Origin of the sequence: Variovorax sp. PAMC 28711 (genome assembly GCF_001577265.1) — a bacterium.
Lineage (GTDB): Bacteria > Pseudomonadota > Gammaproteobacteria > Burkholderiales > Burkholderiaceae_C > Variovorax.
This window is the reverse complement of the sequence record NZ_CP014517.1, coordinates 1,213,154-1,266,382: the sequence shown is the minus strand read 5'-3', so window position 1 is coordinate 1,266,382 and position 53,229 is coordinate 1,213,154. Positions and strand designations below refer to the sequence as shown.

Genomic DNA, 53,229 nt, shown 5'->3' with positions numbered 1-53,229 from the left:
TCAGCACGGTCAATGCGCGCATCGAATCAGTCAACAGCCGGCCCACGTTCAGCGGCGCCTGGCGTGCCGGGCAGCGCTGCATCGTGCCGGCCTCGAGCTTCGACGAGCCGAACTGGGAGACCGGCAAGAACGTCTGGTGGCAATTCCGCCGGGCCGACGGTGCGCCGTGGGGAGTGGCAGGTCTGTGGAGCCGGTGGATTGACCCGGAGACGGGCGAGACTGTGGACAGTTACACGATGCTCACCCTCAACGCGAACGCGCATCCGCTGATGAGCCGCATGCACAAGCCCGAGGTGGATCCAGCGACCAAAATGCCGTTACCGCCTGAGAAGCAGGACAAGCGCAGCCTGGTGCTGATCGAACGGGAACATGTCGACCGGTGGCTCCAAGGCACGCTCGACGATGCGAAGGGGCTGCTGGTGCCGACGCCGGCCGAGAGGTTTCTGGCAGGGCCGCACGCGATCGATGCTTGAACGGCCATGCGAGTATTCATCACCCTTGCCTGGTTCGCCGGCGCGTCTCGGCAGTGCTTGCAAGCTTCGAGCCGGATCCGTATCTAACGCATGTTCGTCGCGTTCCCCGCTTTGCTGTCCGCTTCAGACTGACTGCAGTCGGTCGACCTGGCCCGATCAATGTCGGCGCTTGCACAAAGCAGCATCACGCTGGCCCCTCGCGCGCGCAAAACTTCGGCCTGGTTCGCCAGCGGCACTACATCGATGCCCAGTTGCTCCATCAACGTCGCATTGCCGATGGCAAGGGTCTTGACGCTCACGACGCCCTTGATTCCGATTCCCGACGCGGAGTCAAATTGCTCGGCCTTGTCCAACTTCAGCTCGCGATCCCTTCTGGGCGAAACAGTGAGATGGCCAAACGCGCGAGCGATCGACCGCCTGGCGTTCGGCAGCCTGCTGTTCGGTGTCAGTTGGGGCCTTGCGGGCTTCTGTCCTGGACCGGGTCTGGTGGCGCTCGGAATGGGGGAAAGCGAGGCGCTTGTCTTCACCGCCGCGATGCTCACCGGAATGATCGTCTTCGAAGGCATTGAGCGTCGCAAGTCGCTGCGTGCAGAACCCGCGATCTAACACAGGCTCAGGGATTCGGCTTCTGCGCCATCGGCGATTCGATCGGATTGCCATAGAGCGGTCGCGCGCCGAATTGTGTGCTGATGGCGTAGGCCACGCCGCAGGCTAGCATCACGGGAACGGTGAGCTGGAATTGATTTGTCATCTCCAGCACCATCACGATCGCCATCAGCGGTGCATGGGTGACTGCGGCCAGCACCGCCGCCATGCCGACCACCGCGAGCAGACGCGGATCGCCCACCCACACCGCCGGCAACCAGAGCGCCGCCACTTGGGCCAAGACACTTCCAGCGGTCGCCCCGACGAAGAGCGATGGCGTGAACACACCGCCGATCGCGCCGCTGCCCGAACTCAGCGTCGTCGCCACCACTTTTGCGAGCAGCACCCACGCGAGCCATTGCCAGGCGTGGTCACCGTGAAGCACCTGCGACACCACGCTGTAGCCATTGCCCCAGACCTGCGGCACCCAGGCCGACAACAGGCCCACGAGCAAGCCCCCGAGTCCCAGGCGCAGGACTGGCGTACGGATGCGCGCGAACCAGCTTCGCCCTGATTCCAGCAGCGCCAGCAACCCCCAGCCCAACCCCCCGAACAGCACGCCGGCGAGTAAGGCGATACCGAGGCTCGTCGGTGCCATGACGACAGGCGGAACGTCGTAGAGCGGTTTGGGTTCGACCAGCCAGTAGATCAGTGAACTGGCCGTGGCCGACGCGATCAGCACCGGAGCGACCGTGTGGCGCGCGAGGAAACCGAGCGCCAGTTCCAGAACGAAGACGACGCCCGCAATGGGTGCGTGATAGGCCGAGCCGATGCCTGCGGCGATGCCGCACACCAGCAGCGTGTTGCGTTGTTCCGGCGCCGTCGCGACGAGTCGTGCCAGCCGCGCACTGACCCAGGCAGCCAGTTGGACCATCGGCCCTTCGCGTCCGATGGAAGCGCCCGTGCCGACGGATAAGAGCGCGGACACGGTGCGTGTCAACGTCGTTCGATCGTTCAGGTCGACTCTTCCTGCGCGCGCGGCATCGATGTAGTCGAGGTTCGCCGCGCCGCCCGGGCCCCGCCTGGCCCAGGCCGTTCCGCCTTGCAGGACCAGCCCTGCGAGCAAGCCGCCCAAGGTGCAGACCAGCGCGCGGTGCCAGGGCGACAACGACAACGCGGCTTCGACCAGTCCGCCGCGCTGACCGGTCGCGAGTTCCTCGACCCATTGCGTCAACCACCGGAAGCCCAAGACGGCAGCCGCAGCGAGCGCGCCCGTCACGGCCGCCCACCACCAGACGCGCAACGTTTCGGCAGCCGGTCCCATGGCCCACAGGCGCGCACGACCGCGTCTGGGAGACGCTACTTCTTCGGGAAATTCGTTGGCAGCCACGGGGATTCCATTTCAAGACGCTCGCAGTGCGCCACGAAGCGTTGCAGGTTGCCCGAAAGGCGCTTTTTCTGATGGTGCACCAGATAGAAGCGGCGAGTCAGACGAGGCAACGTGGTTCGCAGAACGACCAGTCTGCCGAGTGTCACCAGGTCCTGCACCGCGCACAGCGACAGGCAAGCCAGCCCGAGGCCTTCGGCCGTCGCCTGCTTGATCGCCTCGGTGCTGCCCGGCTGCATGTCGCCGTCCAGGTGGTGGAGGTGCGGCAGCAACACGTGCTCCACGGCCTCGCGCGTGCCGGAACCCGGCTCACGGAGCAACCAGCGTGCCTGCCGCAAGGCCTTCAACGGAACGCGTGCCTGCACGCCCTCCTGCACCAGCGCATGCGTCGGTGCAGCCACGATGACCAACTCGTCCTGAAGCCATGGCGTCACTCGAAGCTCGGCCTCGTGGCAGGGCCCTTCGATCAGACCAATGTCGACCTCCAGGCGGGTCACGGCCGCAGCGATGTCGCGCGTGTTGCCGATGACGACATCCACTGCGGCACCGGGCCACGTCCTGCTGTAGCCGGCGATCAGCGCCGGCAGCACGTAATTGCCGATCGTCGTGCTGGCACCGACGCGAAGTCGCGTGACCAGCGGCGCGGTGTCAGCGCCCGCGCTTCCGAGACCGAACCGGCTTTCGATCTCCTGTGCGCCGTCGAGCAATGACCTGGCTTGCGGCAGCAGCGCACGGCCGTTGTCGTTCAGCAGCAAGCGCTTGCCGATGCGGTCGAACAGTTGGGCGCCGAGCAGGCTCTCCAGTTCGTTCAGTGCGCCACTGGTTGCCGACTGGGACAGTGCGACGCGCTCACCGGCGGCCGTGGTGCTGCCGGTGTCCGCCACGGCCGTGAAGATCAGGAGTTGACGCAATGTCAGGCGCATCCAAACGCTTTCGTTACCTGTTCGATGGCTAGGTTATAGCGGAAGTATCCGTTTGTCGGATAGATCGTGCCGGTTCAAAGTTCGTTCATGCCTTCCGAAAACGACGTGATGGAGAAAACGATGCACACCGCCACTTCCGCAGCCCACCTGACGCACACCCCCGCAGCGATGCACCGTGTACGCCTGTTGGTTCCTGGTCTCGCACTCACGGGCGCTCTGGCTTTCGTGTCGATCCAACTGGGCAAGATCGGCTGGCTGCAGTCCAACGGCATCAGCGCGCTGACCCTGGCCATCGTGCTGGGCATGGTGGTCGGCAATACCGTCTACCCCCGCATAGGCGCCGCGGCCGGCGGCGGCGTGACCTTTTCCAAGGCCAACCTGCTGCGCCTGGGCATCATCCTGTACGGCCTGCGCCTGACCTTCCAGGACATCGGTAACGTGGGCTGGACCGGCGTCGCGATCGACGCCACGGTGCTGTGCAGCACCTTCGGGCTCGCCTGCTTCCTCGGCACCCGAGTCTTCGGGCTCGACCGCAAGACGGCCATGCTGATCGGCGCCGGCAGTTCGATCTGCGGCGCGGCAGCTGTGATGGCGGCCGAACCCGTCGTGCGCGGTCGCGCCGAGCAGGTGATGGTCGCGGTGGCCACGGTGGTGGTGTTCGGCACGCTGGCGATCTTCCTGTATCCGGTGCTGTATCACCTGGTCGCTCAATACCGGCTGTTCGACCTGTCGCCGACCGCTTACGGCGTGTTCGCCGGCTCGACCATCCACGAAGTGGCACAGGTGGTCGCTGCCGGTCGTGCCGTCAGCGAGCAGGCTGCGAACACCGCCGTCATCGCCAAGATGGTCCGCGTGATGATGCTGGCGCCGTTCCTCATCATCCTGTCGGCTTACCTCTCCCGCTCCAGCGCCAAGGATGCCGATGCTGTCGACGGCGGCGACGAAAGCAAAGCCTCGCCACGCGGCGGCATCGTGATTCCCTGGTTCGCCCTCGGTTTCGTGGCGGTCGCCGGGCTCAACTCGCTCGCGTTGCTGCCCCATGCGGTGGTGACGCAGGTGATCGACATCGACACCGTGCTGCTGGCGATGGCCATGGCCGGCCTCGGGCTGACGACGCACGTCTCGGCCATCCGCAAGGCCGGCATCAAGCCGCTGGCGCTGGCGGCCGTGCTCTTCGTCTGGCTGGTGTGCGGCGGCTTCGCCATCAACGCGGGAATCACTGCACTCCTCAAATGACAGGGCGGACCTGGAATAAATCGCCCCCGCCATTCGTCCATCCATCCAGACAACCGAAAGAATCTCATGAAACTCCGTCCTCTTGCACTCTCGCTGTGCCTCGCCCTCTCGACACTCGCCTCGATCCCTTCGACGGTCACGGCACAGCCGGCGCCTGTCGCAGCGTCCGCAAGTGCGACGCAGCGCTGGACCTTCGACGGTGCCATCCACAACAATTCGCTGGCGCTCAGCCCGGACGAGGGCACGGCCGTGGTGTCGTACAGCGAACGCCCGGACGTCGTCGTCTACGACCTGAAGACCGGCAAGGTGCGCAAGGTGCTGGATGGCTTCGTGACGCCACGCAACATCGTGTTCGCGCCGTCTGGCGAGTTCTTCTATGTTTCGGACAGCAGCCTGGGCACCGTGGCGAAGATCGCCACGTCCAGCCTGAAGACGGTCAGCAGCCTGCCGGCAGGCCCCGGTGCCTTCGGCACCGTGCTGAGCAAGGACGGCGCCACGATGTACGTGAACAACCAGGCCGCCAGCACCGTCACGCGTTTCGATCTCGCAAGCGGCGAACCGCGCGCCGTCATCACCGGCTTCGCGCAGCCGCGCCAGGGCGTGCGCCTGAGTCCCGACGGATCGGCGCTGTACGTCACCAACTTCATGGGCGACAAGATCACCATCGTGAACACGGCGACCAACAGGATCGACGGCGAGATCACCGGGTTCAACAAGCTGCGCGCGATCTCAGTCACCGCCGACGGCAAGACGCTCTTCGCTGCGAACAGCGGCAGCAACACCATCGCGGTCGTCGATCTGGACAAGCGCGCCATCGAGTCGACGATTCCCGTCGGAAAGGACCCGTATGGTGCGGCGCTGTCGCCCGACGGCAGGCGCGTCTACGCCGGCAACCTGGGCGACAACTCCCTGTCCGTCATCGATGTAGCGAGCAAGAGCGTGGTCGCCACCATCACCGGATTCAAGGAGCCGCGGCAAGCCATCGTCTTCACGCGCGACGGCAAGACGGCCTATGTTCTGAACGAAGACTTGGGAATCGCCAAAGTGGACTTGGCGAGCAACCGTGTGGAGGCGACGCTGGCTGCGCCTGCGGCAAAGATGCAGAAGGCCGCGCCGTGAAGAAGCGCTCGTGGACTACCTGAGATCGCCTGCAGCACAAGCAATCTTCGAGAAGTGGGGTTGGAAGACACCCTGAATAGCCACTGTATTTATCTAACAAACGAGACAAACCATGAGATCAGGTCGCGAAGCCACACCCACCGCGCAGCACGACGCCAAGCGCCCTCCATCCCGTCGGCGCTTCGTCCAGGGCGCCGGTCTTCTCGCGCTGGGTGCGTCGCCGCTCGCCGCGCTGGCGGCTGGTCGCGATACTGGCGAAGGCGTGACCTTTGCCGACGGACCGCGCCCCATGGTGACGTACCCGCAAAAACGGCCGCTGATTCGCGTTCACACCCGGCCGCCGCATCTGGAAACGCCGTTCTCAGTCTTTAACGAAGGGCCGATCACCGCCAACGACGCTTTCTTCGTGCGTTACCACCTGGCCAACATCCCGCTGGCGGTCGACCCTGCTACCTACCGGCTCACCGTCAAGGGAAAGGTCAACACGCCGCTGAACCTGTCGCTGGCCGATCTGAAGGCATTGGCAGAGCCTGTGGAAGTGGTGGCGGTCAATCAGTGTTCCGGCAACAGCCGCGGGTACTCGTCGCCGCGCGTCTTCGGCGCCCAGCTCGCCAATGGCGCGATGGGCAATGCCCGCTGGGTCGGCGTGCCGCTGCGCAAGGTGCTCGAGAAGGCGGGTGTGGCTGCGGGTGCCCGGCAGGTGACCTTCAACGGCCTCGACACGCCGGTGCTGCCCGCGACCTCGGACTTTCGCAAGGCGCTGGACATCGAACACGCGCTGCAGGACGAACCGATGCTCGCTTGGGGCATGAACGGCAAGGACCTTCCGTTCCTCAACGGCTACCCGGTCAAGCTCATCGTACCGGGCTACTTCGGCACCTACTGGGTCAAGCACCTCTCGGAAATCGAGGTCATCGACCATGTGTTCGACGGCCATGACGCGCTGTTCATGACGACCGCCTACCGCGTGCCCGACAACGACTGCCAGTGCGTGGCACCGGGTTCCGCAGCGGCGAAGACGCGGCCGATCTCGACGCTGCCCGTGCGCAGCTTCATCACCAGCGTCCAGGCCGGTGGCATCCTGCCTTCCGCTCGCTCGATCGAACTCAAGGGCATCGCCTTCGATGGCGGTGCCGGCATCAAGACGGTGGAAGTCTCCATCGACGGCGGCCAGAGCTGGAAGGCGGCGACGCTCGGCAAGGATCTGGGGCGCTTCTCGTTTCGGGAATGGCGGGCACCGGTGAGCTTCGCGAAGAAGGGCCGAGCCGTGCTCATGGTCCGCGCGACCAATCAGAAGGGCGAAGGCCAGCCTGCCACGGTGGACTGGAATCCGGCAGGTTACCGCCGCCATGTGGTCGAGTCCACGCCGGTCACCATCGCCTGAGGACACGCCATGAAAACCACCACTTTTTTGGCCCGCGCCGTTCTTGGCTGCTGCGTGTTGATCGCGTTCAACGCGTTGGCCGCGCCGCCCGACATCAAGCTGCAGCCCGACACGTCGAAGCTGCGCCCGTCGAAGCTGCCGGGCTACGCCATCGCGATGCAGAAATGCGCGATCTGCCATTCGGCGGACTACGTCAACTACCAGCCACCCGGCATGACGCAGACGCAGTGGACCGCCGAGATGGCCAAGATGCAGCACACCTACGGTGCGCCGATCAGTGATGACGAAGTCAAGCAGTTGGGTGCCTATTTGGCGGTCGCCTACGGGTCTGCGAAGGCCACAGACGCCAGTGTGATCGCCGCATCCACACCAGCGTCTGCGCCGCCCGCTCCGCCAACGTCACCGGGTGCTGCGGCCGCGCCACCAGCTGGTGGCGGGAGTGTCAACGTCCAAGCGCTTCTTGCGAGCAACGCGTGTCTGAGTTGCCATGGCCTGACCCAGAAGATCGTCGGTCCGGGCTATCACGACATCGCCGAAAAGTACAAGGCCGATCAGCAGGCGCAGTCGAAGCTGGAGGCCAGCATCCGTGGCGGCAGCGTCGGCAAGTGGGGCAGCGTGCCGATGCCGCCTTTCGCCGCACTGAAACCCGAAGAGGTGAAAGCGCTGGCTGCGTTCGTCTTGAAGCAGTAAGCACGCCCCCGATCGCCGGAGCGATGACTCCGGCAACGACTAAAAACCCCCCACGAGATTAAAAAAATGACCCCCACGAATCGCCGCTTTTTCATCTTGCAAGTTGCCGGCGCGGCAACTGCGCTGTCCGTCTCCGCCGCCCACGCACAGTCCGGTGGCCCGAAGCTGGCCGAGACCGATCCTCAGGCCGTGGCGCTCGGCTACAAGGAAGACACCACCAAGGTCGACGCCAAGAAATTCCCCAATCACGCGGCCAGCCAGAACTGCGCGAACTGTCAGCTGTTTCAAGGCAAGCCCAAGGAAGCGACGGGCGGCTGCCCGCTGTTCGCCGGCAAGCAGGTCGCTGCTGCGGGCTGGTGCAGCGCATGGAACAAGAAAGCGGCATGAGCAGCGGCTTCGTTCGTGCGGGGTTCCTCGGGTTGCTGGTCGCAGGGAGCACGTTGACGCAGGCGGCCGACATGCACGCGCACAGTATGAAAGCCGAGGGCGTCGTGCCTCCCAGCTTCATGGCCAGCACGGCCAAGCCCTTCGATGCGCTGATGGGCGATGCCATGGCCGTAATGGACCACGACATGCGCACCGCACCCATGAACGGCCAGCCCGCGCACGACTTCATGACCATGATGATTCCCCATCACCAGGGCGCCATCGACATGGCCAAGTCGATCCTGCTCAACACGCAAGACCCGGAAGTGCGCAACCTCGCGCAGGGAATCATCACCGAGCAGTCCAACGAGATCCGGCTGATGCAGGCCTGGCTCGCACGCCACGCATCACCCGCCAAGTAGTCGCTCCAGACACGTCGAAGAAGGACCTTTCATGAATTCACTCAAACCCCTTGTCCTTGCCACGGCGCTGGCCGTTGCATCTTTCGGTGCATCGGCCGCTTCCAATCCCGGCGACCGCGTCTACACCGCAGACCAGAACACCAACACGGTGTCGGTGATCGACCCGAACACCAACACATTGCTCGGCCAGATCAAGCTGGGGAACCAGCGCCCCGACGTGCTGTCGCCGATCTACAAGGGCGAGATCAACGTTCACGGCCTCGGTTTCTCGCCCGACCACCGCGCGCTGGTCGCCATTGCCAACGGCTCGAACTCGGTGACCTTCATCGACACGGCGACCAACAAGGTCAAGGGCGTGACTTACGTCGGCCGCTCGCCGCACGAGGCCTTCTTCACGCGCGACGGCAAGGAGGTCTGGGCCGTGGTGCGCGGAGAAAACTACGTCTCGGTGATCGACGCGAAGACCTTCAAGGAGAAACGCCGGATCGAGACCGCGCCGGGTCCCGGCATGGTGCTGTTCACGCCGGACGGTGGGCGCGCCTTCGTGGTGTCGAGCTTCACGCCCGAAGTGGCCGTGGTCGACACGCGCTCGTACAAGATCGTGAAGCGCATTCCGGTCGTGAGTCCGTTCTCGCCGTTCCTGCAGTTCACGCCGGACGGCAAGGAAGTCTGGATGGGCCACAAGGACGTCGGCAAGGTCACTCGCATCGACGTGAAGTCGATGGCGGTGACGAGCGTGATCGACACCGGCTTCATCACCAACCATCTCGGCTTCGCCAAAACCGCGCGCGGCACGCTGGCTTACGTCGCCGTGGGTGGCGAGAACGTCGTGAAGGTCTACTCGACCGATGGCGAGGCGAAGCTGCTCAACACCATCGCGACTGGCGCGCTGCCGCATGGCGTCTGGCCATCGGACGACGGCACGCGCATGTACGTCGGACTGGAGAACGGCGATGCGGTCCAGGTGATCGATACCGCCAGCGACAAAGTCATCGCGGCAGTGCCGATTGGACAGGCTCCGCAGGCGCTGGTCTACGTTTCGAACGCCGTACCGTCGGGTGCCGGCACGGACAACCTGAAGCCGCTGGCCAACGCCGCGCCGGTCAACATCCCGCTCATGCCCGCTTCAGGCGATGCCAAGGGCTTCGTGGTGGCACGCAATTTCGGTGTGGTCGATGCGCTGGAACTGTTCCTCTACAAGCTCAAGCCGGAGACGGTCTACAGCATCTATGTGGGCGATCAGAAAGTGCCCGTCGCCAGCTTCAAGACCAATCCGATGGGAATGGCCGACGGCACGGCGATCGGCGAGATCCGCGAGGTCACTCGTCTGCAGTCGGAAGCCAATCCGAAGACCGCATCGATCGTGGTCATCGAAGGCGATGGGCCGATGGATGCAGCCAAGGTGGTTCTGCGCAGCCCGATGTGATCCAAGGCCCGCGCATCTTTCGTTACGTCGTGCGGCAAGACCGCGGCGGGTCGCCGAATCCTTTTCACGGCTGGTGCTCGCTCGCTGTGTGCAAGCCGCAGATTCGTCGCTCGGCACGTGTCGGCGACTGGATCGTCGGCCTGCGCAGCCGCCACAACGACCAGCTCGTCTACGCGATGCGCGTCGATGAAGTCATGGCGCTGGGCAACTACTGGGCGGACCCGCGCTTTGTCGCCAAGCGACCTGGCGGCGACGGCCCCCCGGACAACTTCTATCGGGCGATGGCGAACGGCTCGATGAAGCAGGTGGCCAACACGTTGCACGACGACAGCGAGGCCGCGCGAGACATTGCGGGCCTCAACGCCCTGGTGTCGTGGAATTTCTGGTACTTCGGCGACCAGAGCCCACCGCTGCCGACCGATCTGGTGCACCTGACGCATTCGGGCCAGGGACACTCGCTGCACCGGCGGCGGCGGGCTGATGACGTCGCCGTGCTGCAGCACTGGCTTGACCACTGGCCGATGGGCCGCAACGGAGCGCCTGTCGATGCCTGGCGGCCCCGCGTGTTCGTCACGAGGCGGGCCTGAAGCCGCGGTGGCCGAGCGCTGCTCTTATTCAATTTTTCCGATGAGACTCTCGATGAACTTCCAGCCATTCGTTGCAGCGGCATTCGCCATCGCCATCGCAGCCGGTGCCCCGCCCGTTTTTGCACATGGCGACGACAGGCCGGCCGCAGCCGCCGGCGGTGCCGAACTGCTCATACAGGGTGGGCAACTCGGCAAGTCCGTGTTTCCTGACGGTAATACCGCCCATGGCGGCCAGGGCCAGCCGGTGGATGGCATCGAAGGTTCGAGCCAGGAGATGCTCAAGACCCATTTCCATGCCCACCTGGCCATTTACTACAAGGGCGAACAGATCGCAGTGCCACGCGGCATCGGCATCATTGCGCCGCTGCGCATCGATCGCGGTTTTGTCAGTGGCGGTAAGGGTTTCTACTGGCTGCACACGCATGATGCCAGCGGCATCCTGCATGTCGAATCGCCGAACGACCGGGTGTACACGCTGGGCAACTTCTTCGACGTGTGGGGACAGCCGTTGGCGGCCGACAACGTGGCAGGGCTCAGGGGCGCGCTGCGGGTGTATGTCAACGGCAAGGTGCAATTCACGCCGGTGCGCGACCTTCCGCTCAAGCCGCACGACCAGATAGCGCTGGTGATCGGGCAACCCTCGGCGTCTCCCGTGACGTACACGTTTCCCGATGGGCTGTGAAGTACGAGCCAAGCTTCAGTGCATCACGCAGTGGCAATAGACGAACTGCTGCTCCACGCCTGCGAGTGTCCGATGGGCTTTCGGCGCATGTTCGACCAGTTCGAAGGCATCGCCGAACTGGGCGTGCAACGCATCTGGCGCATACCGCATCACCGGGAGCCCGCTGCACTGCATCGGCCCGTCCGGCCCGAACACCGCGACGATGACGTGACCGCCGGGGCGCACAGCCTGGCGCACTTGCGCGATGTAGGCCTGGCGTTGCTCGGGTGTGGTCATGAAATGAAAGACGGCCCTGTCGTGCCAGATGTCGTAGGCATGTGCGGGTAAGGCAAGCCGGGTGATGTCTCCCGCCAGCAATCGCACCCGCCGGGCGTCGAAAGCGAGCCGTTGACGGGCCACGTCGAGCGCATTCTCCGAAATGTCGAGCACAGTGACGTCGAAGCCATGCAGTCCGAGCAGATCGTCCACCAGTGTCGAAGTACCGCCTCCGACGTCGATGACCCGCGTCTGACCGCCAGCAGCAATTCGCTTGATGAGTCCGAGGGACCGGTCCGCATGCGGTTGAAACCAGCTCAGCGTACTGGACGACTTCGTCTGTAGACACGCTCCCAATGCGACTTGTCCTGCATGGTTCCAATTCCTGAAAATTTGCGCATGGCAAAACATCTTGCCAGTCGAAGGACCAAATTATTTGCGTGCTTCAAGCTGGCTGTAAACCGCCTCGGCGACCCGCAGCATTTCGGACTTGCTGTCGCCTGACGAAATGGCGTAGCCGAAGTCCTTGTCGACCCAGTAGAAGACATTCACCGGGCCATCCTGGCCGAACTTGAAGGCCGTCTCGCGTCCGGCGTCCTCGCGAGTGACGTACAGCGTCAGACGCTCGCCCTTTGCGCCGCCGAACATGAACTGCGCCACCGGCCCCTTGTCGCCCGGCAGCAGCCGCCCGCCGATGAGCTCGTAGCCCAGGGCGCGCAGGTCGGGCGGCTTCACTTCGGTGCCCATGCGCTTGGTCAGCCAGGTGACGAGCGCCTGCTCCTGGTCGGCGCCGACCTCCACCGGACGACGCACGTCCGGGCTGTAGACCACGTGGGCCACGGCCGCGCGGTGGGCAAAACCATTGAGCGTGCCCGCCCGCGCCGCGGCCAGCGTGGCACTGCGCTGCAGTTGCCCGTCGTAGGCGCCACGGCCCCACCAGGCCGACCCGGTGCTGACGACCGCGATCGCCACGCCGGCTGCCAGGGAGCGCCACGGCCATCCCTGCCAGCCCGCCCCCGGCGCCGGCTTCAGCGGCAGGCGCAATGGCAAGGGCTCGGACAGGACCGGGTCGAGCAACTGCTTGAGCGCCAGGTTCTGGGCGCGCCAGTCGTCCACGCGCTGGCGTTCGGCCGGGTGGGCATCCAGGAAGGCATCGATCTCTACATGCCGCGCAGGGTCCAGAAGCTGATCCGCAAAAGCATGCAGATCGGCTTCGGTCACCGGCTTGATGCCGTCGGTGGAAATGGGTTTGAGTGGGGGAGAGTCCATGTCACTTGATCCTGCGCAGGGGCGCGGCAACTTGGGCTGATGGCGCGCGGCCTTGCAGTTCCTGTCGCAGCTTGTCACGGCCGCGCGCCAGGCGGGACATCACCGTGCCGATGGGCACGCCGAGCACTGCGGCGGCTTCTGCGTAGCTTAGTTCTTCGACTGCGATGAGCAGCATCACCTCGCGTTGCTCCACAGGCAACCGCTGCAGGATACGGTCCAGATCGCGGACCTCAATGCCGTCGGACTGGCTGGCACGCTGCGGGATTTCGGGCAGGTCGTCGCCCGCGCTGTCCTCGGGTCGGCTGCTCCTGGCGCGTACACCGTCGATGAAGTGGTTGTGCATGATGCCGAACATCCAGGCGCGGATGTCGCCGCGTTTCTGCCAAAGCGAGAACCGGCTCCACGCTCGCTCCAGCGTGTCCTGCACCAGGTCGTCGGCCCGAGTGGTATCTGCCACCAGCCCGCGCGCGTAACGGCGCAGGCTGGGAATGCAGGCGACGATCGCGGCTTCGTCCTGTGCGCGCATGGGATGAAGCGTCGTGCTCTCTGCGGTTCTGGTCGATCAGGGCTTGATGACGTGCCAGACGTTCTTGAAGTTGTCGCCGGTCATGTCGCCGGCCTTCATGTCGGACTTGTACAGGTACACCGGCTTGCCCTTGTAGGCCCATTGCTTGGTGCCGTCGTCGCGCGCGACGATGGTCATGTCGCCTTCAGGCTTCGCGTCCGCTTCTGCCATCACCGGCGGCCACAGTCCGGCGCACGGGCCGTTGCAGGCACTCTTGCCGCTGCCCGCCGTGTCGTTGTCGAAGGTGTAGAGCGTCATGCCGCTGGTGTTGACCAGCATGCCGCCGGCTGTCTTGACCGGAGCGGCGGCCATAGCGGCGCCAGAGGCGAGCGCGGCGAGCGCAAGAATCAGGGTGGGCAGAAGGGAAGATTTCATGGGAAGTCCTGTGGAAGATGGAATTGGTCAGAGTTGACATCCAGACAGACGCTTGGCCGCCTGCGTTTATTCCGCTGTCTCAAAGAATTTTTGAGATGGGCGCCAGCGCAGATGGCTGCCAGATGCATTGCAGATGCAGTGTGCGACCAGCGCCTGACTCATAGGCACGCATTTCGCCGTTGGCGATCTCCAGGCACGAGACCGCTTGTTCACTGAGTTCTTCAAGCTGCATCACCAGCGCCCGCAGGCTGTTGCCATGACCGACGACAGCTACCGTTTGGGCCGACGCCAATGATGGTTCGATCAGTTCCTGCCAGAGCGCGGTCACCCGCAGAACGGTTTGCGCGAGTGATTCCGCCAAGGGCAGGGGTTCCAGCCCTGCGCAGGGTGGTTCCATCGATGGATCCGTCGCCACCCGATCGACATCGTCCTGAGTCCACGGCGGCGGTACCGCGCGGTACGACCTGCGCCAAGCTTGCACCTGATCGGCACCGTACCGCGCGATGGCTTCGGCCTTGGATGACCCCGTCAATGCACCATAGTGCCGCTCGTTCAACCGCCAGTCGGCTGTGCGTGGCGCCGATGGACTTCCCGCTGCGAGCAGCAAGCAGTCGACAGACCGTATGCAACGGACCAGCATGGAGGAGAAGACGCGGTCGACGACCAGACCTGACCGCCGAATCGCACGGCCGGCCTCCTGCATCTGACGCACACCCCGCGGCGTGAGACCCACGTCGGCCCAGCCGGTGAAACGCTGTGCCAGGTTCCATTCGGACTCACCGTGTCGGATGAGCAGCAGTTGCACCTGCGATCGTGGCGCCGACACGTTCAATTGCCCTGCCTGTCGGCATGCGGATCCGGTGGCGTGGGTGTTCTCAGCCGAGCCATTGAACGTCGCAGATGCGGCGGCGATGCCCAGGCGAGCGCACAAGCAAGGTGCCTGTTCATGATCTTCTTTAGATTCGGGATTTTCGAAACATGATCTGAGTGTTACTTCAGTCGATCTGCGCGCAGGCGCTGTCGGTCGTCGGTGACAGCCCTCGCCGCCAGATAGACCGCGCCCGCCGACGCGAGACCGCCGGCGCCTGTGAGCAGGAAAAGCAGCAGGATCTGGTATTTCACGGCCTCGAGTGGATCCATGCCGGCCAGCAACTGCCCCGTCATGATGCCGGGCAGCGTGATGACACCCGCGGCCGACATCTGGTTGATGATCGGAATCATCCCGCGGCGGATCGCATGGCGGATCGGTGCGGCCAGCGCTTGGTGGATGCTGGCGCCGAGCGCCAGCTGCGCCTCGATCGCCGGGCGCCCGGTGCTGATGCCTTCGAAGAAGCTGTCGAGACCCAGGCTGGCCGAATTGAGCACACTGCCGAGCACGATGCCCATCAGCGGGATGGCGTAGCGCGGGTCGTACCAGGGCTGCGGGCGGATCGCCGTCATCAATGCGAGCAACACGGTGGCGATGCTCGAGAAGCCGACGACCACCGCCGCGATGCGGTAACTCCCGGCACCCTTGAGACGCCGAGTTGGACGCACTGCGACTTCGCGCGCGGCCGCCAGCAGCATGAGCGCGACGATCCCGAGAGTGGCCGCCGGCGACGCCGCCTGGAACACGAAGCGCAGCACCAAGCCGACCAGCAGGAGCTGGACGACCATGCGGGTAGCGGCCCAGAGCACCTGCCGATGCAACTGCAGGTGCAGGAGCACGGACGCCAGGGCGTTGATCAGCACCAGCAACGTGGCGAGCGCCACGTCCGTGGCGTGAAGATGGATGGTGCTCATGGCGCGTGCAGCTTGCCGTCGCGCATCTCGAAGTGGCGATGGCTCATCCGCACAGCCTGCTCACGCGAGTGCGTCACCATCACGATGCCGAGGCCGGAGCGGAGCTGTTGCAGAAGCAGGGATTCAATCGCCAGCGTGGAGGCGCCGTCGAGCGAGGCCGAAGGCTCGTCGAGCAGCAGCACGTCGGGCTCCCGCACCATCGAGCGGACGAGCGCCAGGCGTTGACGCTCGCCGGTCGAAAGGCGTGCGATGTCGGCGTCCAGCAGGTCCGGGCCCAGCCCGAGCGCCGCCATCAGTTCGGCGACCCGGCTCGACGCGGCAGACGGGAAGTGGGCTGCCGGCGTTGACGCCCACCAAGCGGGTTCGGCTGACTGGTAGATCACACGACCTCGCCACGCCGGCGCTGCAAATGTCTCCCGGCGTTTCCCGGCCAGGTTCACGCCGCCGGTGCCGGGGTCCATGTCGGCGATCAGGCGCAGCAGGACGCTCTTGCCCGATCCTGATCTGCCGAGCACGCAGACACATTCGCCGGCGTTCAAGGCCAGATCGAACGGACCGCCGAACGGCGACGCAAGACCGGAGATCGCCAGCAAGCAGTTGTCGACAGTCATTCGTAAACGGTCCTCGGCGAAGGTCAACGCTGCGGTCAATCGCCGGCATCAGCGGCATCACCGGCCGACGCGGGCGGCGTTGCTTTGCCGATCCGCCCGTAGACCATTGGCACCTGGATGTAGAACACCGTGACCGGCTCAAGCGCAATCGCTGCAAGCAGTCGTTCGGCGACCTCTTCCGTGGCCGATACCGTCACCGCCACAGGCTGCTGGGCCAGTTCGAAAAAGTGAGTGGAATGCATTTTTCCGGCGGATCCGAAACCCGTAGCCGCGCCCATCAAGCTTCCGCCCAACGCACCGTTGTCCTTGGCAAATTGCAAAAGCCAGTCTCCCATGGGGTTGTGGTCGTGTCGATGTTCCTGCTCGGCAAAGAACGTGATCTGGAAACCCTTCATGATGAACTCCTGGTGAGCGTGAACGAAAAAGAGAAGCCGATGCCATGACTGGCACTCTCATGAGACGCGTGTCGATGGCGGCACTGGCGGTCGGCACGATTGGGCGTTGGTTGGCGACTCCGACTCGCCGTCGGTCATTGGAAGCTCGCAAGCGAAAAGAACGGCCCGCACCTTGCCCAACTCCTCCGCGTGCTCCTGCATGAAGGTCCGAAGCCGAGTTTCAGAGTCAAGCAACTCCAGACATTGCAGATGTCGCAAAGCATGGTCTTCAAGGTGGTGGTGCGTGAGCCGCTCCCCTGGCAGGTAGCCCGATCCGATCGGGTACAGCAAGGCTTGTTGAATACCCGAGCGACGAGCAACCTCCAACAGATGCTGCGCCAGCGCGGGCGCGCCCAATCGGTGCCACAAACGCGTGGCCTTGGCGCGGCTGTTGGCGGGAAAGTACAGACGCAAACGGTCAGGTCGTACGTAGGAGTGGGGGCCTGAGTCGTCATGACTTCGTCTCCTCCAAAACAACGTCCCGCTTCTCCTGCTTCTGCTTGCGCCGGAACTGAGCCATGTCCGCCTGCCGAGGGTTTTTGGGCAAGGATTGGCAATGCTTGCCGTGGCGGACGCGCTGCGCGTGGCAGATGAACGCGCGTAGCTGCATTTCGGTGTCAATCAGCTCCAGGCACTGCGAATGCAGTATGTGGGAGCCGTCGATCTGATGATGCGTCACGCGCTCTCGTTTGAGGTGGTCCGATGTGACGTGGTAGAGCAGCGCCGACTGCAGGTGCGCGCGCTTTGCCGAGACCAACAGTTGCTGCGCAAACCCTGGAACGCTCAGGTGATACCAGATACGGGTTGGGTTCGCATGGCTGCCGGCTGGGAAATACAGCTGCAGTGCCATCACCGTCGACGGATAGTTTTCAGCGCGACTCATGAGCGGTCATCTCTGGTTGCGGAGACGTGCTGGGTCTGCTGCTTTTTACGGAATTGCGGGACATCGGCGATACGCAGTTCCTCTGGGGGACCGCCATGGTGTTTGATGTGGCCGACGCGCTGCGAGTGGTAGATGCCGGTGTGGCCGGAGCAGAGGTAGCTGGTGATGCAGCCGATGGCTGCGAGCGGTCCGATCTGCGGCCCAAACAGTTCGATTGCCATGACGATGGTGGCCAGTGGCGTGTTGGCCGCGCCCGCGAACACGGCCACAAAGCCGATGCCGGCGAGCATGGCGAAGGGCAGCTGCAGCATGGGCGCCAGGACGTTGCCCAAGGTCGCGCCGATGTAGAACAGCGGCGTGACCTCGCCGCCCTTGAAGCCTGTGCCGAGCGAGGTGACGGTGAAGGCCAGCTTGCCAAAAAAATCCCACGGCGCCGAAGGTTCCTGGAAGGCGTTGACGATGCTAGGAATGCCCAGCCCGATGTAGCGATGCGCATCGAAGCCCGCTCTGCCGAGAGCCCAGAGGGCGAGCGCGATCACGATGCCGCCCAACATCGGGCGCAGCGGCGGATAAAAGATCCATCGCTTGACAAGCCCTCCGAGCTGGTGCGTCGCGGTCGCAAACACGAGGCCGACGAGACCGAAAATCACACCAGCGATCACGACGGCTCCGACGCTCCAAGGCGTAACCGCGACCACCTCTCCGATCGCGTAGTGCATGTGGTGCACGCCCCAGGCCATGCCGACCTGATCGGCCACGATGCCAGCGACCATGCAGGGAAATAGGGCGTCGTAGCGCATCCGGCCTATGGCCAGCACCTCGAGGCCGAAGAGTGCCCCCGCCAGCGGGGTCCCGAACACGGAGGCGAAGCCAGCGCTGATGCCCGCCATCAGCAGGATGCGGCGATCGGCAGGCTGCATTCGAAAGACGTGCGTGAGCTGGTCCGCCAGTGCGCCGCCCATCTGCACCGCCGTCCCCTCGCGACCCACGGACGCGCCGAAGAGATGTGACATGACGGTGCCGCCCAGGACGAGCGGGACCATGCGCAGCGGCACGACCTTCTTCGGGTCGTGGATCTCGTCGATCAGCAGGTTGTTGCCGGCCTCGACCTGCTTGCCGAGCTTGAAGTACACCCAGCCGACGGCGCCACCGGCGAGGGGCAACAGCCAGATGATCCAACGATGCGCTTCGCGCCAAGCCGTGGCGCGGTCGAGGGCGAAGAGGAAAAGTGCGGAAGCGCTGCCGGCCAGGAAGGCCACAACGGAGGCAATCACGAGCCACTTGCCGATGTACGGCAGCAGGTCGAATTGTTCAGGTCGTCTAAATCGGCTCATGCGGGTCAAGGAAACGAATCAATCGGCCTGACCAAGCAAAGAATCTGAGCGCGAACGCCTACAGCCCTGTAATGTGATCAGGTGTCTGTAGGCATCATTAGCCCCGGGCGATGCCAGGGCGGTTCACGGAAGGAATGCCATCTCCGTCGAAAAATTATAGCGAAATGGACTGGAAAAAGTAAAACGGCGCGGCATGCGGTTGAGGCTGCTTTCAGATCACAAGGCAAACATCAACTCGGCAAGTCATGAAGAGGTCGTACTTGCAACATACCCTGCCCGACATTTACATCACCTGGGGCAGCTGGTGCAGGGAGCATCGCACTCGCCGGCAGCAATGGCGACGTCAGGAACGTTGATGTGGGCGACGCCGCACAGTAGGGGTGTTCATCCGAAATAAGCCGTCAGCCGTCAGCAAACGGCAGCTACCCCGCCTAGAGCAGACACTGATCGGCCGACGGTCGCCGGCAGCAATCGCTGCAGAGCGGCCATCTGTTCGGCATTCCGCTGGCGCAACTAGACACGTTCGCGATGCATCCCCGGCTTGATTGTCGGGCGGTCGAAGTCGATGGTCTGGTAGGGCATGCTATGGCCGTAGCCCACTGAATCGTCGTAGGTGCACCATGAAACAACGAAGTAGGAAACGGTGGATCCTCGCCAGAGCTTCGCTGAGCAGGAATACTGACCTTGCTGTTCGCAGTCTCAATACGGACGATCTCGCGGCATTTCGGTCCAGCTCGGGAAGCGGGTTGCTCTTTTTGAGAGCCTCGCGCGAAATGTACGAAGGCGTACGCCGCATTCGACCCAAGAGAGAACTGCTTGATGCTTAAACCATGACAAGCAGAGTTGAATCGTGCTATCAAACAAGATTTCACATCTTGTCAACAGGTTATCCACAACCAAAATTCAGAGACTGACGCGCCTCCTCCGGAGGCTTGCCACTTCGACTAATTCTGAGAGCGGAAACCTGCAACGTTTACAGGCAGGCTGGTGTGCTAAGAACCTTGCCGCCCGAGACGCACACCATGACCTTGTCGCCCTCTTCGATCATGTTGTAGTCGACGATGGCGCGGCCGACCTCGCGGCACAGGCGCTTTTCGAGCTTGTGGGTCTCGCGTGCGATCTTCAGGGTGTTGGATGCCGCGTCGGGCACCTCGTCGATCCAGACGGCGCTCATGTCATTTGCTCCGGAAGACTTCGACACCGACCGCTTCGCAGTCGGGATACACATCGGGCTTGGCGGTCGACACGCGCGCGGCCTGCACCTTGGGATGCGCCAGCACCTGCGTGAGGATGTCGTCGCACAACGTTTCCTGCAAATGGATGTGGCCCTTGGAGAGGCGCGTGGCGACGGTGCGGCGGATGAAGTCGTAGTCGACCACTTCGTCGAGCTCGTCGGCCTTGGGCGTCGACAGTTCCAGCAGCACGTAGAGGTCGACATTGATGATGACGCGCTGCTCGGCCTTCTTCTCGAATTCGTGGACGCCGATGTTGATCCAGACCTCGTAGTCCTTCAGGAACACGCGCCGGCAGGTCAGCAGCAAGGGGTCGAGGGCGGCGAAGGTCATGGGGCGGAAGCTTTCAGCAGGTCGTCGACGACGAACATGATGTCGCGCGCAAGCGGCACCAGGTGCTGGCCGTTGTCGACGCACAGGGTGGTGCCGGTCACGCTGGGCGTTTCGGCAAGGAAGACACAGGTCCGCGCGACGTCGGCCGGATCGATCGGGCGACGCAGCAGGTTGGCCTGCGCGGCCTTCGCGAAGTTGGCGTCGTTCTGCGGCCCGCTCGTGAAGAGGAGGCCCGGCGCCACGCCACAGACGCGCACCGCCGGTGCGAGCGATTGCGCCTGCAGCGAAACGGCCCGTTCCAGCGCGAGTTTGGACACGGTGTACGAGAAATAGTCGGGGTTCAGGTTGAACACCTTCTGGTCGAGGATGTGGATCGCCGAACGGTCAGTGCCGTCGACCGGTTGTCGGGCCAGCAGCCGTGCGAACGACAGCGGCGCGATCAGGTTCACGCCCAGTTGGCGCAACGCGGCATCGGGTTCGAAGTCCAGGCCCGTGTCCGGCTCGAAGGCCGAGGCGTTGTTGACGATCGCGGCGAGCGGCACGTCGGCCGCGATCTGCGCGATAAGCGCCTCGCGCGCGGCTTCGTTGCCGATGTCGGCCTCGACCGCCTGCGCCGCAAAACCTTCGCCGCGCAGCCGCGCGCACAGTGCCTCGGCCGCTTCGCGCGAAGCGCGGTACTGGCACCACACCGTCCAGCCCGCGCGCGCAAAGGCTTCGCAGACGGCTGCGCCGAGCCGTTGCCCGCCGCCGGTCACGAGCACGCCGCGTGGTGTGGATGCCATCCTGCTAAATTTCCCGAATGAAAAAGACTGTGGAAACCGGCAGTGAACGCGCCGGCCCGATGACCCGGATTATCGATGCCGCGCTCGAACGCGCCGGCGGCTGGCTGCCCTTCGACCGCTTCATGGCCATGGCCTTGTACGCACCGGGGCTCGGCTACTACGCCAACGACTCCGCCAAGTTCGGCCAGATGCCGTCGTCGGGCAGCGATTTCGTGACGGCCCCGGAACTCTCGCCGCTGTTCGGCCAGGCGCTCGCGGCGCAGGTGGCCGAAGCGCTGGAAAAAACCGGCACCGACACCGTCTGGGAGTTCGGCGCGGGCTCCGGCGCGCTCGCCGGGCAGTTGCTCGACGCGCTGGGCGACCGGGTGTCGCGCTACCGCATCGTCGACCTGTCAGGCACCCTGCGCGCGCGCCAGAAGCTGGCGCTGGCTCACCACGGCGACAAGGTCCAATGGCGGAGCGAGTTGCCCGAAACGATGCAGGGCGTGGTGGTCGGCAACGAGGTGCTCGACGCGATGCCGGTGCAGTTGCTGATGCGTGTGAAGGGCGAGTGGTTCGAACGCGGCGTGGTCAAGCGCGTGGGCGATGACGGCGCCGACCACAGTGGCTGGGCTTGGGAAGACCGCCCGACCGACCTGCGGCCGCCCGTCGAGCCCGAAGGTCCGCAGGACTACCTCACCGAAATCCACCCGCAGGCCGAAGCCTTCATCGGCACGTTGGCCGACCGCCTGACGCAGGGCGCGGCTTTTTTCCTCGACTACGGTTTTCCGGAGGGCGAGTACTACCACCCGCAGCGGCACATGGGCACCGTGATGTGCCATCAGGCGCACCAGGCCGACGACAACCCGCTGCGCGACGTGGGACGCAAGGACATCACGGCGCACGTGAATTTCACCGGAATTGCCCTCGCGGGGCAGGACGCGGGACTCGAGGTACTCGGTTATTGCAGCCAGGCCCGGTTTCTCCTGAACTGCGGGCTGCTGGAGAAGATGGAACAGGCGCCCCTGGCTGAGCGCGTGCTGGCGGCGCGCCTCATCAACGAACACGAGATGGGCGAACTGTTCAAGGTCGTCGGCTTCACGGCCGGCGAACCGTGGGACGCGATGGGCTTCGCCCAGGGCGACCGCTCCCACACGCTCTGAAGGGCTCAGCCGGAAGAGGGGGCGCCGCGCACCTTGCGCAGCTCCTGGGTCAGGAAGGCGTTGGCGTCGTATTCCTTGCCGTCGTTCGTCTGGATGCGGTAGGGCATGCCGGTCATTTCGGAGCGCGACGCGCAGCGCGCGATGAACTCCTCGGCCGTGCCGATCTTGTCCTTGAAGTAGTCGTACTTCGCGCGCATGTGTTTGCCCGCATCGGCGGCCGAGTACGTCATGCCGTTGCGCATGAACTTCATCGAGCTCATCGTCTCGACCCGCTGGATCAGCGCGGCGATGAGTTTCTGCTCGTCGGGCGGCGGCGTTGCGTGGGCGACGGACGTGACGGACGCCAGGCCCAGGCACAGAACGAGCCAGAGGGTTTGAACGAATCGGAAAGAAAGCATCTGGATCTTCGAGCAGGTTTCGGGCCATGCTGATGGCGCGGCGTCGGTGTGTCAAAGGTGGCAACCCGAACAAGCTCGGGTTTAATTGCCTCATGAGTTCCTCTTCTGCCAACGACCTGCTGCGCATTGCCGGCGAACTCGCCGACGCTGCGGCCGCGCAATCGCTCGCGTTTTTTCGCACACCGCTCGAGATCATCACCAAGGCCGATGAAAGCCCCGTGACACGGGCCGACCGCGCGGCCGAAACCGCGATGCGGGGCATTCTGGGCACGCAATGCCCTGCCGACGGCATCTATGGCGAAGAGCAGGGCCTGGAGCGGCTCGATGCAGCGCGCGTCTGGGTGCTCGACCCGATCGACGGCACGCGCAGCTTCATCACCGGGTCGCCACTGTGGGGCACGCTGATCGGCGTGCTGGAAGGGGGCCGCGTCGTGTTCGGCATGGTCGACATGCCGGTGCTCGGCGAGCGCTGGACCGGCCAGGCCGGGCAAGGCGCGCAGCGCGACGGCCAGCCGGTGCGCGTGAGCACCTGCACCGACATCGCGAAGGCGCGCATCGTCACCACCTCGCCCGACATCTTTCCGCCGGCCGAGTGGGCCGCCTTCGACCGGCTGAGCCGGCAGTGCGCGATGCGCCGCTTCGGTGGCGATTGCTACGGCTATGCGCAACTCGCCGGCGGTACCATCGACCTGGTGGTGGAAACCGGCCTGCAGCCCTACGACTACCTCGGACCGGCCGGCCTCATCGAAGCGGCGGGCGGCGTCATCACCGACTGGCAAGGACGTGCGCTCGGTCTCGATTCGAGCGGCAGCGTGATCGCCGCTGCCACGCCCGCGTTGCACCGCGCGGCCCTCGCGGTCCTCAACGCCTAAACTCGTTCGCATGATCCGTTGGCTGATCGTCGTCGTGCTCGCGCTCGTGTTGATGAGCGGGCTCACGGCTTGGCTGCGGCGCTTCGGATTCGGGCGTTTGCCCGGCGATTTCGAGTTCCGCCTGTTCGGTCGCGACTGGCAATTGCCCATCGCCAGCACCGTGTTGCTGAGCCTGATCGCTGCGCTCATCGCGCGCTGGCTCTGACGCCGGTTCGCCCCGGCCCGCACGATATTTACAAGGATTCCCAAGACATGAAAGCCTGCGTCGACATCGGTGGCACCAAGGTGGCCGTGAGCCTCGCGGAGCCCGGCAGCCGCGAATTGATCGCGCGCCAGCAAGAGCCCACCGCCAAGAGCGGCGCCAACGATGCGGTGGCGGTGCAGGTCATGCGCCTGATCGACGTGGCCTGTTCCGAGGCTGGTGTGCGGCCCGACAGCATCGAAGGCGTCGGCGTGTCGTCGGCCGGTCCGTTCGTGATGAACGCCGGTTGCGTCGAGCTCGCCTCGCCGAACATTTGCGGCGGCCTCGCCGGGCCCGCGCGCGGCTTGCCCAACGACTGGATGACCGCCGCGATCGAGGCGCCGCTGCGCCAGCGCTTCCGGCAGGTGCGCGTGGAAAACGACGCGCTCGCCGCGCTCGAAGCCGAGCGCCGATGGGGCGCGCTGCAGGGCCTCGACCATTGCGCGTACGTGACCTGGAGCACCGGCGTCGGCGTCGGCCTGTGCGTCGACGGGCGCGCCTTGCGCGGCAAGAACGGCAACGCGGGCCATGCCGGCCACACCTTCGTCGCGGACGACGACAACGCCGCGGCGCTGTGCGGTTGCGGCAACGTCGGCGACGTCGAGGGACTGGCCGCGGGCAACGCGATCGCACGGCGTTTCGACCAGCCCGCCGCCGAACTGCTCGGCGCCGCCAGTGCCGGCGACGCCCACGCGCTCGCGACGACCGACGCGCTCTGCCGCGTGATGGGCCGCATGCTCTACAACCTGATCGTCACGCTCGACCTCCAGCGCATCAGCCTGGGCGGCAGCGTCTTCTGGAACAACCGCGACTTGCTGCTGCCGCGCCTGCAGGCACAGATCGACGGCAAGCTGAAGCCGCTCACCGACGGGGTCCTGCTGGTGCCGGCGGGGCTCGGCGACAGCGTCGGCGACTACGGTGCCCTGGCGCTCCTGGACTGACACAATGGCGTCCATGAAATGGCTCACCTTGTCTCTCCTGGCCCTCGCGATCACGGGCTGCGGCACGCCTCCCAATGAAGTCGTGAAGTTCGGCGATGGCCGGCTGCGCGCTCCGACCTACGTCGAAGCGACCGACTATTGCAAAACGCAGGGCACCACCGCGCGCATGCTCGGCCGCGCGCCGGGCGAAACCGGCGTGATGTTCCGCTGCAACTGAGCGCGGCGTTGCGTTCGCGCGGATCAGATGAACATGCCGCCCGACACTTCGATGCGCTGGCCCGTGATCCAGCGGTTGTCGGGCTGCAGCAGCATCGAGATCGCGCCGCCGATGTCGTCCGGCAGGCCGACCCGACCGAGCGCGGTTTGCGACGCGACCATCGCATTCATCTGTGCGTTGTCGCGCACCACGCCCCCACCGAAGTCCGTCTCGATGGCGCCCGGCGCCACCACGTTCACTGAGATGCCGCGCGGGCCCAGTTCCTTCGCCAGGTAGCGGGTGAGCACCTCGATGCCGCCCTTCATCGAGGCATAGGCCGCGTAGCCCGGCAACGCGAAGCGCGCCAGCCCGGTCGAAATGTTGACGATCCGGCCGCCATCGTCGACAAGCGGCAGCAGCTTTTGCGTCAGGAAGAACGGGCCCTTGAGCTGGATCGCCATCAGCGTGTCGAACTGCGCTTCGGTGGTCTCGGCAAAGCTGGCGTGGATGCCGATGCCCGCGTTGTTGACGAGATAGTCGAAGCGGTCGCGCTGCCAGACGCGTGCCAGCGCTTGCGTCACCTCGGCAACAAAGCCGTCGAAAGTGGCGCTGACCGATACGTCGAGCTGCAGCGCCACCGCCCGACGCCCGAGTGCTTCGATTTCCTTGACGACCGCAGCGGCTTCGTCGGCGCCGCTGCGGTAGGTCAGGATCACATCGACACCGCGGCGGGCGAGGTGCAGGGCGGTGTTCTTGCCGAGGCCACGGCTGGCGCCGGTGACGAGTGCGATCGGGGTGAAAGTCATTGTTCAGGTCCGGGTTGGAGGGGATGGCGTGACTGTACGAAAGAACAATCAGCTGATAAACCCGCAAAAATCCAGAAGACTGTTCTGCTTTAAATAACAATGCGCCGCATGGACCTCGATCTGCTGCGCATTTACGTGAAGGTGGCTGCGCTTTCCAGCTTCACCGCGGCGGCCGGGCAACTCGGCCTGCCGAAGGCGCGGGTGTCGACTTCTGTTCAGCGCCTGGAAGCCGACATCGGCGTGCGTCTGCTGCACCGCACGACGCGCACCGTGCGCATGACGCCCGACGGCGAGCAGTTCCTGGAGCGCGCCGAGGCGCTGCTGGCCGAGGCGGAGGAACTGCAAACGCTGTTCCAGAAGGCGCCGACGAGCTTGCGCGGCCGCCTTCGGGTGGACCTGCCGACCGGCTTCGCGCGTCATGTGGTGATCCCGCGCTTGCCGGAATTTCTGGCGGCGCATCCGCTGCTCGAAATCGAGCTCAGCAGCACCGATCGCCGGGTCGATCTCGTGCACGAAGGTTTCGATTGCGTGCTGCGGATCGGCCGGCTGCACGATTCGGGGCTGGTCGCGCGTCCGCTCGGCGAACTGCCGCTGGTCAATTTCGCAAGCCCCGCCTATCTGAAGCGCCACGGCGTGCCGCTCACGCTCGACCACCTGCGCTCACACCGGCTCGTTCGCTATGTCCAGACGCTCGGCGCGACGCCGTCGGGCTGGGAGTACCACGATGGCGAGCGGTACTGCACGCTTGACATGCCGGGCGTGATCACGGTCACGCACACCGATGCTTACGAAGCCGCATGCCTGGCCGGCCTCGGCATGATCCAGGCGCCTGCGATCGGGCTGCGGCAGATGGTCGACGCAGGTCAGCTGGTCGAGGTGATGCCGGGCTTCACCGGCGAGCCGATGCCGGTGTCGCTCGTCTACGCGAGCCGGCGCAACATGCCCAAGCGGTTGCAGGCGTTCATGGACTGGCTGGCCGGTGTGACGACGGCGTTCCTGCGCTGAGCGCTGCGCACGGGGGTGCGATCAGGGGCGCTGCTCGGTCGTCCGTTCGAGCGCGTCGAGGAACGTGCGTCGCCACCAGTGGATGTCCTGCTCGCGCACGCGCGACAGCAATTTCTGATGGCGCACGCGCCGCTCTTCGAGGGGCATCTGCAGCGCCTGCTGCACGGTCTCGGCGGTGCCGTGGGTGTCGTACGGATTGACCAGCAACGCTTCTTTCAGCTGCTCCGAAGCGCCTGCGAAACGCGACAGCACGAGCACGCCGGGATCGGCTGGGTCCTGCGCCACGATGTACTCCTTGGCGACCAGGTTCATGCCATCCCGCAGCGGCGTGACCAATCCCACGGCGGCCGCGCGACACAGGCCCGGCACGCGTTTGCGCGCCACCATGCGGTGGATGTAGCGCACCGGCATCCAGTCGAGCTCGCCGTAGTCGCCGTTGATGGCGCCGCACAGCGACTCGAGTTCGCGCCGGATGTCGGCGTACGCATCGACGCTCTCGCGCGTGGGCGACGCGATCTGGATCAGGGTCGCGCTGCGACGGTTTTCCGGATAGTTTGCGAGCAGCTCGCGAAACGACCGCACGCGCTGCGGGATGCCCTTGGAATAGTCCAGCCGGTCGATGCCGAGCAGCAGGCGGCGCGTCGAATACTCGCGCTTCATGGTGTCGTACATGTCTCGCCCTTCCTTCGCGTGCGTCAGCGCCGCGAACTCGTCGACGTCGATGCCGATCGGGAACGCGCTGCAGCGCACGGTCTGGCCGTAAGCGGTGTAGACGTCGTCGCCGAGCGCCTTGCCGTTGGCCTCGCCGATCACATAGCGTTCGAGATGCTGCTTGTCCTGGTTGCTCTGCAGCCCGATCAGGTCGTAGGCAAAGAGCGAGCGCATGAGCCACTCGTGCTGCGGAATGGCCGCCATGATTTCCGTGGGCGGCAAGGGAATGTGCAGGAAGAAGCCGATGCGCTGCTTGCAGCCCATCGCACGCAACTCCGCCGCGAGCGGAATCAGGTGGTAGTCGTGCACCCAGATGATGTCGTCTTCTTTCAGCAGCGGCAGCAGCTTGCGCGCGAACAGCTGGTTCACACGGCGGTAGCCACCGATGAAGCCGGCATCGAAATGCGCCAGGTCGAGCCGGTAATGAAAGACGGGCCACAGCACGTCGTTGCTGTAGCCGAGGTAGTAGCTGTCGTGGTCTTCGCGGCTCAGGTCGAGCGTGGCCAGCGTGACGGGGCCGGCCTGCTGCTTGTGCAGCTCGCCTTCGCCGGTCGGGCCGCCCTCCACGATGTGGCCGCTCCAGCCGAACCACATGCCGCCGGTCTGCTGCAGCGATTCACCGAGCGCGACCGCCAGGCCGCCCGCTGCAGGCTTGCGCGGATCGGCCACGCGGTTGGAGACGACAACGAGGCGTCCCATCAGCGGCTCCCTCCGCGCGCGGGCTCGGCGAGCAGGTCGCGCGCCTGCACCAGCCACTCGAACACTTCGCGCGTCGAATCGAGCCGGTGCAGCGCCAGGCTCGGGCCGGAACCGACCTTGATGGCGATGCCGCCGCGCGGCTGCACGACCGCGAAGCCGTGTTCGTCGGTGGTGTCGTCGCCGGCGAACACCGGCGTGCGGCCGGTGAACGGTGCTTCGCGCATGAAGGCATCGATCGCGGTGCCCTTGTTCACGCCCGAAGGCTTCACTTCGAAAACGAATTTGCCGTGCAGCAGTTCGAGCTGCGGCTGCCCGTCGATCACGCGCGCCATCGCATCGCGGCAGACGGCTTCGAGTTGCGGCGACAGGCGGTAATGCAGCGCGATGGCCGCGTGCTTGCGCTCGACCAAGAGGCCCTCGTGCACGCGCGCCAGTTCGTTGGCGGCCTCCAGCACGTGGGTGAGGTCGGGGGCGCGTTGCTCCTGCATGTGGCCTTCGGCATCGCGGCGCTGCACGCCGTGCTCGCCGGCGGCCGGCAGTCGCAGCGGGGCGAGGTAGCGGTCGATCGAATCGATCTGCCGGCCCGACACCACGGCGACGGCGCCGCCCAGCAAATCGTGCAGATCGCCCAGCAAGGCGACCAGCGCGCTCGGCACCTCGATCGCTTCGGGGGTCTCGGCCAGGGCCACGAGCGTGCCGTCGAAATCGAGGAAAAGGGCGGCGTCTGGGGTCAGTTGGGGGGGCTTCTGCATCGCCGTCTACCTTAGCAGTGCGGCCGACGCCGCGGCGTCGGCCAATGCCGCAAATCGCCCCTTGTGGCGCGCATCGGGCCGCAACGGACGGATTCAGCCGGCAGCGGCGACCGCGTCGACGCGCGCCGCGCGGATGGCCTCGCCGATCTTCGGGCCGGTAGCGCCCGCCTGCTGCGCGGTGCGCGCGACCGCGTCGGTGGCCACGGACTGCGCCGCGGCGAGCGCGGCCAGCCACCGCGCGCGCGGCGGCCAGCCGGCGTCGCCCGACAGGCACTCGCAGGCTGCGAGGGCTTCGGTGAATCGCGCGGGTCTGCGGAACGCATCGCAGCGCTCCAGCAGTGCGACCTGCCCGGCCGGAGCGGTCGTGGCATCGGCGTCGAGCGCCGCGCGTTCGCGGTCGACCAGCAGGGCCAGATCGCGCTCGTCGGTCGGTATGCGCCAGCGCTCGCAAAGCGACATCAACGCCGGTCCCAGCCCTTGCGTGAGGCAGGCGAAGCGCACCGGCAGCGTAGCGCCCGCACGGGCCGCGCCGTCGAGCAGGCGCAGTCGATCGGCCGACGGCGCGACCTCCGGCAGCAGCCGCGCGAGCGCGCCGCAGTCGTGCAGCACCTCGAACATGCGCGACGGCGTGGTCTCCATCAGCCCGCGCGCGAGTTCCTGCCACACGCGCTCGGGCACCAGCGCGTCGACCTCGCCGGCCTCGACCATTCCGCGCATCAGCGCCAAGGTCTCGGGCGCCACGCTGAAGTCGGCGAAACGCGCGGCGAAACGCGCCACGCGCAGGATGCGCACCGGGTCTTCGCGGAAGGCGTCGGTAACGTGGCGCAGCACCTTGTCGCGCAAGTCGCGCTGGCCGTGGAACGGATCGACCAGCGCCTCGGTATGCAGATCGACGCCGGCGCCCGCCAGTGCTGCAGGAAGCGCGATCGCGTTGATCGTCAGGTCGCGCCGCGCCAGGTCCTGTTCCAGAGTGACATCGGGCGACGCGTGAATGGTGAAGCCGCGGTAGCCCGGCGCGCTCTTGCGTTCGGTGCGCGCGAGCGCGTATTCCTCGCGCGTCGTCGGGTGCAGGAACACGGGGAAGTCGCGTCCCACGGGCAGGAAGCGCTGCGCCACCATCTCTTCGGGCGTGGCGCCGACGACCAGCCAGTCGCGGTCGCTGCCCGGCCGGCCGAGCAGGGCATCGCGGATCGCGCCGCCGACGAGGTAGGTTTGCATGCGCCGCAGTGTAGGTGCGGTGCTCGTCAGCGCGCGGTGCGATACGGCTCGTCGAACGGCACGAAGTCGTGCTCGGCGAGCGCCGCTTCGGTCCATGCCCTGACGCTCGGCAGTGCCTGCACGCGCGCGATGTAGTCGGCAATGGGCGGCGGCACCGGCAAGGCGTAGGTGGTGATGCGGCTGCAGACCGGTGCGAAGTAGGCGTCGGCGATGGTGAACTGGCCGAACAGCATCGGGCCGCCGTGCTGCGCGAGGAGCTCGCTCCACATCTGCACGATGCGGTCGAGGTCGGCCTGCACCGCCGGCTGTTCGCGCAGCAGCCGCGCGCCCACTTCGGGCAACGAGGCCTCGATGTTCATCGCGCAGTGGCCTCGCAGGCCCCCGAAGCCGGAATGCATTTCGGCGCATATGCTGCGCGCCCGTGCGCGGTCGGCCACCGCGGTGGGCCACAACGCCTTGTCGGGAAAGGTCTCGGCGAGGTATTCGGCAATGGCCAGCGTGTCCCACACGACGAGGTCGCCGGCCAGCAGAACGGGCACCTTGGCCACCGGGTTCAGCGCGCCGACCACCCGCTTGAATTCGGAGCCCGGCTCGAACGCGTCGAAGCGCACCATGACTTCTTCGAACGGGATGCCGGCTTCGGTCATGAGCACCCACGGCCGCATCGACCATGACGAGTAATTCTTGTTGCCGATGTAGAGCGTTTGCACGGGGTTCTTCCGGAGATTGAGCCGGTCATGCTAGCGCCCGCGGCGCCGGGCTTTGATGCCGAATGCAGCGCCGATTGATGCGTGGCGCAGCAGAGGGCTCAGCGCCGTGCGTCGTCCGGTTCGCGGGTGGCGGGCGGCTTTTCGGGCGGGCCGACGACGCGCTCGAGCAACGCCACGATGCGCGGGACGATCCCGAGCACCGCCAGCGCCAGCAGTGCGCTCAGCACCGCCGTCACTTCACGGCCGAGGCCGCACGCCATGCCGATGGCGGCGGTCATCCACAAACCGGCGGCCGTCGTCAGCCCCTGCACCTGCTGCTCGTCCTTGCCCTGCTTGAGGATCGTGCCCGCGCACAGGAAGCCGACACCGGCGATGAGCCCCTGGATCACCCGGCTCATGTCGGCCGGCACGATGCCGCTTTGCTGCGGGATGAGCACGAACAACGCCGAGCCGATGGCCACCAGCATGTGCGTTCGCACGCCGGCCGCCTTGCCGCGCTGCTCGCGCTCGAAGCCCAGCGCGAAGCCGAGCACGGCCGCGAGCAACAGCCGCACCACGATGCGAACGACCTGCGCGAGATCGCCCACATCCGAGAACTCGGAGCTGATGACGCGGGCGATTTCCTGGCTGAACGACATGGTTGGGGCTCAGGCGCGAGCCGGCGGATCGCCGTGCCAGCGCCGTACCGCGCGCTGGAAGAAGAGGCTGTTCGGGATCTGCAGCGTGGTGCCGGCGATGGCGTTGCCGCTTTCCTCGAGCGTCGTGAAGATGAGGTTGATGTCGAGCACGCGACCACGCAAACCCGGTTTCTCGCCGTTCTCGAGCAGCTCGACGGTGTCGTCGAGCCGGAACATGCGCGTCGTGAAAATCAGCACGGCGCAGAAGATGTTCGACAGCACGCTCCACGCCGCGAAGAAGGCCACGGCGCCCACGGCGGCGAAGCCGGTGAAGGCCGTCCACAGCACGGCGCCGGAGACGCCGAGCCTTTCGAGGCTCCAGAGCAGGGCGCCGCCAAAAATCAGGAAGCCCGCGACGCGGCGCGACACCAGGCCCACTTCATTGGGCAACCCATAGCCGGTGGTGACGCGGCGAATCAGTCGCCGGATGACGCTGAAGAGCAGCCAGGCGCCCAGCACGATCAATGCGACCTGCGCAATGGGAACGAGCACCTCCAGCCATTCGATCGCCCAGTTGGGCAGGCTGGCGCGCAGGGTGCCCAGGATCTTGTTCAGGGCAGGTCCTTGTTGGGCTCGGGCTCGGCGCTGTTGCGCGGCCCGACGCGGCCGAGGCGCGCCTTGAGCGACTGCGGCTGGCCGCTGATCAGCGCCGCGTAGTTGGTGGTGTTGGCGAGCACCTTCTTCACGTAGTCGCGCGTCTCGGCGAACGGGACGTTTTCGGCCCAGATCGCCGCGTCCATGACCGGGCCGTTGCGCCAGCTGCGCGGTCGCCCGGGCCCGGCGTTGTAGGCCGCGGCGGCGAGTGCCATCGAGCCGTCGAAGTCGTCGAGCGCGAGCTTCAGGTAGTTGGTGCCGATCGTGATGTTGGTCTCGCGGTCGGCGATCATGCCGGCCGAGTAGGGCAGGCCGATCTTGTTGGCGGTCCACTTGGCGGTCGCGGGCATCACCTGCATGAGGCCCGAGGCGCCCACGCCCGAACGCGCATCCATGATGAAACGGCTTTCCTGCCGGATGAGGCCGTACACGTACGCCGGATCGAGGCCGATGTCCTGGCTCTTGCGCAGCACGGTGTCGTGGAACGGCATCGGGAAGCGCTGCTCGGCATCGATCACGCCCTTGGTGCGTTCGCTGGTGTTGATGCAGCGGTCCCACACCTCGCGCTGGCAGGCGAGGTCGGCCGCGGCGAGCAGGGCGCGGTCGTCCATGCCGCCCTTGTCGTGCAGGTTGGTGGCGTAGTTCCACTCGCGGGTGCCTTCGGAGCGCAGGCCGATCGCGATCGCATAAAGCCCGCGCGTCAAGCTCGGATTGCTCCGCGCAGTGGCTTTTTCCTGGGCGGTGAGCGGGTCGGGGCGCGTCGGCACGACGGCGCGCTGGCCGAGCTCTTCGAGGGCAAGCAGCTCATAGAAACCGCGTGTGCCCGCGATGGTTTCGTACAGCGTGCGCGCCTCTGTGCGGCGCTGTTCGCCACCCTGCGCCGCCAGCGCGCGGGCTTTCCAGTAGACCCAGGCCGGGTCGAGCTGCGACTCTTCGCTCATGGCCGACACGGCTTGTTGCACGTCTTTCCATTGCCCGGCGCGCAAGGCTGCGCGCACCTTCCAGCCCAGCATGTCGTCGGACAGGTCGCTGACCTTCGTGACGTTCGCGTAGTAGCTGTTGGCGGCCGGCGAGAGCTTGGAGGCGGCCTGCCGGCCGATCGTGCCCCAGACCCAGTTGCGCTCCTCGGCCGCGAGCATGACGCCCCACTTGGCGTCCATCTGCGCGGCGGCCTGTTCGGGGTCGGCCATCGCGATCTTGATGAGCGCCAGCACCACGAGTTCGCGGCGCGAGTTGGCGACGACCGGGCCGCGCGTCAGCAGGAACTTCGTCGCGCTCGCGTTGATTTCTTCGAAGATCGGCAGCGCATCGGGTGAGGCGAGGCCGACGGCGGCGCGTGCGGTCTGCGGGCGGTTGGCTTCCATCGCGAGGCGCGCCTTTTTCCAGGCGTCGTTGGGCGACATCATTCGCGTGGAAATCATGCGGTCGGCGGCGGTGAGGCAGCCATCGTCGGCGTCGCGCTGCGCGAACCAGGTGCGGCGCACCGCGTCCGCCTGGGCAGCACTGGGCGTGCCCGACTTGAGCGTGTCGACCAGCACCGCGTAGCAGCGCACCTGCGGGTCGTCGCCCATGCGGTAGGCGGTGTGCTGCGCGGCGAAGTTGTCCCAGTCGCGGCGCTGGCCGAGCAGCAGCAGCCAGTCGTTGCGCAGGCGGTCTTCCTGGTAGGTGCCGGCATAGCGGGCGAGAAAGTCCTGCACTTCGGCGGGGCTCGCTTCCTGCAGGCGGGCCTTGAGCTCCCAGTACGCTGCCCAGGGTTCGAGCGTGCTGCCCCGGGCCTGGGGCAGCAGGGCGGTCAGGCGCCCCTTGTCGCCGCGCTGGAATGCCTGCTTCATCTGCACCACGACATCGTCGCCGCCAGTCTGTGCCAGGGTGGGTTGCGTGAAGGCCGTGGCCGAGAGGACGAGGGGTGCCAGAATGCTTCGAAACTTCATCTTGGGATTATGGACAAAGCACACGGTGAAAACGCGGAAGACCCGGGCCAAACCCGGTCGGAAACGGCAGCTTTTCTCAAAGGGCAGTTGCGTGCCGCGCTCATCGAGCAGCGCCTGGCGCTGCCCGATCGACAGTCGCGCGCAGACCTGTTGCAGCGCGTCATGCGGATCTGGCTGGTGGGCCGTCCCGATACCGTGATCGGCGCCTACTGGCCGATCAAGGGCGAGTTCGATCCGTTGCCCGCGCTGCACCGCTGGAAGGAAGACGGCGAACTGCTCGACGAGCCGCACCGCCGCCGCATCGGCCTGCCGGTGGTCGACCGCGTGCACAAGACGCTGACCTTCCACTCCTGGTATCCCGGCTGCCCGATGGAGAACGACGCCTACGACATCCCGAAGCCGAAGGACACCGAGCTCATCGTGCCGACCCTGCTGTTCGTGCCGTGCCTCGGCTACAGCGCCGGCGGCTATCGCCTGGGCTACGGCGGCGGCTTCTACGACCGCACGCTCGCGACGCTGCAGCCGCGGCCCTTCACGGTCGGTCTCGGCTTCACGCAGGGCTACCTGGACGACCTGGAGCCCGAGGCACATGACGTGCCGCTGGATGCGATCCTGAATGACAACGGCGTGGTTTGGCCGATCGGCTGAGGCCGCTCAGTCGGTGTCCTCCACCGTGTCCCCGTCGGCCACTTCACCGATCGTTTCGCGCGTGGTCGCGGCCTGCGCTTCGAGCCAGTCGCAGAAAGCCTTGATCTCCGGTCGCAAGGCGTTGCGCGGGCCGACGATCAGCCAGTAGGCCATCGGCGAATCCATCCGGTGGTGCGGCAGCACCTCGATCAAATCGCCGTTGGCCAGGCTTTCCGCGATGAGCGAACTGCGCGCCAGCACCACGCCCTGGCCGGTGAGGGCGGCCTGCACCATCTGGTAGGCGTAGTTGAAGTAGAGCCAGCGCTTGGGTTGTGCGCGCTCCAGCTTGTTGTCTTCGAACCAGCGCCGCCAGGTCAGCCATTCCAGGTGCGTGCGGTGGGCATCGCCGGCCTCGATCAGCGTGAAGCGGGCGATGTCGGCCGGCACCTTGATCGGCGGGCTGCTCTTGATGAGCCACGGGCTCGCCACCGGCGTGAGGTTTTCGCCAAACAGCCGCGCGGCGCCGGCCGGCATGCTCTCGCGTGGGCCGTAACGCAGCGCGATGTCGACGTCGGCCACGTCGAGGTCGACCGCGGTGTCGCTGGCGTCGATGCGGATGTCGATGTCGGGGTTGTCGCGCTGGAAGGCCTCCAGCCGCGGGATCAGCCACATCGAGGCGAACGACGCAAAGGTGGTGAGCGACACGCTCTTGCGCCCCGCGCTCTGGCGAATCTGCCGCACGGCACCGTCGATGCGTGGCAGCGACTGCTGCACCGCCAGCAGAAGCTGCGCGCCGGCTCCGGTGAGCTCCACGGCCCGGGTGTGGCGCAGGAACAGCGGCACGCCCACTTCTTCTTCGAGCGACTGGATCTGCCGGCTCACCGCCGACTGGGTCAGCGCCATTTCCTCGGCGGCCGCACGGAAGTTCAGGTGCCGCGCCACCGCCTCGAAGGCACGCAAATGGCCTGCCGAAATCGGCCGGGAGCGCAAGTGGGTCTGGGAGTGCTGCATGTCGATTGATGCGAAAGCGGAATCAATAGGCTACCGCGTTTTCATTGGACCGCCAACCGGCGACCGCCGATCATTCATTCCCGAATCGCGCTATTGATGTCAAGGCGCTTCGGCAACCTGTTCAGGAGAACACCATGTCCGCTGTTTGCACCTCGTCCTCGATCCCGTCGTCCCTGTCGCTGCCCGCCAAGGCTGCTGCGGTCCCGCCGGCCGTGCGTCGCGGTGCATGGCAGTTGCTGGCCGGCCAGGCCGCCACGCTCAGGGCAACGCAGCCCAGCGTGCTGCGCGTGCGCCAGGGCCGGGTGTGGGTCACGCAGGATGCGACCGATCGCTGGGGCAGCGAAGACGTCGTGCTGGCACCGGGTGAGTCGCTGATGGTGGCCGCCGGCCAACGCCTCGTGATGGAACCATGGGACAGCTTCGGCGCGACCTACACCTGGGACGAAGCCGCGACCCTGGTCAGCCGCTGACGTCGAAGTGCGGCCGGCGCGCCAGAAAGTGCTCCAGCGCGGCGGCACCGTCCAACCGATGGAGGTCCGCAACGCCGGTTGGCCCTTCGACATCGGCAAAACCCATGTCGAAGCGCTGGTAGCGCCGTTCGGCCAGCGCGCCCTCGTAAACGACCCGGATGTCGCAATGACGCGCGTCGTGCCCGATGCGGTCCATGAGGCGCGAGAGCTGGTCTCGGGGGCCTTCAATGTGCTGGCAGAAGTACTGGCCGTCGAACACCAGCAGTCCGGTGACGTCGTGCCCTGCGTTCCTTGCGCGCGCCTGACTGACGATCTGGCCCACGACGGTGGGTTTTTGCCCTGGCGCCAAGGTGCTGAAATAGAGAATTTCGTGGAGCTCAGTCATGCGTTGCAGTGTGAAGGAGGCGGGAGTCTAGAAGCACAGGCAAATTCCCGAAATGTGAAAAGACACAGGCAGGCCTATATATAGTAGGCGCGTGAAATTCGAAGACCATCCCGCACCCGTCTCGCCGCCACGCTGCGCGCATCCCTGCGAGGTGTGCGGACTGCGCCGCAATCCGGCGTTCCTGCCGATGCCCGAAAAGGAGCTGCGGTCGATCGAGGAATTTCGCGACGGCATCCGCGTGGTCGACCCCGGTCGACCGGTGATCGACGAGCACCACCCCGGCCGCCAGCTCTACACGCTGTATTCGGGCTGGGCCTTTCGCTATAAGACCCTGAGCGACGGCCGCCGCCAGATCCTGAACTTCCTCGTGCCCGGCGACTTCATCGGGTTGCAGGACGAGTTCGCCGAGGGCCAGACCCACGGCGTGGAAGCCGCCACCGGCGTCACTTTGTGCGCCTTTTCGCGCGAGAGGCTCTGGGACATGTTCCATACCCAGCCGCGGATCGGCTACGACATCACCTGGCTCACCGCGCGGCAGGAAAAAATGGTAGACGACAACCTGGTCACCGCCGGCCGGCGCAACGCGACCGAACGCGTCGCCATGCTGCTCATGCACCTTTTTCGCCGTGCGCAACACGTTGGGCTGGAGCGTGACGGCTGGGTCGAGTTCCCGTTCAACCAGCAGCACATCGCCGATGCGCTGGGGCTGTCGCTGGTCCACACCAACAAGACCTTGCGCAAGCTCCAGCAGATGGGCCTGCACAAGCTCGACAGCGGCTGGCTGCGCATCCTCGATCCGCTCGCACTCGAAACCCTGGGCGACTACTTCGAGCGCCCGATGCAGCCAACGCCGCTGATCTAGGGCCGCGCGCCCATCAGGTCGCGCACATCGGCTTCGTAGGCGCGCAGCCGCTCGACAGCTTTCTGCCGCTGCGCGGGCGTGGTCGCGTTGTGCAGCGTCGCGACGTAAAGGCAACCTTCTTGCAGCAGCGTGTTCTGGTAGTCGCGCCACGGCCCGGCCGGCGGTTCGGCGATGCGCTGGATGTACGCGTGCAGCGCCAGCCGCGCCTCGGTGGCCGGCGTGCGTTCGGCGACAAAGCGGCGCAGCAGCGCGAGGGCTTCCTGCTGACGCTTGCGGCGTTCCGCGTCGAGGCGCCTGGCATCGAACATCGACTGCGCGGTGAGCTTGCGCAACAGCGCCCGCTGGTCGGCGTCGAGCCGGCCATAGAAATCCTCGTTGCGGTCGAGGAACTGGTCGTAGCGCTTTTGCTGCTGCTTCGCGGGCGTGAGCTTGAGCCAGTCGCTGGCGTAGTCGGCGTTGTTCTTTTCGTATTTGCGTTCGAGTTGCTGAAGTTGCGCCTCGTCGAGACTCACGGCCAGTTCGGCGCCGGCGGTTTCCGCCTGGTTCGTCACGGCCAACAAACGCGTGCGGATGTCGTCGGTGAAAGCGCAGTCCTGCGCCGCAGTGACGTTGTCCGGCGCCATCCCCTGCGCTTTTTGCAGCAACAGCGCGATCTGCGGAAGTTCGGTCTGGCGGTGCCATGCCAGCAACGCTGCCAGATCGTCACGCACCTTCGGCGTTTGTGTGCCGTTGAAATCGACATAGCCGTCGAGCCACCAATAGCCGATGTCGGGCAGGTTGTTGTAGGCGAGCTTCACTGCGCTGCAGGCGGCCAGCGCCGAGAGGGCGGCGCCCACCGTGAGCACGCCGATAATTCTGGACAGCCTCGCGCAACGCAATCGGAACAAAAGACGCATGAATCAGCTTTCGCAAAACAACCTCGGGCCGGTCGACGTGGTCATCATGGCGGCCGGCAAGGGCACGCGCATGAAGAGCAGCCTGCCGAAAGTGTTGCACCGTTTGGGCGGGACGTCCCTGATCGGTCACGTAGTCCGCACGGCCGCGCGCATCCGGGCGCGCCATGTGGTCGTGGTCACCGGGCACGGCGCGGCCGAGGTCGAAGAGGCGCTCGGCAAAAGCAACGCCGACGTGCACTTGCAGTTCGTGCGCCAAACGCCGCAGCTGGGCACCGGCCACGCGGTGCAACAGGCCGTGCCGGTGCTGCCGGACGACGGCATCGTGCTCGTGCTGTCGGGCGACGTGCCGCTCATCGGCGAGGAAACGCTGCAGGCGCTGCTGGCCGCCAGCGCGGGGCGGCGGCTGGCCCTGCTCACCATCACGTTCGACGACCCGACCGGCTACGGACGCATCGTGCGGGGCGATGCGCAGGGCGCACAGGGCGACCACGACGCGGTGCTCGCCATCGTCGAGCACAAGGACGCGACCGACGCCGAGCGCGCCATCCGCGAGGTCTACAGCGGCGTGATGGCGGTGCCCGCGAAGCTGCTCAAGGACTGGCTCGCGCGCCTGGACAACCGCAACGCGCAGGGCGAGTTCTACCTGACCGACATCGTGAAGCTCGCCGCGATCGACGGCGTGCCGGTGGTCGCGCATGTCATCACCGACGCGCTGCAGGTGGCGGGCATCAACAGCCCGGTGCAGCTCGCCGCGCTGGAGCGTGCGCTGCAACTGCGACACGCGCATGCCTTCATGGAGCGGGGTGTCCGGCTGGCCGACCCGGCGCGTTTCGACGTGCGCGGCACGCTGGTGTGCGAGGCCGATGTCGACATCGACATCAACTGCGTCTTCGAAGGCGCGGTGTCGCTCGGCGCGGGCGTGCGCGTCGGCGCCAACTGCGTGATCGCCAATGCGCGCATCGAGACCGGTGCCGTGATCCACCCCTTCACGCACATCGACGGCGAGCGCGCCGGTGTGACCGTGGGGGCCGGCGCGCTCGTCGGGCCGTTCGCGCGGCTGCGGCCGGGTGCGCGGCTCGGCGCCGACGTGCACATCGGCAACTTCGTCGAGGTCAAGAACTCGACCCTGGCGGCCGGTGCCAAGGCCAACCATCTGGCCTACCTCGGCGACGCCACGGTGGGCGAGAGGGTGAACTACGGGGCGGGCAGCATCACCGCCAACTACGACGGCGCGAACAAGCACCGCACGATCATCGGGGACGACGTGCACGTCGGCAGCAACTGCGTGCTGGTTGCGCCCATCACCATCGGTGCGGGTGGCACGGTGGGGGGCGGCTCGACGGTGACCAAATCGACCGAACCGGGTTCGCTGACCGTGTCGCGTGGCCGGCAGGTCAACATCCCCAACTGGTCGCGGCCTCAGAAGAAGCCGAAGGCGTGAGCGGCACGCTGGGTGCGAACTTCGAGCGCTTGACGCTGAAGAAGGTCTTGACGTTGCGCACGTTGGCGTCGACCGTGAAGAGCCGCTGCGCGAGCGCCAGGTAGCCCGGCATGTCGTGCGCCACCACGATCAGCACGAAATCGGGTCCGGGCGACACGCGGTAGCACTGCTGGACCGCATCGTCGGCATTGACGCGCAGCTCGAAGGCGTCGAGCGCCGCGCTGTCTTGTCGGTCGAGCGAGATCTCCACGACCGCTTGCAGGCCGTGGCCCAGCAGCGAGGCCAGTTTGTCGGGCGCGAGCAGGGCGATCTGGCGTTCGATCAATCCTGCGGCGCGCAGCCGCTGCAAGCGACGCAGGCAGGTCGGCGGAGAAATGCCGGTGTCGGCCGCCAGTTGCTGATTGGTTCGCGAGGCGTCGCGCTGCAAGGCGTCGAGCAAGCTGAGATCGACTGCATCCAGAGAAAATGATTCCATGAAACGATTGGAATTGAAATAAAAATTCAAATCAACAGGTTGAAGAAATATTTCATCGAATAGAGCGACTATTTGGAAGCATTGTTTGTCGCGAGCTCTCTAAGATTCCTGCTCCACCCACTCATCAAGGCGGCATCCCATGTGCGGCATCGTCGGCGCGGCTTCGAGCCGCAACATCGTCCCGGTCCTGGTTCAGGGCCTGCAGCGGCTCGAATACCGCGGCTACGACTCCTGCGGCGTGGCCGTGCACGCCGGCGGCTTGACCCGCGCACGCACCACGTCGCGCGTGGCCGACCTGCTCACGCAAGTGGCTGAAGACCACATCGAAGGCCTCACCGGCATCGCGCACACGCGCTGGGCCACGCACGGCGCGCCGGCGGTGCACAACGCGCATCCGCATTTCAGCCACGGCACCGGCGAAGGCGCAGAGAACACCCGTCCGGCCCGGATCGCGATGGTGCACAACGGCATCATCGAAAACCACGAAGCGCTGCGGGACGCATTGCAGGCGCGCGGCTATGTGTTCCAGAGCCAGACCGACACCGAGGTCATCGCGCACCTGATCGACAGCCTCTACGACGGCGACCTGTTCGAAGCCGTGAAGGCGGCGGTGCTGCAACTGCATGGCGCCTACGCGATCGCGGTGATCTGCCGCGACGAACCGCACCGCGTGATCGGCGCGCGGGCCGGCTCGCCGCTCATCCTGGGTGTGGGCAAGGACGGCAGCGAGAACTTCCTCGCCAGCGACGCGATGGCGCTGGCCGGCGTGACCGACCAGATCGTGTACCTCGACGAGGGCGACGTGGTCGACCTGCAGCCGGGCAAGTACTGGATCGTCGACCGCGCGCACAAGCCCGTGACGCGCACGGTGCGCACTGTGCAGGCGCACAGCGGCGCCGCTGAACTCGGGCCGTACCGGCACTACATGCAAAAGGAAATCTTCGAGCAGCCGCGCGCCATCGCGGACACGCTCGAAGGGGTGCTCGGGATCGCGCCGGAACTGTTCGACGGCGTGGATGACAACGGCGCGACCCGCGCCAGTGCGCACCGCGTGTTCGCCGAAATCGACAAGGTGCTGATCCTTGCGTGCGGCACCAGCTACTACAGCGGTTGCACGGCCAAGTACTGGCTCGAAGGCATCGCGAAGATCCCGACGCAGGTCGAGATTGCGAGCGAGTACCGCTACCGCGATTCGGTGCCCGACCCGAAGACGCTCGTCGTCACCATCACCCAGTCTGGCGAAACGGCCGACACGCTCGCTGCGCTGAAGCACGCGCGCAGCCTCGGGATGGAGCAGACGCTGACCATCTGCAACGTGGCCACCAGCGCGATGGTGCGCGAGTGCAAGCTGGCCTACATCACGCGTGCCGGCGTCGAGATCGGCGTGGCGTCGACCAAGGCGTTCACGACGCAGCTGGCCGGCTTGTTCTTGCTGACGTTGGCGCTCGCGCAGGCCAAGGGCCGGCTCAGCGACGCCGACGAAGCGCGCTACCTGAAGGAGATGCGGCACCTGCCGGTCGCGCTGCAGTCGGTGCTCGCGCTGGAGCCGCAGATCATCAGCTGGTCGGAAGATTTCGCGCGCAAGGAAAACGCGCTGTTCCTCGGCCGTGGCCTGCACTACCCGATCGCGCTCGAAGGCGCGCTCAAGCTCAAGGAAGTGACCTACATCCACGCCGAGGCCTACGCGGCCGGCGAGCTCAAGCACGGGCCGCTGGCGCTGGTGACGAGCGAGATGCCGGTCGTCACCGTGGCGCCGAACGATGCGCTGCTCGAAAAGCTCAAGAGCAACCTGCAGGAAGTGCGGGCACGCGGCGGCGTGCTCTACGTGCTGGCCGATAGCGACACGAAGATCGTCGGCAGCGAAGGCCTGCACGTCATTCGCATGCCGGAACACTACGGCGCGCTCTCGCCGATCCTGCATGTGGTGCCGCTGCAATTGCTGGCGTATCACACGGCGTGCGCACGCGGCACCGATGTCGACAAGCCGCGCAATCTGGCGAAGAGCGTGACGGTGGAGTGAGCACCCCGCCGTGCGCGGCGATCACTCGCCCGACACGGCGTTCGCAGCGTCCAGGATGAGCTTTTGCAATGAGGCGCCGGCGTCCTCCAGCGCGCCGTCGTTGGCTATGTCGAACACGGAGATGCCGGAGGGCGGTCGAAACGAAAGCGACCGCAGCACGCGCTGTTCGACTTCCGCGGCGGTTTCCCGGCCGCGCTGCGCGAGCCGCTGCTTCAGGGTGTCGAGCCCGGCGGTGATGTGCACCACCGTCAGTCCGGGGTGCCGCGCGGCCGCCACGTCGAGGTAGGCACGCGAGCCGTTCACGACGACCACGCCGTTTGCACCGCACGCGACCAGTTCGGTCTCGCGAATCCCGTAGCGCAAGCCGTTCGCCTGCCAGTCCAGCGCGAAGGCGCCGCCATCGCGCAAGCGCTCGAACGCGGCTTCGTCGACGCTCTCGTGGTCCTCGTCACCGGGACGCGCGGCGCGCGTGATTGTCCGGCGGGCAAACGCGATTCTTGCGGCCAGCGGTGTGCGCGATTTCACCCAGGCCAGCAGGCTGTCCTTTCCCGCGCCCGACGGGCCCATCACATAGATCAGCGTCGTCGTCATGTGCCCAGCGCCGTCTGGGTCTTGCAGAGGAAGTCGCTGCCCGGCGCGGGCTCCGAAAAAAGGCTGATGGCATCGAAGCGACACGGCGGAAGCTTCTCGACAGCTTGCTGTGCGCCATTCCTCAATGCAGCGACGACCTCGGGCGGGACGCCACGCAGCGAGCCAGTCAGCGACATGTGGAATCGAAACTTCTGGAGCACGAACGGGTAGCCCCACCGCACCAGCAACGCGTCTTCTTCGACACTCAGTTCAGCGGCACGCCGGCGCGCCAGATCGGCGGCCGACAGGGGTGCGGCGAAGGTGTGCAGCCCGATGACGCAGGCACCGGCGACGGTGTCGAGCAGGACGCTCGGTGTGGACGGTACCAGCGCCAGAAAGTCGTCGAGCATCGTGACTTCCAGCGTGGGCAGGTCGAAGGCGTCCCACGCGTGGCACAGGGCGCCGATGCCATCCCGCAGCGTCGCCGCACTCACGGCCGGCGCCAGCGCAAAGGGTGCCTTCAACGTGGCATGCCAGCCGTATCGACGCGGTGCGGCCGTCAGCGCGCGCTGCAGCTCTGGCGGCACGCCGGGGATCTTCGGTTGCGTTCGCGGCTCGCCCGTCGCCGCACAGCGGCCGAGCCAGCCGCTGCCGAATTCCCACCAGGCGCTGCCCATCGCCGGCGCGTAGTAGGCGGCGTAGCGGTGGGCGGCTCTCGCGGTCGCGGTCATCGGTTCATTCATCGGGGGTCACCGTGAGTGCGACGCGGTCGCCGGCGAACCAGGCGTGCGCGTATTCGATCGGGACGCCGGCCGGGTCGACATTGGTGCTCTCCACGCTCAGCACCGGTCGTTGCGCGGACTGTCGCAAATGCACCGCGACATGGGGCTCGGGCATCTGCGCGGTGATGCGGCTGTCGCGCCGCGTGTAGTCGTCCACGCCATGCGCGACAAAGCCGGCGGTGATGGAGCCGGTCTCGCGCACCACCGCCTCCAGCCCGGCGAAACGCGGCAGCGGAAAGAAACGATCGCTGTAATGCAGCGGCTGCCCTTCGGCCTGGCCGATCACGTTCAGGCACAGCAGGTTGCTGCGCAGCGGCACCGCCAGCGCGCGCGCCTGCGCGGCGTTCGCGCGCACGGTGGATGAGGCGACGACTTCGAGCGTGCCGCGCAGGCCTGCCAGCGCCAGGCGCTGGTGATGTCGCGGGCGCCGCGTCATCGCGAGGTCGACCGCGAACTCCTCCACGTAGGTGCCGCTGCCCTGCGTGACGCGCAGCAGGCCCTGGCTGCTGAGGTTCGCGAGCGAGCGCCGGATGGTGTGTCGATTGACGCCGAACTGCTCGGCGAGCGCGTGTTCGGACGGCAGTCGCTGCCCCGGCGGATACACGCCGCGCGCAATGGCTTCGGCGAGTTCCGCGGCGATGCGAGTCCAGAAACTGTCGCGGGGTGCGCGAACGGGAAGGGGGGCGATGGGGCTGATGGTGCTTGTCATGAAACCGTCTTGGGCGCTCCCTAAGCTCGCGCCAGTTGTCTGATTTGTCTATACAACTTCCAGAGTAGCACCTTCATGTTTCATGCCTTTGACAGTCAACCCGCCAACCTGCCGCTCCAACGCGCGCAGTGGATGGCGGTGCTCGCGCGCACGCCCTTGCCGCTTCTCGAATCCGCACTCGGCGAGGCGACGGCCGCCACGGCCGGCGCACCGCAGTGGCTCCGCCGACCCGAGACCGGCCTCGTCATGGTGCAGGGCCGCGCAGGCGGAACGGGCGAGCGTTTCAACCTCGGCGAGGTCACGGTCACGCGCTGCGCGCTGCGCCTGTCCGGCGCGCAACAGCCGGACGCCGCGGTGGGCGTGGCCTACGTGCTCGGTCGATCGCACCGGCATGCCGAACTCGCCGCCGTGGCCGACGCGCTGCTGCAAGACCCGGCGCAGCAGGCCGCACTCGACACCCGGCTGCTCCAGCCTGCGCAGAGCCACATCGCTATGGAGCGCGCCCAACGGCATGCCCGCGCGCAGAGCAGCAAGGTCGAATTCTTTACCGTTGCACGCGAAGCCGGCGGTCGCAACGAAGACGAGGACGAAGCCGAATGAGCGCAGCTCGTCTCTCCACCCTCGGCGCCGGCTTTTCCGATGCGTCGATGGGCAGCCAAGCCGTGTTCCGCGCCGCGCTGCAAGCGCTGTCGCACCCGGGGCGCATCGTCGATCTGCCGCACGATGCCCAGGTGCCGTCGCACGGCCATGCGGCGTCGGCCGCGTTGCTGCTGGCCTTGCTCGACCCGGACTGCCGACTCTGGCTGTCCCCTTCGCTCGCCGGGACGGACGCCGCCCCCTGGCTGCGCTTTCACACGGGCTGCGTGCTGGTCGACGCGCCGGCCGAAGCGCAGTTCGCGTGGATTGCCAGCGGCGACGCGACACCGCCGCTCGAGGCGTTCGCGCAGGGCAGCGACACCTATCCGGACCAGTCCACCACCTGCGTCGTCGACGTGGCCGCCCTGACGGCGAACCCTGCCGGCGGCTGGACGCTGAGCGGACCCGGCATCCAGAGCTCGGCACACCTTGCGGTGGAAGGCTGCGACGCCGACAACTTCGTCGCGCAGTGGCGCGCCAACCACGCTGCGTTTCCGCGAGGTGTCGATGTCTACCTGGCCACGCCGCGCCAGATCGTCGGCCTGCCGCGCAGCACCCGTATCGAACAGGAGGCTTGAGATGTACGTGGCCGTCAAAGGCGGTGAAGCCGCCATCCTCAGCAGCTACCGGTTGCTGGCCGAGCAACGCCGCGGCGACGTGGGCACGCCCGAACTCTCGGTGGCGCAGATTCGTAAGCAGCTCAAGCTCGCCGTCGATCGCGTCATGACCGAAGGCTCGGTGTACGACCCCGAACTTGCGGCGCTGGCCATCAAGCAGGCCGCGGGCGACATCGTCGAGGCGATTTTCTTGCTGCGCGCTTATCGCGCGACGCTGCCGCGCCTCGGCAACAGCGTCGCGCTGGACACCGCGCGCATGGCGCTCGACCGCCGCATCTCGGCGACCTTCAAGGACCTGCCCGGTGGCCAGGTGCTGGGCGCGACCTACGACTACACGCAGCGGCTGCTCGACTTCGCATTGCTGGCCGAGGGCCATGCGGCCGAACACCCGAGCGGCACCGATCCGGACGCCGATGCTGCACCGCCGGCCGTCACGCCGCGCGTGGTCGATCTGCTCAACCACGAACGCCTCATCGAAACCCATCCGGTGCCGCCCGGCGATCCGGCGCCGGTCGACCTGACCCACACGCCGCTGCGCTTTCCGGCCGATCGCGCCACGCGGCTGCAGAACCTGGCACGCGGCGACGAGGGCTTTCTGCTGGCCATGGCCTATTCGACCCAGCGTGGCTACTCGCACAGCCATCCCTTCGTCGGCGAGATCCGCTTCGGCACCGTTGCGCTGGAGCTGGCCCCCGAGGAGCTGGACTTCACCGTGTCCATCGGCGACATGGAAATCACGGAGTGCGAGATGGTCAACCAGTTTGCCGGCAGCAAGACGGAGCCGCCGCAGTTCACCCGCGGCTACGGGCTGGCCTTCGGCCACAGCGAGCGCAAGGCGATGGCGATGAGCCTGGTCGACCGCGCGCTGCGTGCCGAAGAACTCGGCGAGCCGGTCGAGGCGCCCGCGCAGATGCAGGAGTTCGTGCTGTCGCACAGCGACAGCCTCGAGGCCTCGGGCTTCGTGCAGCACCTGAAGCTGCCGCACTACGTCGACTTCCAGGCCGAGCTGGAACTGGTGAGAAAGATGCGCGCGAGCGCCGGAGCCGCCGAATGACCGAAACGACCTACAACTTCGCCTACCTCGACGAACGCACCAAACGCATGATCCGGCGCGCGATCCTCAAGGCCGTCGCCATTCCCGGCTACCAGGTGCCCTTCGGGTCGCGCGAAATGCCGCTGCCCTACGGCTGGGGCACCGGCGGCATCCAGGTGACGGCGGCAGTCATCGGCCCGCACGATGTGCTGAAGGTCATCGACCAGGGGTCCGACGACACCGTGAACGCGGTGAACATCCGCCGTTTCTTCGAGCGCACGACCGGCGTCGAGACGACCACGCGCACGGCCGAGGCGACGCTGATCCAGACCCGGCACCGCATTCCGGAAACCCCGCTGGCCGAAGGCCAGGTGCTGGTCTACCAGGTGCCCGTGCCCGAGCCGATGCAGCGCCTGGAGCCGCGCGAGGCGACCACGCGCACGCTGCACGCGTTGGCCGAATACGGGCTGATGCACGTGAAGCTGTACGAAGACATCGCGCGCTACGGCCACATCGCGACGACCTACGACCACCCGGTTCTGGTCAACGGGCGTTACGTGATGTCGCCGTCGCCGATCCCGAAATTCGACAACCCCAAGATGCACATGAACCCCGCGTTGCAACTGTTCGGCGCCGGCCGCGAGAAGCGCATCTACGCCGTGCCGCCCTACACCCCGGTCGAGAGTCTGGGCTTCGAAGACCATCCGTTCGAGGTGCAGCGCTGGGACGATCCGTGCGCGCTGTGCGGTGCGACCGACAGCTTCCTCGACGAGGTCATCACCGACGACCGCGGCACGCGCATGCACACCTGCTCCGACTCCGACTATTGCCAGTCGCGCCAGGCCGCGCACGCCTCCACACCGGCTGCGGTCGTGACCACCGAGCAGGTGCCCGCATGAACGCGACGGCTTCCGCCCTTCCGTTGCTGCGCGTGCGCGGCATCGGCAAAAGTTACGGGGGCCGCGTGGCCCTGCACGACGCGTCGTTCGACCTCTGGCCCGGCGAAGTGCTGGCCGTTGTCGGCGAGTCAGGCTCGGGAAAGTCGACGCTGCTCAACGCCATCGCAGCCCGCAGCCGCCCCGATGCGGGCAGCGTCGAGTTCCAGGTGCGCGGTGGCGCGCTGGAAGATGTGTTCGCCATGAGCGAGTCGCAGCAGCGCCTGCTCGCGCGCACCGATTGGGGCTTCGTTCATCAAAACCCGGCCGATGGCCTGCGCATGGATGTGTCGGCCGGCGCCAACGTGGGCGAACGGCTCATGGGCCTGGGCGAGCGGCACTACGGTCGCGTGCGCGCCGCTGCCGCCGAGTGGCTGCAACGCGTGGAGATCGATCCGGGCCGCATCGACGACGCGCCGCGCACCTTCTCCGGCGGCATGCGCCAGCGCCTCCAGATCGCGCGCAACCTGGTGACCCAGCCGCGCCTGATGTTCATGGACGAGCCGACTTCCGGGCTCGACGTCTCGGTACAGGCGCGCCTGCTCGACCTGCTGCGCCAGCTCACCCGGCAGATGCAGCTCGCGGCCATCGTGGTCACCCACGACCTCGCGGTGGCCCGTCTGCTGGCGCACCGGATGATCGTCATGCAGCAGGGCCGCGTGGTCGAAAGCGGGCTGACCGATCAGGTGCTCGACGACCCGCAACACGCCTACACCCAACTCCTCGTTTCATCGGTACTGCAGCCATGACCCCACCTCCCGTGCTCACCCTCGAGGGCGTCGCCAAGCGCTTCACCCTGCATCACCAGAACGCGCTCAGCCTGCCCGTGTTCGATCGCGTCGACCTCAGCGTGAGCGCCGGCGAATGCGTGGTGCTCGACGGTGCCTCGGGCCTCGGCAAGAGCACGCTGCTCAAGCTCATCTACGCCAACTACCGCGCCAGCGCCGGGCAAATCACGGTGCAGTCAGCCGACGGCCGGATCGACGTGACCGGCGTCACGCCGCGCGAGCTGGTGAAGCTGCGACGCGACACGATCGGCTACGTGAGCCAGTTCCTGCGCGTGATCCCGCGCGTGGCAGCGCTCGATGTGGTGGCAGAGCCGTTGGCGGAAGACGCAGGCGACGATCCGGCCGCGCTCGAAGCGGCCCGCGAACAAGCGCGGCGATGGCTCGCACGGCTTCGCATCCCGGAGCGGTTGTGGCACTTGCCGCCCGCCACGTTCTCGGGCGGCGAACAGCAGCGCATCAACATCGCCCGCAACATGATCAAGCCCAAGCCGCTGTTGCTGCTCGACGAACCGACGGCGTCGCTCGACGCGGCCAACACCGCCACCGTGATCGCGCTGATTCGCGAGGCCACTGCCCGCGGCGCCGCCACGGTCGGCATCTTTCACGACGCCGAAGTCGGTGCCGCGGTCGCCACGCGCCGCGTCAACGTCGGCGACTTCAGGACCACGCCATGAGCTCCTCGACGGTTTTCTCCAACGCCCGCATCGTGCTTCCCGGCGAAACGGTCACGGGCTCCCTCTTGGTCGACAACGGCCGCATCACCGCGATGCACAGCGGACCCACCGCGGCCGGCACGATCGACCTCGACGGCGACTACTTGCTGCCCGGACTGGTCGAGGTGCATACCGACAACTTCGAGCGCCACCTGATGCCGCGCCCCAAGGTGCAGTGGGGGGAGCTCCCTGCGCTGATGGCGCACGACGCCGAAGTGGCGGCGGCCGGCATCACCACCGTGTTCGATGCGCTCGGTGTGGGCGAGGCCGATCCGGAGAGCCTGCGCGGCAGCACCTGGCACAAGACGCTCGCCACGCTCGATGCGTGCGCCGCGCAGGACCTGCTGCGCGCGGACCATCATCTGCATGTGCGCTGCGAGCTGCCGGCGCCCAACACCATCGAGCTGTTCGCGCCGTTTCACGGTCATCCGCGGCTGTCGCTGATCTCGTTGATGGACCACACGCCGGGGCAGCGGCAATGGGAAAACATCGAGGTCGCCCGCATCTATTACACCGGCAAGAAGGGCTGGAGCGACCGCAAGTTCGATCAGCGGGTCGCCGAAGCCGGTCAACTGCAGGAAGCGTTCGCGGCGCCGCACCGTCAACACTTTGTCGACTACTGCCGGGAACACGGCATCGCGCTGGCGAGCCATGACGACACCACCGTGGCACACGTCGAGCAGGCGCATGCCGAGGGCGCCAGCATGTCGGAATTTCCGACCACGCTGACCGCAGCGCGCGCTGCACGCGAGCGCGGCATGGCCAACGTGATGGGCGGGCCGAACGTGGTGCGCGGCGGCTCGCATTCGGGCAACGTGGCCGCGGCTGAGCTCGCGCGCCACGGGCTGCTGGACATCCTCTCGTCGGACTACGTGCCGAGCAGCCTGCTGGGTGCGGCGATGCGTCTGGTGGACGACGACATCGTGTCGCTGCCGCAGGCCGTGGCCATGGTGAGCGTGACGCCGGCGCGCGCAGCGGGTCTTCACGACCGGGGCGCGCTCGAGGCCGGCTTGCGCGCAGACCTCGTGCACGTGCGCATCGTCACGCTGCCCGACGGCGCGCGGCATCCGGTGGTCCGCGCGGTGTGGCGCGAGGGCCGGCGTGTGCTCTGAGCGAGCAGGCCCACGCTGACACACCCGCGTCGCCGAAATGTCGCCACGGCGTCACATGCGATGAAGAGACTCCCTTTGCTGTTGTCTAGACGACCTTGAAAAGAACGCCATGAATCCACTCCTGCGCATCCGCCACCTCGACAAGCATTTCGCCAACGGGAAACATGCCCTGCGCGACATCAACCTGGACATCGCCCGCGGCGAGATGGTCGCGCTGATCGGCGCGTCCGGCTCCGGCAAATCGACGCTGCTGCGCCATGTGGCCGGGCTGGTGGCCGCGGACGGCGGCAGCGAATCGATGATCGAAATCGACGGGTGCTGCGTGCAGCAAGGCGGCCGCATCCATCGCGACATCCGCAAGGTGCGCTCGCAAGTCGGTTTCGTGTTCCAGCAGTTCAACCTGGTGGCGCGCCTGCCGGTGCTGGTCAACGTGCTGGTCGGCTCGCTGCATCGCATGCCGTGGTGGCGCAGCTGGATGCGCATGTTCAATGCACAGGAGCGCGCGCTGGCGCTCGATGCGCTGTCGCGTGTCGGCATTGCGGACTGCCACGCGCAACGCGCCTCGACGCTGTCCGGCGGCCAGCAGCAACGCGCCGCGATTGCACGCACGCTGGTGCAGGGTGCGAAGGTGGTGCTGGCCGACGAGCCGATCGCCTCGCTCGATCCCGAGTCGTCGCGCAAGGTCATGGAAATCCTGGCCCGCATCAACCGGGAAGACGGCTGCACCGTGGTGGTCTCGCTGCACCAGGTCGACATTGCCATGAAGTACTGCGCGCGCGTGGTGGCGCTGAACCAGGGCCAGGTGGTCTTCGACGGCCCGTCTGCTTCTTTGACCCCGGCGCTGCTGCGCTCGCTCTACGGCGTCCAGGCCGAAGAGCTGCTGCGTCCTGCAACGCCATCGGCGGAAGGCGCGAGCGTGCACGTGTTGCCGCAACCCCATGCGATGCCGTGGGCTGCGCAGGCGGCCTGACGGTCTTTCTCTTTCTTCCCCTCCATCCGCTTTCGGAGTCATCCATGATCAAGAAACTCATCGCAGCCATGGCCCTCGGCCTCGGTATGGCCGGCGCCATCGCGCAGGACATCAACTTCGGCATCATCTCGACCGAGGCCACGCAGAACCTGAAGGGCGACTGGCAGCCGCTGATCGACGACATGAGCCGCCAGACCGGTCTCAAGGTGACTGCCTTCTTCGCCCCCGACTACGCCGGCGTGATCGAGGCGATGCGTTTCAACAAGGTTCAGATCGGCTGGTTCGGCAACAAGTCGGCCATGGAAGCCATCGACCGTGCGAACGGCGAAATCTTTGCGCAGATGGTCAACGCCGACGGCAGCCAGGGCTACTACTCGCACCTGATCGTCAATCGCGAGAGCCCGATCAACACGCTCGACGATGTGCTCAAGAGCGCGAAGAACCTGAGCTTCGGCAACGGTGACCCGAACTCGACCTCGGGCTATCTCGTGCCAGGCTTCTACGTCTTCGCGCAGAACAAGGTCGACGCCAAGACGATCTTCAAGGTCACGCGCAGTGCAAACCACGAGACCAACGCGCTGGCCGTGGCGAACAAGCAGATCGATGTGGCGACCAACAACAGCGAGAACCTCGAAAAGATCCAGCAGCGTTTCCCGGAGAAGTTCAAGGCCATCAAGATCGTCTGGACTTCGCCGCTGATCCCGCTCGACCCGCTGGTGATGCGCAAGGACCTGCCGGAAGCGACCAAGGCCAAGATCCGCAACTTTTTCTACAACTACGCGAAGACGGATGCGCGCGAGAAGGAAGTGATCATGAAGATCTCCAAGCTCTCGGGCTTCAAGGAGTCGAGCGACAAGCAGCTCACGCCGATCCGCCAGCTCGACCTGTTCGGCCAGCGCACGAAGGTCGAAGCCGACGTGGCGCTGAACGACGCCGACCGCAAAACGCGCCTGGCCGACATCGACAAGAAGCTGTCGGCGCTGACCGCGCAGTAAAGCGCGCCTCATCACGCCGCCACGCCCGCCGCTCCGATCGCCACCATGGAACCCACGATCCAGATCGTTCGCCCGCCACTGGCGGTCGTGCCTGTGCCCAAACGCAGCCTCGCGTGGCATTTTTCATGGGCCGCCCTGCTGATCCTGCTGGCAGCATCCTGGAAGGGCGCCGACATGCGCCCGCTGGACCTGTGGCGTGACGGCGGCAACATGGCGACCTACGCGGCGGAGTTCTTCCCGCCCAACTTCACGCAGTGGCGGATGTACCTGCAGGAGATGGTCATCACGCTGCAGATCGCGCTGTGGGGCACGGCCCTGGCCGTGGTCACCGCCGTGCCCCTGGCGCTCCTGGCCTCGGCCAACATCGTGCCGTGGTGGGTGTACCAGCCCATGCGGCGACTGATGGACAGCTGCCGCGCCATCAACGAGATGGTGTTCGCGATGCTGTTCGTGGTGGCGGTCGGGCTGGGCCCGTTTGCCGGCGTGCTCGCGCTGTGGGTGCACACGACCGGCGTGCTGGCCAAGCTCTTTGCCGAAGCCGTCGAGGCCATCGATCCGCAGCCGGTCGAAGGCATCCGCTCGACGGGCGCGAGCGCGCTGCACGAGATCGTCTACGGCGTGCTGCCACAGGTCATGCCGCTGTGGATTTCGTACGCGCTCTACCGCTTCGAGTCGAACGTGCGCTCTGCGTCGGTGGTGGGAATGGTCGGTGCCGGTGGCATCGGCGTGGTCTTGTGGGAAATCATTCGCGGCTTCCAGTACGCCGAGACCTGCGCTGTCATGCTGGTCATCGTGCTCAGCGTGAGCGTGATCGACCTGGTGTCGGCCCGCATCCGCAAGTTCCTGATCTGAGGGGTTGTCGTGGCGCTGACCGTGAACGAAATCGTGCAGCTGCTCCAAGGCCGCGGCCAGCAGCAATACGGAGGCGAAGCCATCAGCCAGCTCGACCATGCGTTGCAGTGCGCCGACCTGGCCGAACGGGCCGGCGAGAACGCCGAGACAGTGGTCTCGGCGCTGCTTCACGATCTCGGCCACCTGCTGGGCGACGAGCGCCCCGCGGTCGCGACCAGCCGCCCCGCGTCGCCTCCGCACGATGATCTTCACCAGTACATCGCGCTGCCGTTTCTCAGGGGTGTCTTCCCGGCCGCCGTGCT

At 66.3% G+C, this 53,229-nt stretch carries 65 protein-coding genes, 1 pseudogene and 1 riboswitch (2 of these 67 only partly in view); of the genes and pseudogenes, 34 read left to right on the top strand and 32 right to left on the bottom strand.

Going from position 1 to position 53,229, the window contains the following annotated elements:
- Window positions 1–473, top strand: the 3' portion of a protein-coding gene (locus AX767_RS06440) for an SOS response-associated peptidase (RefSeq protein ID WP_068629681.1). The gene continues 253 nt to the left of window position 1, outside the view; only the last 473 of its 726 coding nucleotides appear in the window; its start codon lies beyond the left edge, outside the window; the stop codon is at window positions 471–473.
- 83 nt (window positions 474–556) lie between these two features.
- Here the strand turns inward: AX767_RS06440 and AX767_RS06435 are convergent, their stop codons facing one another.
- The gene (locus AX767_RS06435; protein WP_082754865.1) at window positions 557–772 is read right to left on the bottom strand and encodes a hypothetical protein; all 216 of its coding nucleotides are present in this window, start codon (window positions 770–772) and stop codon (window positions 557–559) included.
- On the opposite strand from AX767_RS06435, the gene AX767_RS20935 reads away from it, so the two are divergent.
- The gene (locus AX767_RS20935; protein WP_156480976.1) at window positions 762–1,079 is read left to right on the top strand and encodes a DUF6691 family protein; all 318 of its coding nucleotides are present in this window, start codon (window positions 762–764) and stop codon (window positions 1,077–1,079) included. The two genes, AX767_RS06435 and AX767_RS20935, sit on opposite strands and share 11 nt — an antisense overlap.
- 7 nt (window positions 1,080–1,086) lie before the next feature.
- Here the strand turns inward: AX767_RS20935 and AX767_RS06430 are convergent, their stop codons facing one another.
- Window positions 1,087–2,448, bottom strand: a complete 1,362-nt coding sequence (locus AX767_RS06430) for a chloride channel protein (protein WP_236698428.1) — start codon at window positions 2,446–2,448, stop codon at window positions 1,087–1,089.
- Window positions 2,418–3,368 carry a LysR family transcriptional regulator gene (locus tag AX767_RS06425; RefSeq protein WP_055839817.1) on the bottom strand — a complete coding sequence of 317 codons (951 nt, stop codon included), beginning with the start codon at window positions 3,366–3,368 and terminating at the stop codon, window positions 2,418–2,420. The genes AX767_RS06430 and AX767_RS06425 overlap by 31 nt, the downstream gene beginning before the upstream one ends.
- Before the next feature lie 120 nt (window positions 3,369–3,488).
- Here AX767_RS06425 and AX767_RS06420 point away from each other — a divergent pair, with 120 nt between their 5' ends.
- The 10 genes from AX767_RS06420 to AX767_RS06380 all read left to right on the top strand — a co-directional run bounded on the left by AX767_RS06420 (window position 3,489) and on the right by AX767_RS06380 (window position 11,280).
- Entirely contained in the window at window positions 3,489–4,604 is a 1,116-nt protein-coding gene (locus AX767_RS06420; RefSeq protein ID WP_055840464.1) for a YeiH family protein, read from the top strand.
- A gap of 66 nt (window positions 4,605–4,670) precedes the next feature.
- Complete coding sequence (locus AX767_RS06415) at window positions 4,671–5,723, top strand: YncE family protein (protein WP_082448433.1); 1,053 nt, start codon at window positions 4,671–4,673, stop codon at window positions 5,721–5,723.
- On the top strand, window positions 5,668–5,799 hold the full coding sequence (locus tag AX767_RS22245) for a substrate-binding domain-containing protein (RefSeq protein WP_429589728.1): 132 nt from the start codon (window positions 5,668–5,670) through the stop codon (window positions 5,797–5,799). The genes AX767_RS06415 and AX767_RS22245 overlap by 56 nt, the downstream gene beginning before the upstream one ends.
- A gap of 36 nt (window positions 5,800–5,835) precedes the next feature.
- Complete coding sequence (sorA, locus tag AX767_RS06410) at window positions 5,836–7,107, top strand: SorA family sulfite dehydrogenase catalytic subunit (protein WP_055839820.1); 1,272 nt, start codon at window positions 5,836–5,838, stop codon at window positions 7,105–7,107.
- Between the two features lie 9 nt (window positions 7,108–7,116).
- Entirely contained in the window at window positions 7,117–7,797 is a 681-nt protein-coding gene (locus AX767_RS06405; protein WP_055839823.1) for a c-type cytochrome, read from the top strand.
- 66 nt (window positions 7,798–7,863) lie between these two features.
- Window positions 7,864–8,184, top strand: coding sequence for a high-potential iron-sulfur protein (locus AX767_RS06400; protein WP_055839826.1), 321 nt, complete (start codon window positions 7,864–7,866; stop codon window positions 8,182–8,184).
- Window positions 8,163–8,585: a DUF305 domain-containing protein gene (locus tag AX767_RS06395; protein WP_082448434.1), complete on the top strand. Its 423-nt coding sequence runs from the start codon at window positions 8,163–8,165 to the stop codon at window positions 8,583–8,585. The genes AX767_RS06400 and AX767_RS06395 overlap by 22 nt, the downstream gene beginning before the upstream one ends.
- A 31-nt stretch (window positions 8,586–8,616) precedes the next feature.
- Window positions 8,617–10,011 carry a YVTN family beta-propeller repeat protein gene (locus AX767_RS06390; RefSeq protein ID WP_068629676.1) on the top strand — a complete coding sequence of 465 codons (1,395 nt, stop codon included), beginning with the start codon at window positions 8,617–8,619 and terminating at the stop codon, window positions 10,009–10,011.
- Window positions 10,008–10,598 (top strand): hypothetical protein, encoded by a 591-nt coding sequence (locus AX767_RS06385; protein ID WP_068629674.1) that lies wholly within the window; start codon window positions 10,008–10,010, stop codon window positions 10,596–10,598. Before AX767_RS06390 ends, AX767_RS06385 begins: the two co-directional genes overlap by 4 nt.
- Before the next feature lie 7 nt (window positions 10,599–10,605).
- A complete protein-coding gene (locus tag AX767_RS06380) occupies window positions 10,606–11,280 on the top strand; it encodes a hypothetical protein (RefSeq protein ID WP_156480975.1) in 675 nt (224 codons plus the stop codon).
- Between the two features lie 15 nt (window positions 11,281–11,295).
- Here the strand turns inward: AX767_RS06380 and AX767_RS06375 are convergent, their stop codons facing one another.
- The 13 genes and pseudogenes from AX767_RS06375 to AX767_RS06310 all read right to left on the bottom strand — a co-directional run bounded on the left by AX767_RS06375 (window position 11,296) and on the right by AX767_RS06310 (window position 21,135).
- Complete coding sequence (locus AX767_RS06375) at window positions 11,296–11,748, bottom strand: class I SAM-dependent methyltransferase (protein ID WP_237288572.1); 453 nt, start codon at window positions 11,746–11,748, stop codon at window positions 11,296–11,298.
- A 219-nt stretch (window positions 11,749–11,967) separates the two neighbouring features.
- Complete coding sequence (locus AX767_RS06370) at window positions 11,968–12,804, bottom strand: anti-sigma factor family protein (protein ID WP_068629670.1); 837 nt, start codon at window positions 12,802–12,804, stop codon at window positions 11,968–11,970.
- A 1-nt stretch (window position 12,805) separates the two neighbouring features.
- Window positions 12,806–13,330 (bottom strand): RNA polymerase sigma factor, encoded by a 525-nt coding sequence (locus AX767_RS06365; protein ID WP_068629668.1) that lies wholly within the window; start codon window positions 13,328–13,330, stop codon window positions 12,806–12,808.
- 36 nt (window positions 13,331–13,366) lie between these two features.
- Window positions 13,367–13,744 (bottom strand): COG4315 family predicted lipoprotein, encoded by a 378-nt coding sequence (locus tag AX767_RS06360; protein ID WP_068629666.1) that lies wholly within the window; start codon window positions 13,742–13,744, stop codon window positions 13,367–13,369.
- A gap of 79 nt (window positions 13,745–13,823) precedes the next feature.
- On the bottom strand, window positions 13,824–14,549 hold the full coding sequence (locus AX767_RS06355; protein ID WP_168164807.1) for a 2,3-bisphosphoglycerate-dependent phosphoglycerate mutase: 726 nt from the start codon (window positions 14,547–14,549) through the stop codon (window positions 13,824–13,826).
- 185 nt (window positions 14,550–14,734) lie between these two features.
- Window positions 14,735–15,526 (bottom strand): ABC transporter permease, encoded by a 792-nt coding sequence (locus tag AX767_RS06350; RefSeq protein ID WP_068629662.1) that lies wholly within the window; start codon window positions 15,524–15,526, stop codon window positions 14,735–14,737.
- Window positions 15,523–16,164 carry an ABC transporter ATP-binding protein gene (locus AX767_RS06345; protein ID WP_237288571.1) on the bottom strand — a complete coding sequence of 214 codons (642 nt, stop codon included), beginning with the start codon at window positions 16,162–16,164 and terminating at the stop codon, window positions 15,523–15,525. Before AX767_RS06345 ends, AX767_RS06350 begins: the two co-directional genes overlap by 4 nt.
- 8 nt (window positions 16,165–16,172) lie before the next feature.
- On the bottom strand, window positions 16,173–16,532 hold the full coding sequence (locus AX767_RS06340; RefSeq protein ID WP_068629658.1) for a DUF190 domain-containing protein: 360 nt from the start codon (window positions 16,530–16,532) through the stop codon (window positions 16,173–16,175).
- Between the two features lie 490 nt (window positions 16,533–17,022).
- A complete protein-coding gene (locus tag AX767_RS06330; RefSeq protein ID WP_156480974.1) occupies window positions 17,023–17,454 on the bottom strand; it encodes a hypothetical protein in 432 nt (143 codons plus the stop codon).
- Complete coding sequence (locus AX767_RS06325) at window positions 17,451–18,788, bottom strand: voltage-gated chloride channel family protein (RefSeq protein WP_055839859.1); 1,338 nt, start codon at window positions 18,786–18,788, stop codon at window positions 17,451–17,453. Before AX767_RS06325 ends, AX767_RS06330 begins: the two co-directional genes overlap by 4 nt.
- An 81-nt stretch (window positions 18,789–18,869) precedes the next feature.
- Window positions 18,870–18,942: riboswitch (Fluoride riboswitch) on the bottom strand.
- Window positions 18,943–19,788: 846 nt separating this feature from the next.
- Window positions 19,789–19,962, bottom strand: a pseudogene (locus AX767_RS06320) (tRNA 2-thiocytidine(32) synthetase TtcA); the annotation flags it as partial.
- A gap of 1 nt (window position 19,963) precedes the next feature.
- Window positions 19,964–20,353, bottom strand: coding sequence for a dihydroneopterin aldolase (locus tag AX767_RS06315; protein WP_068629650.1), 390 nt, complete (start codon window positions 20,351–20,353; stop codon window positions 19,964–19,966).
- The gene (locus tag AX767_RS06310) at window positions 20,350–21,135 is read right to left on the bottom strand and encodes an SDR family oxidoreductase (protein ID WP_068629648.1); all 786 of its coding nucleotides are present in this window, start codon (window positions 21,133–21,135) and stop codon (window positions 20,350–20,352) included. Before AX767_RS06310 ends, AX767_RS06315 begins: the two co-directional genes overlap by 4 nt.
- 59 nt (window positions 21,136–21,194) lie before the next feature.
- Here AX767_RS06310 and AX767_RS06305 point away from each other — a divergent pair, with 59 nt between their 5' ends.
- Window positions 21,195–22,277 (top strand): class I SAM-dependent methyltransferase, encoded by a 1,083-nt coding sequence (locus AX767_RS06305; protein ID WP_068633413.1) that lies wholly within the window; start codon window positions 21,195–21,197, stop codon window positions 22,275–22,277.
- A 5-nt stretch (window positions 22,278–22,282) separates the two neighbouring features.
- Here AX767_RS06305 and AX767_RS06300 read toward each other — a convergent pair whose 3' ends face one another.
- Window positions 22,283–22,675: a DUF5329 family protein gene (locus AX767_RS06300; protein ID WP_068629646.1), complete on the bottom strand. Its 393-nt coding sequence runs from the start codon at window positions 22,673–22,675 to the stop codon at window positions 22,283–22,285.
- A gap of 92 nt (window positions 22,676–22,767) precedes the next feature.
- Between AX767_RS06300 and hisN the strand changes: the two genes are divergently transcribed.
- Genes hisN through AX767_RS06280 form a run of 4 tightly spaced genes read left to right on the top strand, consistent with a single transcriptional unit; the run spans window position 22,768 to window position 24,946 of the window.
- A complete protein-coding gene (gene hisN / locus AX767_RS06295) occupies window positions 22,768–23,547 on the top strand; it encodes a histidinol-phosphatase (protein ID WP_068629644.1) in 780 nt (259 codons plus the stop codon).
- Window positions 23,548–23,557: 10 nt separating this feature from the next.
- Window positions 23,558–23,752 carry a DUF2905 domain-containing protein gene (locus tag AX767_RS06290; RefSeq protein WP_068629641.1) on the top strand — a complete coding sequence of 65 codons (195 nt, stop codon included), beginning with the start codon at window positions 23,558–23,560 and terminating at the stop codon, window positions 23,750–23,752.
- A gap of 47 nt (window positions 23,753–23,799) precedes the next feature.
- Window positions 23,800–24,729 carry an ROK family protein gene (locus tag AX767_RS06285; protein ID WP_068629639.1) on the top strand — a complete coding sequence of 310 codons (930 nt, stop codon included), beginning with the start codon at window positions 23,800–23,802 and terminating at the stop codon, window positions 24,727–24,729.
- Window positions 24,730–24,742: 13 nt separating this feature from the next.
- Window positions 24,743–24,946: a hypothetical protein gene (locus AX767_RS06280; RefSeq protein ID WP_068629636.1), complete on the top strand. Its 204-nt coding sequence runs from the start codon at window positions 24,743–24,745 to the stop codon at window positions 24,944–24,946.
- Window positions 24,947–24,969: 23 nt separating this feature from the next.
- Here AX767_RS06280 and AX767_RS06275 read toward each other — a convergent pair whose 3' ends face one another.
- Window positions 24,970–25,731 (bottom strand): SDR family NAD(P)-dependent oxidoreductase, encoded by a 762-nt coding sequence (locus AX767_RS06275; RefSeq protein WP_068629634.1) that lies wholly within the window; start codon window positions 25,729–25,731, stop codon window positions 24,970–24,972.
- 108 nt (window positions 25,732–25,839) lie between these two features.
- On the opposite strand from AX767_RS06275, the gene AX767_RS06270 reads away from it, so the two are divergent.
- The gene (locus AX767_RS06270; protein WP_156480973.1) at window positions 25,840–26,736 is read left to right on the top strand and encodes a LysR family transcriptional regulator; all 897 of its coding nucleotides are present in this window, start codon (window positions 25,840–25,842) and stop codon (window positions 26,734–26,736) included.
- A 21-nt stretch (window positions 26,737–26,757) separates the two neighbouring features.
- Here the strand turns inward: AX767_RS06270 and AX767_RS06265 are convergent, their stop codons facing one another.
- The 7 genes from AX767_RS06265 to AX767_RS06235 all read right to left on the bottom strand — a co-directional run bounded on the left by AX767_RS06265 (window position 26,758) and on the right by AX767_RS06235 (window position 34,028).
- Window positions 26,758–28,146 carry an alpha,alpha-trehalose-phosphate synthase (UDP-forming) gene (locus AX767_RS06265; protein ID WP_068629630.1) on the bottom strand — a complete coding sequence of 463 codons (1,389 nt, stop codon included), beginning with the start codon at window positions 28,144–28,146 and terminating at the stop codon, window positions 26,758–26,760.
- Complete coding sequence (otsB, locus tag AX767_RS06260; RefSeq protein ID WP_068629628.1) at window positions 28,146–28,898, bottom strand: trehalose-phosphatase; 753 nt, start codon at window positions 28,896–28,898, stop codon at window positions 28,146–28,148. The genes AX767_RS06265 and otsB overlap by 1 nt, the downstream gene beginning before the upstream one ends.
- A 93-nt stretch (window positions 28,899–28,991) precedes the next feature.
- Window positions 28,992–30,116, bottom strand: a complete 1,125-nt coding sequence (locus tag AX767_RS06255; RefSeq protein WP_068629626.1) for a phosphatase — start codon at window positions 30,114–30,116, stop codon at window positions 28,992–28,994.
- A 26-nt stretch (window positions 30,117–30,142) separates the two neighbouring features.
- The gene (locus AX767_RS06250) at window positions 30,143–30,826 is read right to left on the bottom strand and encodes a glutathione S-transferase family protein (protein WP_082754859.1); all 684 of its coding nucleotides are present in this window, start codon (window positions 30,824–30,826) and stop codon (window positions 30,143–30,145) included.
- 98 nt (window positions 30,827–30,924) lie between these two features.
- Complete coding sequence (locus AX767_RS06245) at window positions 30,925–31,464, bottom strand: MgtC/SapB family protein (protein WP_068629624.1); 540 nt, start codon at window positions 31,462–31,464, stop codon at window positions 30,925–30,927.
- 9 nt (window positions 31,465–31,473) lie between these two features.
- Window positions 31,474–31,995 carry a mechanosensitive ion channel domain-containing protein gene (locus AX767_RS06240; protein WP_335338849.1) on the bottom strand — a complete coding sequence of 174 codons (522 nt, stop codon included), beginning with the start codon at window positions 31,993–31,995 and terminating at the stop codon, window positions 31,474–31,476.
- A gap of 59 nt (window positions 31,996–32,054) precedes the next feature.
- Window positions 32,055–34,028 (bottom strand): lytic transglycosylase domain-containing protein, encoded by a 1,974-nt coding sequence (locus AX767_RS06235; protein ID WP_068629622.1) that lies wholly within the window; start codon window positions 34,026–34,028, stop codon window positions 32,055–32,057.
- Between the two features lie 9 nt (window positions 34,029–34,037).
- Between AX767_RS06235 and AX767_RS06230 the strand changes: the two genes are divergently transcribed.
- Window positions 34,038–34,676 (top strand): 5-formyltetrahydrofolate cyclo-ligase, encoded by a 639-nt coding sequence (locus AX767_RS06230; RefSeq protein ID WP_082754857.1) that lies wholly within the window; start codon window positions 34,038–34,040, stop codon window positions 34,674–34,676.
- 6 nt (window positions 34,677–34,682) lie between these two features.
- On the opposite strand, the gene AX767_RS06225 is transcribed toward AX767_RS06230, so the two are convergent.
- Window positions 34,683–35,666, bottom strand: coding sequence for a LysR substrate-binding domain-containing protein (locus AX767_RS06225; protein ID WP_068629621.1), 984 nt, complete (start codon window positions 35,664–35,666; stop codon window positions 34,683–34,685).
- A 134-nt stretch (window positions 35,667–35,800) separates the two neighbouring features.
- On the opposite strand from AX767_RS06225, the gene AX767_RS06220 reads away from it, so the two are divergent.
- The gene (locus tag AX767_RS06220; RefSeq protein WP_068629619.1) at window positions 35,801–36,136 is read left to right on the top strand and encodes a DUF2917 domain-containing protein; all 336 of its coding nucleotides are present in this window, start codon (window positions 35,801–35,803) and stop codon (window positions 36,134–36,136) included.
- On the opposite strand, the gene AX767_RS06215 is transcribed toward AX767_RS06220, so the two are convergent.
- Window positions 36,126–36,521 (bottom strand): BLUF domain-containing protein, encoded by a 396-nt coding sequence (locus AX767_RS06215; RefSeq protein ID WP_068629617.1) that lies wholly within the window; start codon window positions 36,519–36,521, stop codon window positions 36,126–36,128. The genes AX767_RS06220 and AX767_RS06215 overlap by 11 nt on opposite strands.
- 91 nt (window positions 36,522–36,612) lie before the next feature.
- Between AX767_RS06215 and AX767_RS06210 the strand changes: the two genes are divergently transcribed.
- On the top strand, window positions 36,613–37,383 hold the full coding sequence (locus AX767_RS06210) for a Crp/Fnr family transcriptional regulator (RefSeq protein ID WP_237288570.1): 771 nt from the start codon (window positions 36,613–36,615) through the stop codon (window positions 37,381–37,383).
- Here AX767_RS06210 and AX767_RS06205 read toward each other — a convergent pair.
- Window positions 37,380–38,228, bottom strand: coding sequence for a DUF6279 family lipoprotein (locus AX767_RS06205; RefSeq protein ID WP_237288569.1), 849 nt, complete (start codon window positions 38,226–38,228; stop codon window positions 37,380–37,382). The two genes, AX767_RS06210 and AX767_RS06205, sit on opposite strands and share 4 nt — an antisense overlap.
- 49 nt (window positions 38,229–38,277) lie before the next feature.
- On the opposite strand from AX767_RS06205, the gene glmU reads away from it, so the two are divergent.
- The gene (gene glmU / locus AX767_RS06200) at window positions 38,278–39,720 is read left to right on the top strand and encodes a bifunctional UDP-N-acetylglucosamine diphosphorylase/glucosamine-1-phosphate N-acetyltransferase GlmU (protein WP_068629615.1); all 1,443 of its coding nucleotides are present in this window, start codon (window positions 38,278–38,280) and stop codon (window positions 39,718–39,720) included.
- On the opposite strand, the gene AX767_RS06195 is transcribed toward glmU, so the two are convergent.
- Window positions 39,674–40,195, bottom strand: a complete 522-nt coding sequence (locus AX767_RS06195) for an Lrp/AsnC family transcriptional regulator (protein WP_068633402.1) — start codon at window positions 40,193–40,195, stop codon at window positions 39,674–39,676. The genes glmU and AX767_RS06195 overlap by 47 nt on opposite strands.
- 139 nt (window positions 40,196–40,334) lie before the next feature.
- Here AX767_RS06195 and glmS point away from each other — a divergent pair, with 139 nt between their 5' ends.
- A complete protein-coding gene (glmS, locus tag AX767_RS06190; protein WP_068629613.1) occupies window positions 40,335–42,215 on the top strand; it encodes a glutamine--fructose-6-phosphate transaminase (isomerizing) in 1,881 nt (626 codons plus the stop codon).
- 21 nt (window positions 42,216–42,236) lie between these two features.
- Here glmS and phnN read toward each other — a convergent pair whose 3' ends face one another.
- From phnN to phnF, 3 genes are read right to left on the bottom strand one after another with little or no spacing between them, the layout of a single operon-like run.
- Window positions 42,237–42,806 (bottom strand): phosphonate metabolism protein/1,5-bisphosphokinase (PRPP-forming) PhnN, encoded by a 570-nt coding sequence (gene phnN / locus AX767_RS06185; RefSeq protein WP_068629611.1) that lies wholly within the window; start codon window positions 42,804–42,806, stop codon window positions 42,237–42,239.
- Window positions 42,803–43,516, bottom strand: coding sequence for a DUF1045 domain-containing protein (locus AX767_RS06180; protein ID WP_156480972.1), 714 nt, complete (start codon window positions 43,514–43,516; stop codon window positions 42,803–42,805). Before AX767_RS06180 ends, phnN begins: the two co-directional genes overlap by 4 nt.
- 4 nt (window positions 43,517–43,520) lie before the next feature.
- On the bottom strand, window positions 43,521–44,276 hold the full coding sequence (phnF, locus tag AX767_RS06175) for a phosphonate metabolism transcriptional regulator PhnF (RefSeq protein ID WP_068629607.1): 756 nt from the start codon (window positions 44,274–44,276) through the stop codon (window positions 43,521–43,523).
- Between the two features lie 75 nt (window positions 44,277–44,351).
- Here phnF and phnG point away from each other — a divergent pair, with 75 nt between their 5' ends.
- The 11 genes from phnG to AX767_RS06120 form a co-directional block, all read left to right on the top strand.
- Entirely contained in the window at window positions 44,352–44,876 is a 525-nt protein-coding gene (gene phnG, locus AX767_RS06170; protein WP_068629605.1) for a phosphonate C-P lyase system protein PhnG, read from the top strand.
- Window positions 44,873–45,490 (top strand): phosphonate C-P lyase system protein PhnH, encoded by a 618-nt coding sequence (gene phnH / locus AX767_RS06165; RefSeq protein WP_068629603.1) that lies wholly within the window; start codon window positions 44,873–44,875, stop codon window positions 45,488–45,490. Before phnG ends, phnH begins: the two co-directional genes overlap by 4 nt.
- A 1-nt stretch (window position 45,491) precedes the next feature.
- The gene (locus AX767_RS06160; RefSeq protein WP_068629601.1) at window positions 45,492–46,583 is read left to right on the top strand and encodes a carbon-phosphorus lyase complex subunit PhnI; all 1,092 of its coding nucleotides are present in this window, start codon (window positions 45,492–45,494) and stop codon (window positions 46,581–46,583) included.
- Complete coding sequence (locus AX767_RS06155) at window positions 46,580–47,461, top strand: alpha-D-ribose 1-methylphosphonate 5-phosphate C-P-lyase PhnJ (protein WP_068629600.1); 882 nt, start codon at window positions 46,580–46,582, stop codon at window positions 47,459–47,461. Before AX767_RS06160 ends, AX767_RS06155 begins: the two co-directional genes overlap by 4 nt.
- The gene (gene phnK, locus AX767_RS06150; RefSeq protein WP_068629598.1) at window positions 47,458–48,246 is read left to right on the top strand and encodes a phosphonate C-P lyase system protein PhnK; all 789 of its coding nucleotides are present in this window, start codon (window positions 47,458–47,460) and stop codon (window positions 48,244–48,246) included. Before AX767_RS06155 ends, phnK begins: the two co-directional genes overlap by 4 nt.
- Entirely contained in the window at window positions 48,243–48,959 is a 717-nt protein-coding gene (gene phnL, locus AX767_RS06145; protein WP_068629596.1) for a phosphonate C-P lyase system protein PhnL, read from the top strand. Before phnK ends, phnL begins: the two co-directional genes overlap by 4 nt.
- Entirely contained in the window at window positions 48,956–50,110 is a 1,155-nt protein-coding gene (locus AX767_RS06140; RefSeq protein WP_068629594.1) for an alpha-D-ribose 1-methylphosphonate 5-triphosphate diphosphatase, read from the top strand. Before phnL ends, AX767_RS06140 begins: the two co-directional genes overlap by 4 nt.
- A gap of 109 nt (window positions 50,111–50,219) precedes the next feature.
- Complete coding sequence (gene phnC / locus AX767_RS06135; RefSeq protein ID WP_068629592.1) at window positions 50,220–51,080, top strand: phosphonate ABC transporter ATP-binding protein; 861 nt, start codon at window positions 50,220–50,222, stop codon at window positions 51,078–51,080.
- 44 nt (window positions 51,081–51,124) lie between these two features.
- The gene (phnD, locus tag AX767_RS06130) at window positions 51,125–52,075 is read left to right on the top strand and encodes a phosphonate ABC transporter substrate-binding protein (RefSeq protein ID WP_068629589.1); all 951 of its coding nucleotides are present in this window, start codon (window positions 51,125–51,127) and stop codon (window positions 52,073–52,075) included.
- 45 nt (window positions 52,076–52,120) lie between these two features.
- A complete protein-coding gene (gene phnE, locus AX767_RS06125; RefSeq protein ID WP_068629587.1) occupies window positions 52,121–52,927 on the top strand; it encodes a phosphonate ABC transporter, permease protein PhnE in 807 nt (268 codons plus the stop codon).
- 9 nt (window positions 52,928–52,936) lie between these two features.
- Window positions 52,937–53,229: the 5' portion of a phosphonate degradation HD-domain oxygenase gene (locus AX767_RS06120; RefSeq protein ID WP_068629585.1), read on the top strand. It continues 277 nt past the right edge of the window; only the first 293 of its 570 coding nucleotides appear in the window; the start codon lies at window positions 52,937–52,939; its stop codon lies beyond the right edge, outside the window.

Excerpts from the sequence above, each read along its gene's own strand:
- AX767_RS06425 (WP_055839817.1), bottom strand. The coding sequence starts at position 3,368 with ATGCGCCTGACATTGCGTCAACTCCTGATCTTCACGGCCGTGGCGGAC.
- AX767_RS06420 (WP_055840464.1), top strand. The coding sequence starts at position 3,489 with ATGCACACCGCCACTTCCGCAGCCCACCTGACGCACACCCCCGCAGCG.
- AX767_RS06415 (WP_082448433.1), top strand. The coding sequence starts at position 4,671 with ATGAAACTCCGTCCTCTTGCACTCTCGCTGTGCCTCGCCCTCTCGACA.
- sorA (WP_055839820.1), top strand. The coding sequence starts at position 5,836 with ATGAGATCAGGTCGCGAAGCCACACCCACCGCGCAGCACGACGCCAAG.
- AX767_RS06405 (WP_055839823.1), top strand. The coding sequence starts at position 7,117 with ATGAAAACCACCACTTTTTTGGCCCGCGCCGTTCTTGGCTGCTGCGTG.
- AX767_RS06400 (WP_055839826.1), top strand. The coding sequence starts at position 7,864 with ATGACCCCCACGAATCGCCGCTTTTTCATCTTGCAAGTTGCCGGCGCG.
- AX767_RS06395 (WP_082448434.1), top strand. The coding sequence starts at position 8,163 with ATGGAACAAGAAAGCGGCATGAGCAGCGGCTTCGTTCGTGCGGGGTTC.
- AX767_RS06390 (WP_068629676.1), top strand. The coding sequence starts at position 8,617 with ATGAATTCACTCAAACCCCTTGTCCTTGCCACGGCGCTGGCCGTTGCA.
- AX767_RS06370 (WP_068629670.1), bottom strand. The coding sequence starts at position 12,804 with ATGGACTCTCCCCCACTCAAACCCATTTCCACCGACGGCATCAAGCCG.
- AX767_RS06365 (WP_068629668.1), bottom strand. The coding sequence starts at position 13,330 with ATGCGCGCACAGGACGAAGCCGCGATCGTCGCCTGCATTCCCAGCCTG.
- AX767_RS06360 (WP_068629666.1), bottom strand. The coding sequence starts at position 13,744 with ATGAAATCTTCCCTTCTGCCCACCCTGATTCTTGCGCTCGCCGCGCTC.
- AX767_RS06350 (WP_068629662.1), bottom strand. The coding sequence starts at position 15,526 with ATGAGCACCATCCATCTTCACGCCACGGACGTGGCGCTCGCCACGTTG.
- AX767_RS06340 (WP_068629658.1), bottom strand. The coding sequence starts at position 16,532 with ATGAAGGGTTTCCAGATCACGTTCTTTGCCGAGCAGGAACATCGACAC.
- AX767_RS06330 (WP_156480974.1), bottom strand. The coding sequence starts at position 17,454 with ATGAGTCGCGCTGAAAACTATCCGTCGACGGTGATGGCACTGCAGCTG.
- AX767_RS06325 (WP_055839859.1), bottom strand. The coding sequence starts at position 18,788 with ATGAGCCGATTTAGACGACCTGAACAATTCGACCTGCTGCCGTACATC.
- AX767_RS06315 (WP_068629650.1), bottom strand. The coding sequence starts at position 20,353 with ATGACCTTCGCCGCCCTCGACCCCTTGCTGCTGACCTGCCGGCGCGTG.
- AX767_RS06310 (WP_068629648.1), bottom strand. The coding sequence starts at position 21,135 with ATGGCATCCACACCACGCGGCGTGCTCGTGACCGGCGGCGGGCAACGG.
- AX767_RS06305 (WP_068633413.1), top strand. The coding sequence starts at position 21,195 with ATGACCCGGATTATCGATGCCGCGCTCGAACGCGCCGGCGGCTGGCTG.
- AX767_RS06300 (WP_068629646.1), bottom strand. The coding sequence starts at position 22,675 with ATGCTTTCTTTCCGATTCGTTCAAACCCTCTGGCTCGTTCTGTGCCTG.
- hisN (WP_068629644.1), top strand. The coding sequence starts at position 22,768 with ATGAGTTCCTCTTCTGCCAACGACCTGCTGCGCATTGCCGGCGAACTC.
- AX767_RS06290 (WP_068629641.1), top strand. The coding sequence starts at position 23,558 with ATGATCCGTTGGCTGATCGTCGTCGTGCTCGCGCTCGTGTTGATGAGC.
- AX767_RS06285 (WP_068629639.1), top strand. The coding sequence starts at position 23,800 with ATGAAAGCCTGCGTCGACATCGGTGGCACCAAGGTGGCCGTGAGCCTC.
- AX767_RS06280 (WP_068629636.1), top strand. The coding sequence starts at position 24,743 with ATGAAATGGCTCACCTTGTCTCTCCTGGCCCTCGCGATCACGGGCTGC.
- AX767_RS06275 (WP_068629634.1), bottom strand. The coding sequence starts at position 25,731 with ATGACTTTCACCCCGATCGCACTCGTCACCGGCGCCAGCCGTGGCCTC.
- AX767_RS06270 (WP_156480973.1), top strand. The coding sequence starts at position 25,840 with ATGGACCTCGATCTGCTGCGCATTTACGTGAAGGTGGCTGCGCTTTCC.
- AX767_RS06265 (WP_068629630.1), bottom strand. The coding sequence starts at position 28,146 with ATGGGACGCCTCGTTGTCGTCTCCAACCGCGTGGCCGATCCGCGCAAG.
- otsB (WP_068629628.1), bottom strand. The coding sequence starts at position 28,898 with ATGCAGAAGCCCCCCCAACTGACCCCAGACGCCGCCCTTTTCCTCGAT.
- AX767_RS06255 (WP_068629626.1), bottom strand. The coding sequence starts at position 30,116 with ATGCAAACCTACCTCGTCGGCGGCGCGATCCGCGATGCCCTGCTCGGC.
- AX767_RS06245 (WP_068629624.1), bottom strand. The coding sequence starts at position 31,464 with ATGTCGTTCAGCCAGGAAATCGCCCGCGTCATCAGCTCCGAGTTCTCG.
- AX767_RS06235 (WP_068629622.1), bottom strand. The coding sequence starts at position 34,028 with ATGAAGTTTCGAAGCATTCTGGCACCCCTCGTCCTCTCGGCCACGGCC.
- AX767_RS06230 (WP_082754857.1), top strand. The coding sequence starts at position 34,038 with ATGGACAAAGCACACGGTGAAAACGCGGAAGACCCGGGCCAAACCCGG.
- AX767_RS06225 (WP_068629621.1), bottom strand. The coding sequence starts at position 35,666 with ATGCAGCACTCCCAGACCCACTTGCGCTCCCGGCCGATTTCGGCAGGC.
- AX767_RS06220 (WP_068629619.1), top strand. The coding sequence starts at position 35,801 with ATGTCCGCTGTTTGCACCTCGTCCTCGATCCCGTCGTCCCTGTCGCTG.
- AX767_RS06215 (WP_068629617.1), bottom strand. The coding sequence starts at position 36,521 with ATGACTGAGCTCCACGAAATTCTCTATTTCAGCACCTTGGCGCCAGGG.
- glmU (WP_068629615.1), top strand. The coding sequence starts at position 38,278 with ATGAATCAGCTTTCGCAAAACAACCTCGGGCCGGTCGACGTGGTCATC.
- AX767_RS06195 (WP_068633402.1), bottom strand. The coding sequence starts at position 40,195 with ATGGAATCATTTTCTCTGGATGCAGTCGATCTCAGCTTGCTCGACGCC.
- glmS (WP_068629613.1), top strand. The coding sequence starts at position 40,335 with ATGTGCGGCATCGTCGGCGCGGCTTCGAGCCGCAACATCGTCCCGGTC.
- phnN (WP_068629611.1), bottom strand. The coding sequence starts at position 42,806 with ATGACGACGACGCTGATCTATGTGATGGGCCCGTCGGGCGCGGGAAAG.
- AX767_RS06180 (WP_156480972.1), bottom strand. The coding sequence starts at position 43,516 with ATGACCGCGACCGCGAGAGCCGCCCACCGCTACGCCGCCTACTACGCG.
- phnF (WP_068629607.1), bottom strand. The coding sequence starts at position 44,276 with ATGACAAGCACCATCAGCCCCATCGCCCCCCTTCCCGTTCGCGCACCC.
- phnG (WP_068629605.1), top strand. The coding sequence starts at position 44,352 with ATGTTTCATGCCTTTGACAGTCAACCCGCCAACCTGCCGCTCCAACGC.
- phnH (WP_068629603.1), top strand. The coding sequence starts at position 44,873 with ATGAGCGCAGCTCGTCTCTCCACCCTCGGCGCCGGCTTTTCCGATGCG.
- AX767_RS06160 (WP_068629601.1), top strand. The coding sequence starts at position 45,492 with ATGTACGTGGCCGTCAAAGGCGGTGAAGCCGCCATCCTCAGCAGCTAC.
- AX767_RS06155 (WP_068629600.1), top strand. The coding sequence starts at position 46,580 with ATGACCGAAACGACCTACAACTTCGCCTACCTCGACGAACGCACCAAA.
- phnK (WP_068629598.1), top strand. The coding sequence starts at position 47,458 with ATGAACGCGACGGCTTCCGCCCTTCCGTTGCTGCGCGTGCGCGGCATC.
- phnL (WP_068629596.1), top strand. The coding sequence starts at position 48,243 with ATGACCCCACCTCCCGTGCTCACCCTCGAGGGCGTCGCCAAGCGCTTC.
- AX767_RS06140 (WP_068629594.1), top strand. The coding sequence starts at position 48,956 with ATGAGCTCCTCGACGGTTTTCTCCAACGCCCGCATCGTGCTTCCCGGC.
- phnC (WP_068629592.1), top strand. The coding sequence starts at position 50,220 with ATGAATCCACTCCTGCGCATCCGCCACCTCGACAAGCATTTCGCCAAC.
- phnD (WP_068629589.1), top strand. The coding sequence starts at position 51,125 with ATGATCAAGAAACTCATCGCAGCCATGGCCCTCGGCCTCGGTATGGCC.
- phnE (WP_068629587.1), top strand. The coding sequence starts at position 52,121 with ATGGAACCCACGATCCAGATCGTTCGCCCGCCACTGGCGGTCGTGCCT.